Below are 57,671 nucleotides of genomic sequence, written 5' to 3'. Positions count from 1 at the left end.
TTCGCCGCACGTCGCCGGAGCCGCTGCGCTCGTCATGAGCCTCGGCGTAACGGATGCCGTCGCTGTCGAAGACGCGCTTCGCGACAATGCTCGCAAGGTCGACGACTCGGATCGCGGACGATTGCTTTACGGAGCGGGCATTCTCGATGCCGCCGCTTCCCTGTCTGCAGTGACCGTCAAACACACCATTTATCGCTTGCTCGCGCTTCTCGTCACCACGCTTCTCGTCGCTCGTGCTGCACGCAAGCAGAACGATTCGGCGACGAGCCCGTGGCGCCTCGCATTCATGCTCCCAGCGCTTGCTGCGGGACCCGGTTTGTTCTTCTTCGCGCCATGGATCTTACCGCGCGTGAGTTTGCCCGTGGACGTGCTCGCTCGTCCCATTGCGGACATGGACCTCTTGGTCGGCGTTTCGCTACACCGATTCCTGCCGCTCGCGAATGCGCTCGTGCCGTTTGCCCTAACGGCAGTGCTCTTCGGCGTGAAGCGACTTCGTCCTGCCATTGCAGGCCTAGCGACGGGCACTGCGGCGTATCTGTTCGCCACGGTCGCCATGAGCTCCGCTGCCGGCCCGTTCGGTCGCGTGGCGCTCGTCGCGTGGTGCGTCCTCAATGCAGCCATCTGCATGTGGATCGCTCGCACGAACCTTGCTGAAACGCGCTGAGCCGATCCTTGGTCGGATGATTCTGTCACCGGAGAGTTCACGCATGCGTCTTCGACATTCGCTGATTGCGCTCGCCATCGTCGCGTTTGGTTGCGGTGGTTCGGCAAGTGAAACTCCATGGCCTGCCGAACCCGAGGGCAAGGTGCTCGGTCCAGCAGGTGAAACGGCGCAGCCCGAGGATGGGCGTCCCGTCGTCGTACCCGACGGCGGCGCGCCGAACGTCGAGCCATGAACGATCGCCGGCGCGGCTGGTCGCTAGCGCTGCTCTTGTCGTCCGCGCTCCTCGTCGTGCCGCTGCTCGTTTGGTTTCTCTTGCCAAACCATGACCCTCGCCCGCCCAAAAAGCCGCGACCCCGTCCTTCCGTTGCTGCGACGACGCAGCCGGAAGCAACAAACATTCGCTCCGAGCTACCAGCGCCGGCCCCTCGACCAGTTGATACGAAACCAAACGAAGATGAGCCGGCCGAAGAAGGTGTGGCGGGTTCGGTCGTGGATGCGGACGGGCAACCCGTCGCGAAGGCGTTCGTGGGTTGCGACGATCGCAGCTCGCACATCACGACGAGCACCGATGCGGATGGGCGGTTTCGTCTGCCGATCGAAGCGGACGGTTGCTCGGTGATTGCGCATCATCCCGAGTTTCCGTCGTCCGATCGCGTGCGCATTCAAGCAGGCAAGGACAACGTCGTGCGGCTCGGCAGCGGAGGCACCATCGAAGGCGTCGTCGTCGACGAGCAAGGCCGACCGGTGGCTTCGTATCGGCTGTCGGTCGAGGTGTTCTTGCCGAAGACCGAAGGCGCGGAATTGGGACCACGCGGCCGGCCGCGGCAAGTGAACGAAGAATCAGGCGCTTTTCGGCTCGAGCGTATGCCGGCTGGAAAGTACGTACTCGTAGCAAGTGCGTCGGGACAACCTCCGGGCAAGAGCGACAGCATCGATGTGGACGCTGGACAAACCTTGCGCAACGTGCGCATCGTCTTGCCGCGCCCGGCAACGCTCACGGGAACGATTCGCGATGAAGCGACGCGCGCACCCATCGCAGGAGCCGTCGTGCAGCTCGATGGTATGGCGGGCGGTGGAGGTCCGAATGCGAATCCCCCGGCGACGACAGATGCACAAGGAAACTATTCGCTCACTGGAGTGCCTCCCGGCCCGTTCTCGGTGCGCGTCGACCACAGCGACTACATGAGCCGCACCGTGGCGGGTTTGACCACGCGTGGTGCGTCATCGATTCGTGAAGACATCATGCTCAAGCCGCAAGGCGATGGTGGCCCGAGCAGCGAGATGGAAGGCATCGGAGCGATGCTGGCCCCCTCCCCTTCCGGCATCATGATCGCATCGGTCATCGAATCCGGACCTGCCGCGAATGCCGGACTCAAACGGGGAGACAGGTTTGTCCGGATCGATGGTGTCTCGGCGCTCGAAATGACCCTATCGGACGCGATGCAGCGCTTGCGTGGCCCCGAAGGATCGCGCGTGGCCATCACCGTTGCTCGGGAAGACGAAGGCAATGTCGACGTAACCGTCGTACGCGCTCGTATCGAATACTAGCGTTGCGAGCTGACGTTCCGGCGGACCTCCGTGCTAATGCTCCAGCCATGTCCACGAACAAGGCTGAATTGCCGCCGCCGGGCGCACCCGATGTCCTCTACATCATCGATTTGTCCGGGTACGTCTTCCGTGCTTACCACGCGATCCAAACGCCTCTGAAGAGCCCCTCGGGCGAACCCACGCACGCGACGTACGGCACGGTGAGCATGTTGGCGAAGCTCGTGGACGAGCGAAAACCCGCCTACCTGGCCGTTGCGATGGATTCACCCGGAAAAACCTTCCGGGACGAGCTCGACGAACGGTACAAGGCAAACCGTCCCCCGCCGCCGCCGGATCTGCCGCTGCAGATGGCTCGCTGCAAAGAGATCGTCGAGGCGTATCGCATTCCGATCTACATCGGCGATGGCCTCGAAGCGGACGACTTGCTCGCCATTGCGGTCATGCGTGCGAAGGAACGCGGCTTGCGCGTGGTCATCGTGAGCGCCGACAAGGACCTGCTGCAGCTCGTCGATGCCGATCGCGTCGTGATGTGGGACGGGCGCGACAAGGTGTACGGGCCGGCGGAAGTCATGGACAAGTTCGGCGTGCCGCCGTCGCAAGTGAGAGACTTGCTCGCGCTGGTGGGAGATTCGAGCGACAACGTGCCGGGCGTGCCGGGCATCGGCCCGAAGACGGCGGCGGAATTGCTGAAGGAATTCGGCACGCTCGAAGGCATCTACGCAGCGCTCGACAAGGTCAAACGACCGAAGCTCCGAGATAGTTTGAAAGCAAACGAAGTCGATGCGCGTTTGTCCCAGAAGCTCGTGACGCTGCACGTCGACACGGACATCAACTTCGACATCGACGAGCTTCGTTACGGCGGTGCTGACCTCGCAAAACTTCGCACAATGTTCACCGAGCTTGGATTCACGCGCTTCATCAAGGCGGTTCCCGTTGCAGCTCCCGCTGCGGGGCATCGGCGATCCATCACGAACCTCGGTGACCTCGAGGCATTCGCAAAAGGCATCCGCGACGCGGGGCGCGTGGCCATCGAAGTGCACGGGACGTCGCACGAAGCGATGCGAGCGCACATCTGCGGCATCGCGATGGCCTACGAGCAAAGCTCGTCCGTGTACGTACCCATCGGACACCGCTACTTGGGTGTCCCTCAGCAGCTTTCGCTCGCCGACATCAAAGCTGTTCTCGGTCCCATTTTGGAAGACCCGAAGGTCGCCAAGATGGCGCACGACACGAAGTACTGCGACGTCGTGTTGAGGCGTCATGGCATTCGCCTCGCGGGCACGACGTTCGACACGATGCTCGCGAGTTACCTGTTGGACTCGGAGGCTTCGCACGAGCTTGCTGCGGCCGCCGAGCGCGAAGCGGGCATCAAAATGGCCACGTTCGAGGACATTGCGCCGAAGAAGCGGGGACAAACCCAGCGCGGCCTGGACGATGTCGAGATCGATCCAGCAACGAATTACGCTGCGGCGTTTCCCGAAGCCGTGCTCGCGACTGCGGAAAAACAGGCGCCAAAGCTGGCCTCGGCGCACTTGGATGATCTCCTGACGAAGATCGAGTTGCCCCTTGCTTCGGTGCTTGCGCAGATGGAGCTCACGGGCGTTCTCGTCGATCCTGTAGCGCTCGCAGCGCTTGGAGCGGAAATGTCCAAGGAGCTCGACGTGCTGGAAAAACGCGCGCATCAAGCCGCCGGACGCGAGTTCAACCTAGCCTCGCCAAAGCAGCTCGAAACGATCCTCTTCGATACGTTGGGGCTCAAAAGTACTCGTAAAACCAAGACGGGTCGGTCGACGGATGCCGACGTGCTCGAAGCGTTGTCCGATGATCATCCGCTCCCGGCGATCGTGCTCGAACATCGCGCGATCGCGAAGCTCAAGGGCACGTACGTCGATGCTCTTCCGCGTCTCGTGCATCCAGAGACGGGGCGCATTCACACGCGATGGAGCCAAGCGGTCGCAGCGACTGGGCGCCTGTCGTCGCAAGATCCGAATCTGCAAAACATTCCGATTCGTACGGATTTGGGGCGGATGATTCGGCGCGCGTTCGTCGCACCGAAAGGGTTTGTCATTCTGAGTGCCGACTATTCGCAGATCGAGCTTCGCGTGCTCGCGCATTTGTCGAACGATCCGGTGCTCGTGGATGCGTTCCGCACGGGGCAAGACGTTCACACGCGCACGGCGATGGAGATCTTCGGCGTGGGTGCGGCGGATGTGACGAGCGAGATGCGACGTCGAAGCAAGACGATCAACTTCGGCGTGATCTACGGGATGGGCGAATCAGCGCTCGCGCGGCGTCTTGGGATCACGCGCGTCGAAGCAGCGCGCTTCATCGATGCGTACTTCCAGCGCTACCGCGGTGTTCACGAATTCATGGAACGCACGATGACGGAAGCGCGACACACGGAAGTGGTTCGCACGCTGATGGGGCGAAGGCGTCTGGTGCCGGATCTGCACACGGCGGATCGAGCGCGGCGCGCGTATGCGGAGCGCATCGCGCAGAACACGCCGATCCAAGGTTCGAGCGCGGATTTGTTGAAGCTGGCGATGGTTCGTCTTGGCGAACCCATCGTACCCGGCGCACGCATGGTGCTCACGGTGCATGACGAGCTCACGTTCGAGGTGCCCGAGGATCGCGTGGACGAAGCGAAAGCGAAGGTGCGTGAAGCGATGGAGGGCGTGTTCGAGCTATCGGTGCCGCTTGTGGTGGACGTGGGAGCGGGCCCGACGTGGGCCGATGCGCATTGACGTTTCGGGCGCGATTGGTTGGAGCACAAAACACGAATGGCCGCTGCTCAACGGGGAGCAGCGGCCTTGTGCTGTTGTCGCGCGTCGGATCAGCGCGCTGCGGCGGTGCCGGCTTTGTGGAGCGCGGCAGCGAGGCGCCCGGCAACGCGCGATGCGCGCTTGCGAGGGATGGTGCCCTTGCTAGCGGCGCGTGCGAGTTTGCTCTGAGCGCTGCGCACGGTAGCGTTCGCGTCGGCGGGAGCCGCTTTGATAGCCGTACGGGCCTTCTTGACCTCGGTACGGAGAGCGGACTTGGAGGCGCGATTGCGCTCCGTCCTCTTGAGGCGCTGGCGGTTGCGCTTTTCGGCAGATGCGTGATTGGCCATGTGACTTCCTACTTCTTCGCCGCCGCGTCTTCAGCGGCGTGTTTGCCGGGCGCGTCGGGGGCGTTCGGGTTGTACCCGTCGAGGTGGATGGGGAATTTCGGCGTGCCGTGAGCGCGGAGGTCGCGCTTGTTTGCGGTACCACCGCGGCGCGACTTGCGCTTGCGAATGCGGCTCGTTTGCTGCGTTGCGGAGACCATGGGGGGGCGGAGTTTATTCGGGGTATGTGTCATGTCAAGCGGCAGCACCGAATTTTCTCAGGATCCGGCGCTGCCGCTCACGTGTTCAGGGACGAATCGGAACGCCTACGGTGAACGACGGTTTGGCGAATGGACCGACGTTTGCGCCTTTCAGCGCGGCTTTTACGCATTCGGATTTGCCGTTTTTCGCGGCCCAGCCCGATACGCTGACACTGCTGACGGCTCCGCTCGAATTGAACGTCACGCTCGCGGACGAAGGTTCGTCGGCTCCAGCAACGCACGCCTTTGCGCCCGGCGCGACGGACCGAATGGCCGCTGCGACGGAGCCCTGCGGAGGTTGCTCGGGAATCGTCTGACTTCCCGTTTTCGCAGCAGCAGGTGTTGCATCGTCCGCGTTGACGGGTTTGTCCGTCGAACCACCGACGGCCTCGGCCATGGCGCTCGACAAATCACCCGGTTTTTTGCCAATCCCGCTCGCGGTCGGAAGCGCCGTTGGAACGGCAGGCTCGGGCGTTGGTGCGGGCGCAGGTGCAGCGTTGTCGTCTGCGTGAGCAGCAGCGACCTTCGCCGGAGCTTTCGCGGACTCGGCCGGCTCGGCAGCGGGCAGCGAGTCGATCGACAAACCCGTCGATGCAGGCTTCGGTTCCTCGGCAATTTTTTGCGTGTCGGTGACGACGGGCGTCGTGTCGGGCTTTTCCTGAACGACTGCTGCGACGGGAGCCGGAGGCGGTTGCTGCTTGTTTTTGTAGAAGAGGAAGCCTCCTGCAGCGAGACCGAGAACAGCGACGATGGCGATCCACTTGCCTCCGCCTCCGCCTTCACTTTCGGCCTTCTTTGCGGGCTCTGCTACCGCAGCGGGAGCCGCGTCGCTCTCCTTTGCAGCCTCGTTTGTCTTGGCCGCTTCGCTCTTCTTCTTGGCCGTCTTCTTGGCTCGCGCATCGGCGATGTTCTTGACCTTCGCTCCGTCATCGGCAGCGGGTTTGTCCTCGGCCTTCGCATCGTCGACGAGGTCGTGAGCAGCCGGTTTTGCCGCGGCAGCAGCAGCCACTTGCTCAGGCGTCGCTGCTTGATTGATCGCGTTCAGGTCGACACGACCCGAATCCTCTTTCCCTGCCTCGATGGGTCGCGGCGGAGGTACCGACGCTTTGGGCGGCGGTACGGACGGGATTGGAGTCGATTGTCGCGCCGGTTTGTCTTGCGGAACCGAATCCGTGGACGGAGGAGGCGGCGTCGAGACGCTCGGTTTTGACGTCGCCGAAGACGCTCCTGCCTGACTGGCTCGTGCCGCAAGCTCCTTCAAAGAAGGCCGTTTGGACACGGCACCGCTCGTCGGGGCAGCCGACGGGCTCGAGGGCTTGCCGGCCGAGCCGGAGTTCGAATCCTGAGACATGGCCTTTTCTCCTGATGCACTCCGCGCACTGATGGCCGCGGAAACGTTCACACTTTGACCTTCACCCGGCTCGGGTTCGAGCGCGGGTTTTGCAAGAAGCGCCGCAAGTTGCGCGTCATCTGCGCGCGACGCATTCGTTGCTGCTGCAACGATTTTCGCCGCACGGGCTTCCCATGCGACATCGTCACTCGATGGTGCTGGCCACGATGCAAGCATCGCTTCGGCCTTCGCACCGAGATCCACTTTTTGCTGGGGGCTCATGGTGCGTCCCCTCCAAACCCATGTTTTTCCAAATGTTCACGCAGCTTGCGCCGCGCTTCGTGCACACGCCAAGCCACCGTTCCTTCTGGACAATCGAGCACTTTCGCCGCTTCTTCGTGACCCATGCCGTCGATGCAGACGAGAACCAAGGTCGTTCGAAGCGTGTCGGAGAGTTGATCGATTCCGTCGCACAGCGTCTTGGCCAGCTCGCGATCCTGCGCGCTACGCGAAGGATCGGAACCGTGACTCGTTCGGTGCTCCATGAGGAGCGGCTCGACGCGAGGATCATCGGTGGGCATCGCATCTCGCCGCGGTTTTCGCGCCCGAATGACGTTCAGCGAAAGATTGACCGCGATCCGATACAGCCAGGTGAACGGCTCGCTCCGACCATCGAAACGATCGAGCGCCTGGTAGGCTCGGACGAAGGTCTCTTGCGTCACGTCCTCGGCCTCCGCGCCTGAGCGCACGAGATGAAACGCGAGGCGAAAAATACGCCGCTGGTGACGCTGAACGAGCGTTCCGAACGCTTGTGCGTCCCCTGCACGTGCTTGCTCCACGAGCTCACGATCGGTCGGTTTGCCCATCTTGGCCGGCTCGCTGGTCCGTGATTCGAGGGGAAATCGCCCTGGGCGACGCCGCCCGCCTTTGCCACACCGGATGCGGTCGAAAAAGCACCGGCGAGCAGCGAAATGAAGTGACTTGCCCGAGGGCCGTGGCGAATGGAAGGACGTCCGAAGAGGCCAGGTCCCGCGCCCGCAGGCGCAGCCTGTGTCCCCGAAGGTCTCCCAAAGAAGCGCCCCGAGCCACGTTCAGGCGCGCGAAGATAGCCGAACATGGCCGCTTGGACAAAGGAAGCAGCAAAAGCTTGGGACCGACTTGTCACCCGAGCAGACTTTTGCCCCATCGAGTGATCCCGCCCAACGTCGGCTCTCTCTCGGTCAAACCCGTGGATCTTTCCCTCGGGCTGCTATCGTCGATCCATGCGCAAAAACGGTTGGCTCCGCACCGCAGGCCTCGTCCTCGCCGCCTTCGCCGGAGGCGCGATCACGACCCAAGCCGTGCACGCCACAACCCAGTCCCAAAGCCCCTACAACCCGTTCGATCAACTCGCTTGGGCGCTGGTTCTCGTCGAAAATCATCACGTCGATCCCGCTCAGCGCACGAAAATCATCGACGGCGCCATCAAAGGCATGGTCGCCGAGCTCGACCCGCACTCCGCCTACATGGATGCCAAGGAGTACGCCCTCTTTCAAAGCGATACGACGGGCAAATTCGCTGGAATCGGCATCGAAGTCGACTTTCGCGACGAACGCGTGACCGTGCTCGCTCCGATGGAAGGATCGCCCGCCGACCGCGCCGGCATCAAGCCAGGCGACGAAATCGTTGCGATCGAAGGCAAACCCGTCCGCGGCGAACGCGTCGACAAGATCATCGCCATGATGCGCGGGCCCATCAGAACGCGCGTGCACATCACGCTGCGTCGCACAGGACAAACCGACCCGATCCACGCCGAGCTCACGCGCGAAGAAATCCACGTCGTCAGCGTCGTCGGAAAACGGCTCGACAACGACATCGCCTACCTGCGCATTCGCCAGTTCCAAGAAGGCACGCACGACGAGCTGCTTCGAGCCACTGCGAAATTGCGCGCAGAAAACGCGCGACCGCTGCGCGGCGTGCTGCTCGACGTGCGCAACAACCCCGGCGGGCTCATCGACGAAGCCCAAGCCGTCGCCGACGAAATGATCGACTCCGGAGGGATCTACTCCACACGCCATCGCGGAAAAATCATCGACGAACAACGAGCATCCGCAGGAGGATCACTAGCGTCGCTGCCCATCGTGACGCTCGTGAACGAATACTCCGCCAGCTCCTCGGAGCTGCTCGCCGGAGCGATTCAGGACAACAAACGCGCGCTCATCGTTGGCACTCAAACGTTCGGCAAGGGGTCTGTCCAGACAATTTTCGACTTGCCAGGCGGAACGGGCATGCGCCTGACGACGATGCGGTACTACACACCGAACGGTCGAGCGATCCAGGCACAAGGCATCTTGCCCGATGTGCTGATCGCACCTGCCAAGCCAGTTCAAGTTGGAGAGGTCGTGCGCGAGAGCGACATCAATGGTCACCTGCCTGCGGAAGCCGGTGCCGGAGCGAGGCCCCAAGGCACGACACAAGGCACGGTCGTCAAAGCGCCCGAAAACGACTCCGGGCCCTCGCGTGACGTACCGACGAACCCCGCGACAGGGACCGACTTCACGCTCGCTACGGGCTACAAGCTGCTGCTCGAACGCGCGGGCATCAAACCAGCCAACTGATTCGTCCTCAAACGGTTTGTCCCGCTCGAAGCCCCGAAACCACGGCTTCGAGCACCGTGCGCCGCTTTCCCGCGACGACGTCTCCCGCTGCTCGAATGCCCGGCCAAACCACTCCATCCGGAGCCACGATGCCCACCGATTCGAGCGCCGATGGACGCATGCCGGAAGGCCACGCGGTCGTATCCAGCGCGGGACCAAAAATCGATCCGCCGGCATCGATGCGGTCGCTTCCGGCTGCAAGCCTGATGGGCACGTCGGTCGTGTCGATCGCAAGCGCAAACGATGGCGAAACCTCGGATGGAAGGTCCTCACCCGCGCGCTGCTCAGGCGGCGAATACACGATGGCACCTGCTGCGATGCCTCCCATCGCAAGCACCACGGCATCCGCCACGACGCTCGCATCGTCGTCCACCAGCATCAGCTCGAAGCGCTCACCCGCGCGACGGAGCACCGCAACTCGACCCGCAACGACCTTCACGGCGAGCCGTTCGAGGAGCCTTCGCTGCGCAGCCTCGAACCGCAATCCGGCCGGCGATCCCACACCCACGAGCACTTCACCCACGGGCACTCCCACGTGCGATGACAGCTCCGTCGCTCGTTCGCGATCCGCCCCAAGCCACGAACCCAGAAGCACCGCGGAAACCGAAGCGTGACGACGTGCATCTGCAACGAGCTCACGCAAGCGATCTGCGAGCCATCCGAGCCGCGCGGGTTCGTCATGACGCATGGCTAGGTCGGCATCGCTGATGCGCGCTTCGTCCACGAAACGCAGGACAGGCGCATCCACCGGCAAGAAACGCATTCCTGCACGGCGCGCCAAAAATTCGCTTTCGAGCGTCGATGCAAGCGCGTCGGCATCCCATCCAGCCCGCGGTGCACGCGGCACCAGCACCGTGGTTTGTCCAAGCGAACCCAGGTCGAGCAGGCCCCTGTCTCGCCCGCGAGCAGGACGAAGCCGACCAGCCGCCGTGGCGACGATCGACGCAGGAACATCCGCGGCAGGCAAATCCCAAAGGCCCAGCGCATCCGAAAAAGCACGCACATCATCGGCGAGCGCGCGTGTGCGCAAAGGCTCGCCGAGCGTACGCGCAGCGGAGAGCCACGCTTCCCACTGAACGTCGTCGACCGCGCCGCCTCCAAGCGCGCTCGCACCAGCACCCGCCGAGACAACGGTGACGTCGAGCCCGCGCTTGCGTGCCGCGAACGCCGCCGACAAACCCGCAACGCCGGCACCCACGATGATGACTCGCCGACTCACGTGGCGTCACCCTCCGCATCGGCAGGCACGTCGACACCGAGCTCCGCGCGCACGGCTGCAATCGCGAGCGCCTCTTGCTGGGCTTGCTCCGGGCCGAGTGCGACGGCGCGCGTGCGTGCTTGTTTGACCAGGAACTTCGCCGCTTGCTGCAATCCCTCTTGCGGGGACAAACCAAGCTCTTGTGCAACGATCTGCCCACATCGCGCGGCGCAACGCATCCCTCCACAAGCTCCAAGTCCCAGGCGCGTGCGTCGCGAAACGTCGGCGACCGAGCGAGCCCATTCGTGACGAACGACGTGCCGCACCTCCGCTTCGATCACCGGCTCGCACACGCATACCGTGCACGCTTCGCGCGGGTTTGCGTGCACGCGCTCGGCAACGTGCAGCGCGCGCGAACCATGACGGAACGTGAGCCTTCGGGCAGCGATGGGCTCGATCGCGATCTGGTCGGCAAGCGAAGCGGCATCGATGATCACGTCACCGCCGGGGAGAGGTTTTTCGTGCGTGGAGGATGGGACGGACAAACCAAATCGAGCGGCCAGCACGTCGGTCATTTCTTCGGCAAACATGCGATAACTTGCGAGCTTGCCGCCGATCATGGAGTACACGCCGGGCGCTCCGTGATGCGCGTGATCGACGATCGCGTGCTCACGAGACAGCTCGTCCTCGAGCGGCCCGTACGCGTGCAGCGTGGGACGAACGCCCGCGTAGGTGCCAATTGCGCGGGCCGTGCGAATGGCGGGAAATACGCGCGATATGCCTTGCACGAGATAACGGACTTCTTCGCTGGTCGCGCGGACGTCGTCGAGGTTTCCGTAATAGTCGTCGTCGGTCGTTCCGATGACGCTCATGTTTTGCCAAGGTGCAATGAAGATTTGTCGCCCGTCGATGGTCCTCGCCGTGATGGCGTAGTTGACGAGCCTTCGGTCGTAGATGACGTGAATGCCTTTGCCCGGACGAACTCGCGCGCGACTCGGTGCAATTCCACCGAGCGATGCCGTGATGGGCGCCCAAGCGCCGGTGGCATTGACGACCGTGTGCGTGCGCAGCTTTCCGGTTTGTCCCGTCATGCGATCGCGGTATTGGACCGCGACGACTTCGCCCGAATCATGCCTGCGCTCGATACGTTCGACCGTCGTGCCAACGAAAATGCGGGCACCTCGTTCGTGCGCGTCGACGACGTTGGCCGTGCACAAGCGTACTCCGTCGATTCCCCATTCATCGAAGCTGAAGCCGCCGATCATGTCGCCGCGCAAGCCCGGCTCGAGCTTTCGCATTTCTTCCGGCGTGAGCATCGCGTGCTTTTTGCCGCGTTTGAGCGGCTGGTAGCGGTCGTACGCCTCGAAGAACGCGTCCGTGAGCGCGAACATGATTTTCATGCGGCCCTTGTCTTCGGCCGGCATGAGAAACGGCACGCGAAACAGCAAGTGCGGCGCGATCGCTTGGATGTATCCAGAATCCCGGCACGACGTGGCCGTGACATTCGGATCTCGCAGCATGTACCGCGGGCCGCCGTGGATCATGCCGCTGTTGTTGCCGCTCGCTCCGAACGCCAAGTCGTTGCGCTCGAAAAGGGCCACACGCATCCCGCGCATCGCGGCGTCGCGCGCAACGCCCGTTCCGTTCACACCTCCGCCAATCACGACGACATCCACGTCGACGTCATCGCGTCCGAGCGTTTGGCGCTGGGAGGGTGGGAGTGCGCGCTGCATGCGGGCGCGTCTCATAGCACGCGGCTGGCCATGCGCGACGTGCCGTGCGAACGAGCTGTGAATCTCGGGCAGAATCGGCCTTTGATGCGAATCGCCGACGTGCTCGACGTTCATCGCGCTCGATGACACGCATGACCAGGTTGCTCGATCGACGGGGCCCTTCTCCCAACCGCAGATGCGTCCGTTCATCGATTCGATCACCCGAATGCCGAAACGACTACGCGGACTCGATTCCGTATTTCCGCATCAATCGATAGAGCACGTACCTACTCGACAAACCAAGCGCCTTGGCTGCCCGCACGATGTTTCCGTCATGCACGGCCAAGCTCTCGCGCACCTCGGCTTCGGAAGGCTCTTTCACCGGTTCCGTCATTTCGGGCGGCAGCTCGTCATTGACATGATCCGTCGGCGTGGACGCGGCTGCATTGGGTGCGGGTGCGTCCTCGGGCCATTCGATCACGGTGCCGGCACTCGTCGACATCGCCCGCCAGAGCAACGCATCGAGCTCGCGAATGTTGGTCGTGTAAGCATGCGCCATCAGCTTTTCGACGAGGCTCGCCCGAATGTTCGGCTCGGGCAAACCATTTGTGTTCGTCGTAAAAAACCGCGCCACCGCATCGGGGCTTTTCGTCATTGCACGGCGCAACAAATGCCGCACGAGCATCGGTATGTCTTCCCGTCTTTCATCCAATCCCGGCACGGCAATACGCAAAACGAGACGAGCCGCCAAGTCGTGTTTCAAGCTTTCAGGATCGCGGTTTGTCGCGCCAAGCAGACGAAAATTCGATCGTTTCGTCGTCGTTCCGCCGAGGTTGTGGTATTCGCCTCCTTCGTCGAGCACACGCAATAGATTGGCCTGAAGGTTTTGCGGTAATTCGCCAATTTCGTCCAAAAAAAGCGTCCCGCCATCAGCCGAGCCAATGAGCCCCGGCCTCTCGGTCATGCCTGGATTGGGATAATTCTTTACGTTGCCAAAAAGCTCCGCATCGACGATGCCCGCTGGAATGGTCGCGGCATTTCGAGCAACGAAAGGTCCACGAGCACGAGCGGACAATGCATGCACGGCGCGCGCACAAAGCTCTTTGCCCGAACCACTGCCTCCAAGCAAGAGCGTGTGCCCGTCGGCTTTGGCCATCCAAGCAAGCTGATCCCGAAGTCGCCATACGGCCGCGCTTTCTCCGACGATACCGTGCGCATCCGGCGCGCCGAATACGGGCGCGCACTCGAGCGATGCCGTGTGCAGCAGTTCGAACTTCCGCGGCCGCAACGTGCAATGGAGCAAAAGCTGTCCTTTGAGGAGCAAGGAATCACCTGGAGCGACCAAACACTTGTCGACGCGTCGTCCATCGAATTCCAAAATACATTTACCAATTCTTTCGATCTGCAGTTTTCCGCGATCGACACGAATACGCAGTTGTTCCCGCGACAAACCAGGACTCGAAAGCGGCGGCATACGTTCGATCAATCCCGGGCGCTGCCGGTAAAACACGACACGCTCGGTTCCACCCTGTTCGGGCGCGCCGCGCCCAAGAATGCGCGCCCCACCGCCGTCATCGAAAAGCGCCACTTCTCCAATACGCTCGGGCTCCGCCGGTAACCATGCAATCATGAGCGCAAGGACCAGCGGCTCGTTCGCACGCGCCCCTGCAACGCTGTCCGCAGTGCCAACATCCATGGTCGAAGCAAGTCTGCCCACGGACACAAGATATGGCAGCCAGCATCTTCCGTAAACACGAAACTCGCCGAGCCAGCGGCTCCTTTATCTTATTTTCTACGATGCTCCGTTCATGTACATTCGTCCGAAGTCGCGAGCACCATGAACGGATTGCATGAGGACGCAACGGTCGACGTCGTCGATGCGGAAGGGGATACCGTCAACGTCGTCGTAAGCGGCGTCGTCGTCCACGCCGACGCAGCACGGCCCGTTTTGCCGGGTCGTTACGAAGACCTCGGCGAGATTGCACGTGGCGCTTTCGGCGAGGTTCGTCGAGTGCGCGACACGCTCCTCGATCGCGTGGTCGCGATGAAGGTTTTGCATGCCGAACATGCCGACGTGGAGCACGTTCGGCGGCGATTTTTGACCGAAGTTCGAATCACGGCGCAGCTTCAGCATCCGGGAATCGTTGCCGTTCACGATCGCGGCGAACTTTCCGACGGGCGCTTGTGGTTCACGATGAAAGAAATTCGTGGACGAACGTTGCACGAGGTCATCGATGAGCTTCACGACGCTTCCGATGCTCGAGGGTTTGGCACGACGACCTCGGGCTGGACGTTTCGGCGTCTCGTCGATGCATTCACGCGTATCGTACAAGCCGTCGCTTACGCGCACCGTCAAGGCATCGTGCATCGCGATTTGAAACCGGAAAACCTGATGGTGGGCGAGTTCGGCGAAGTGCTCGTGATGGATTGGGGTTTGGCGCGGCGAGTCGGTCCGACGGAAAGTCCCGCCGGCGGAGTTTTTCAGGACGATCAGACCCCGGGGCTCACGCAGCACGGCGACATTCTGGGCACGCCTGCGTACATGTCGCCCGAGCAAGCGCGCGGGGCGCTCGCGCTGCACGGTCCCGCGAGCGACGTGTATGCATTGGGGGCAGTATTGTATTGCTTGCTCGCGGGAAAACCGCCGTATGAAGGCGCGTCGTCGCGAGATGTGCTGATGGCCGTCTTGAGGGGTCCGCCCAAAGCCGTGCGGGATGCGGCGCGAATGCCCCTGCCAAACGAATTGTGTGTCATTTGTGAACACGCGATGCACCGAGACATTACGGAACGATTCCCCAACGCGGCGTCATTGTGGAATGAGCTCGTCGCGTGGCTCGATGGCGTGCGTCTCCGCGAACAGGCGCTCGAAGCGTTGGCGCAAGCTCGAACGTACGAGCCGGAAATCACGCGTCTACGTTCCGAGGAAAACCTGGCGCGAGGCAAAGCGCGCGCCTTGCAAAATGATTTGCGTCCGTTCGATCCGGTGGAAAAGAAGCGTCCGGCGTGGGATTTGGAGGACGAAGCGTCGCGTTTGGGGCGCATGGCGGCATTGGCGGAAACGAAATGGCTCGAAGCCGTACACGGGGCATTGAGTATCGACCCGCGATTGCCCGAAGCACATCTTTTGTTGTCGGATCATTATCGTAATCGGTTGGTGGAAGCGGAATTGGAGCATCGTGATGAAGATGCAGCGCGCGCCGAAGAATTGTTACGCATTCATGATCAGGGAAAACACGCAGCGTTTCTGCGCGGCGATGGGCGATTGACGCTCGTGACGGATCCTCCAGGCGCCGAGGTATTCGTCGATCGATACGTTTTACAAGACAGACGTTTGGTAGCGATGCCCGAGGGACTCCTCGGACAAACGCCACTCGTGGAAGTGCCCTTACAGCGCGGCAGTTATCTATTGCGTTTGCGAGCGCCGAGCCGCGCGGAAGTGCGGTATCCGGTGCTCATCGAACGGGACGGGCATTGGGATGGAGTTGCGCCTGGAGATCGCGAACCATTTCCGATTTACCTGCCAAACGAGAACGAGCTCGGGCCGGACGATGTGTACGTGCCGGCGGGGTATTCGTGGATTGGCGGGGATCCGGAAGCAGCGGATGGTTTACCTAGGCGGCGGGTGTGGCTTGATGGATTCGTGATGCGGCGTTTTCCGGTGACGGCGGGAGAATATCTCGATTTTCTCAACGATCTCGTAGAAAATGATCGCGTTGCCGAGGCAATGCAGCGTTGCCCCCGCACCCACCAAGCGCTGTTGGAACAAGGCGTCGAAAGGGCTTTTCTTCGTGATGCATCCGGGCGCTTTTCCTTGCCCCCTGATCGAGAAGGCTTCCGCTGGCGCCGTGATTGGCCCGTCGTGGTCGTCGATTGGTTCGACGCCATGGCGTACGCGTCCTGGTTGTCGGCACGCACGGAAAAACCATGGCGCTTGCCGAATGAGCTGGAACGCGAAAAAGCCGCACGTGGCGTGGATGGTCGATTCTTGCCGTGGGGCAATCACATGGACCCGACATTTGCAAATGTCGTCGATACGAGCGCCGCTGAAGCCACACGCGGCAGCGTTTTTGACCAACCGTTCGATGAATCTGTTTACGGAGTGCGAGGCTTGGCGGGAAATACTCGAGATTGGTGTATCAATCTCTGGAAACACGAAGGACCGAGCATCGTTCAGAACCGCGCGACACTGGACGAAGCCGCGCGCGACGATCCAGATTTTCGCGTCATCAAGGGTGGATCGTGGTCGACCACAATGGTCCAAAGTCGAGCTGCAGCACGATTCGGCGGCCGCCCAGCGATTCGTCGTCCGGTGGTGGGATTTCGATTGGTTCGTCGTTTACGCTGAGGCACATTGCGCGGAAACCGCCTCATCTCGGACGCTTATCCGATCTTGATTTCGCATTTCTTACCAGGCTTATTCGTTCGTGTATGATACCAGTTGGTCTTTCCATCCTTGATTTCGCGGAACAATGCCGTGTCATGAGACTGCATGTAGTACTTCATCTGCCCCGTCCATTGGCCTGACGCGTTCTTGCTCACGTTGATATCGAAGCCGCGGTGATAGGACTCCTTGTACTTCTGGTCGGTGGAGTTGTCTGTCCAATGAGCCGTGACACCACAATGAAAGTGTGCGGCATTCGCGTAGAATGCAGGAAGATCGTTCTCCTTGCCGCATGTGACTTTCTTGACGGTCATATCCCCCAACTCGCTCGTCACGAGACTGTCGCCATTAATTTTCCAATATTCCACGCCGGCTTCCATTCCCGTCCGCTCCTTTTGCGACTCGGAGAAGTGCGCGCTGGTTGCAATGACGTGCGCCACCCATTTGTGGGAGTTTTCTGCCCCATCGTAAAACATATACTCTACGAAGTGGCCCGTACCATCATAACACGACGGATCGAGCTGCCCATTCCTTTGGTCCCGATTCGGCTCCGCAATCGCCTCCTCCGAATCCACCTGGCCAAATACCGGCATGTTGTTGCGCTGGTCGAGCAGCACCGGATGCTGCGGAAACGACAGCGCTTCGAGCAACATGCGCGCTCGGAAAAGCAGCTCCGTATGCGAAACGGTGCTGTGGCGCGTATTGCCTCCACCAGAGACGATACGCCATTGCTCCAATGCCACCGTGAACGCCCACGTGAAGGCGCTGTACCAATACCCGCCAAGCATCGCTTGGTACGATGACTCAGTTGGCCCGGACGCGCAGAACACCCGAGGTCCATTGTCACTTGCGTCGATCGTCACGGGCACGTTCGATGCACCGAGCGCGAGTGTCGCGACCTGATGAGCTCCACGCGGAACGCCGCGCGCGCCCGCATTCTGCGCGAAACAGCAATCGAGGACGACGGTCATGTTGTCATCCACGTCTTTCAGCGCTTCTTTGAACGCGTCGATGGAAAGATACGTTTTGCTTTGATCCTCTACCAAGTCACTCGGACACAACGCAAGCACGGTCTTGTCGTTTTCTTCGATACGCGCCCCGTGCCCCGAATACGTCAAAATGCGATCAACGGGCTTTTCGTTCGAATTCTCTCGGCGCTCCGCGAGCCACCCCACGCCGGCCATGATGTTGTCACGCGTTGCTTCGTCGAGACAAACCTTTGCCTTGTCGTTGGGAGGAAACCAGCTCGCGACCCGCGCTGCGATGTCGTCGTCGGATTTTCCCGTATACTCCGGCAGCTCGGTTCGGAGCTCCTGCTCGGCCCAAGTGATGTCTTCTACCTCGAGCTTGGGGCTCGTCAGCATTCGGATGTTTTCGGGGGCAAACCCGAGCCGCCGACAAACCTTCCAAAATGCGAGCACATCATTGCGGCCTGCGCGAAGTTGCTTCTCAGGGCCGAGGTTTTCGTATTTTTCTACGCCAATCAACAAGGCGCGGGCACGTCGCTTCGTCGTCACGTTCATTCTCCACCTTCCTTATGACCATCGTTCCCTGCGACGAACCCCATCGCATGTTCGTGCCGTGACAGCAACCCCCATGCCAAGCACAACGATACGTTTTTCGTGACGTTCATTGGAAGGGCCGTGCCGTGCGCACATGTGCGGAGCGCCGGAATCGAGTGTGCGCACAGTCGTGCGGGCTCGCGGCGCACACGCGAACGAACCCAAATCGAGCCATTTTCTCGGCCAACACGCCGTTCCTTCGACTTGGCACACCGTCTGCAATGAGGGTCCACCAGCAAGCGCGAGCCACGATGAGCGTGGCGACCGCTCGAAACCCTTTCAATCTCAAGGTGCGTCATGGCCGTCAAAGAAGCTCTCTCATTCAGCGATCTCGTTGCCCTCAGCTCCAGCCCGGACAGCGTGCGCGAAGCGTTCAAAAAACACTACAACAAAACGCCCGACGGGATTTCCGTCAATTCGGAGACGTATTTCGATGCAGTAAAACCCGCCATTACCGAGCGATATGGGCACCCTTGCTACAAGACGCTCGGCGATGTCACGTACGTCGAAGGCCCGTCCGAAGACGGCGTGTCGGCGATCGTCGGTACGCAATATGCCGTGAACAACAGCGATCAGCCGGCCCAGATCACGCTCGCGGTGAACGGGTCCTGGTCGGAAACGACGACGGTGGAGTCGTCGGTCACCGTGGGAATGAAATTCAGCTCGGAAATCGGCCTGGAAGGCGTCTTCAAGTCCGGAATGGAGTTTTCGACGTCGATTACAGCAGGCCAGTCGTCCTCGAAATCCGTCGCACGAGGTTCGGAGGCGAGCGTTACCGTGACATTACCTCCGAAAAGCAGGCAGCGAGTGGATATCGTCGCCACCATGAGGAAGCAGTCGATGGCGTTCAGCGCGCCCATTCGCGTTCAAGGAATGTTCGGCGCGAATTTTCCCGATCGCGTGAATGGACACTACTTCTGGTTCCTCTCGGCCCATGAAGTGCTGCACAAGACGGAAGGGGTCCTCAAAGGAAAAATCTCGAATACCGCCGCATTCGAGACGCATACCACCGTCGGCCCCATCGAAAAGCTCAACGGCTAGCTCGCGTTCACGCGACGCAGCTCTTCACGCCCCGAAGCCGAATCACCCCTTGATTCGAATGGCCCACGTGAGCTTGATGAGGTTCTTCATCACGTTGGGCACGCGCTTGACCAAGTTGATGGACGGCGGACGTTTTTCCATCACCCGCACGGGGATCTCTTGAATGGCCAACCCCGCGCGGTACGCCCGAATCACGAATTCGCTCGCAAAAACGTCCTTGTCCACCACACACGCCTGCGCAATCGGCAAGAGCGGCTCACGCACGAACGCTTTGAGCCCATGCGTGTCGGTGCCTTGGAAACCCAGCGTCACGCGCAAGAGGCCATTGTAAAAGAGGCTCGCGGCGTGCCGGGCCAGCGGCCGGTGATCGTCGGCCCCCGCAACGAGCTTCGAGCCAATCACCAAATCGGTTTTTCCCGACGAAAGAATGTCGACCGCGCGGCGATGAAAATCGGCATCGCAAAGGTCGATTTCGTCACAAATGACGATTTCGCCGCGCGCCACTTCCAAAATGCCCTTGCGTAATGCGCCGCCATAATTGGGCATTCCAAAGGAAAAATAACGAACCTCGGGGAACTTTTCCGCAAGCTCGGCGGCTATTTCCAACGTTCGATCATGCGAACCATTTTCGGCGAGCACGATTTCGTAAGCCCAACCAAAAGGACGCAAACGTTCACGCAAATCCACGATGGCCGCATGCAAAATCGCTTCCTCGTTGTACACGGGAATCACGATCGAAATGCGCGGCGTGCTTTCTTTGCTGCTGTCTGCCATGGATCAGGTCTCGGACGACGCGACGGAGCCATGAAGCACGCTTGCACGACTGGCCGCATCGCGACCAAAACGCAAAGCATCCTCCATCGACGAATAATTCCAACCACCATAACGCCCCGTCGTGACGATACGGTTTTTCTCCAAAAACGGAAGGATCGCTTCGAGCGACGAAAAGTAAGCGTGATCGAAAATCACGTACGCGTGATCAATGCGACGCGGACGCATGAATCGAATCTGTTTGGGCGAATCGATGATCCCCATCTCCAAAAGCCCGTCGGCCACGAGCGGCAAGAGCGTTTCGAGGTCCGGTTCGCTCCGATCCGAAAGCTCGACGTACAAATTGGCCTTGCCCGGTGGCGCCATGTATCCGGAAAAGTTCGAATAACATCCGACTCGGTAAAACGGATATTTTTCTTCTGGCACGTACACCCAATGAAGTGGCTGCCCGCACGGCCCATCGAGCGCCACGTCGAGGTAATACAAGTGCGTGCACCGAAGCCGGCGCGCCGCCTGCGTCACGACATCCGGAATGCCATGCAAAAGACCAATCAATACGGGAAGCGGAATCGTCGACACGAGCACGTCGTACGGCACCGTTTCATGCTCAAATATGATTTCCCGCGCAAATGGGTCGATCGCCAATGGCGCCCGTTCGAGCTCGAGCGGCACCGGAAGCGACGCCGCCATCGCCTTTGGAAGCTCGCCAATGCCGAGACGCGGATACACGAATTTCGCATTGTAGCCCAATTCCGGCGCCTTTTTTCCCACCGCTCCCGCAAGCACGTCTTCGAGCTTCGGAAGCGGCACGAATCGCGAACACCACGCGGCCGTGATGTCTTTCGGAGAAACCCCCCAAAGACGCGTGTTGTACGGAATCATGAAATGTTTGCTGATTCCCTCGCCAAAATGCTTCAAACAAAATTCTTCGAAATTTTGCGGCTCGGGACCCGGCGGCGCAAAATGCGCGCGGACAAACCCCATCAAACATTCGTACGCAACATCGGGCGGAAGTCCAAACGTGTTCGCTTGAAACGGATACCGCGTGTACGTCCCATGCGACCAAATCATCGAACGCCGGTCGACTTCGAACACATCGTCGCCGAGAAACCCAAGCGCAAAGGCGCGCAAGTCCGCATCGCGCAGATGCAAAAGATGCCCCGTGCGATCGAATCGGTAACCATGATCTTCGATCGTGATCGCATGACCACCTGCAAATCCAGCTCGCTCGAAGATGCGATGTGGAAGGCCCGCGCGCCCGAGATGATGCGACGTCGATAGACCCGTGAGGCCTGCGCCGAGAATTGCAACGGGGGTACGAGCGGAACGAATCATGCGGAAACGATCGAGCAGCGAAGCGCCCTCACGCAGGGCGCCGGACACTAGCATTTTTTGCGCAGAGGCCACGCATCATCACCGACCAAGCGTGCTCGATGCATCCACCGCGAGGTTTGACCACGTAACAGCGATGAGCGACGTGTCGATCGAACAAAAATTGTTCGCCATCGTAGCAATCAAGTGGAGCTCGAACGATTCGACAGGACTGTCACAACGCGTCATCGACGTTGGGGGAAAAAGAAAAGCGCGCAAAACCTTCGTTTGGATCCGGATGCGGAACCGACTAGATCACTCTCGCTGAAAGGTGGTTTGAAGAGGAATCATGCCCATCCCGCGACGCACCTCCGTCCGCGCCCAAGGACGAATTCTTTTCCTTACCGAAGATGCCGACCTGCTCAAAAAACAGCTCGTCGGAGGTTCGCTCGAGGGCAAACCCGAAGAGCTACCGCTCATCAACAACATCTCGACCGATGAGCTGACGCCCGGATGGGTCTGCTACTACTACGACGAAACGCTCGCTCGGTACTGTCTCGTGGGGCTGCGAGGCGGGCACATCGAGCGTGATGCGATCAAGAACGGTGGCTTCAGCGTCATCGTGAGCGGGCGGTCGAAGGGGTGTGGTTCGTCGCGTGAAACTGCGCCGTATTCCGAGCGCGAAGCGGGGATTCAGATCGTCGTCGCGCGGAACATCGAGAAGATCTACGGACAAAATTGCCAGAACATCGGGCTGCTCACGACGACCGATTTCTCCATCTTGGATCGCATCCGAAGTGGGGAAGAGATTTCCATCAGCGAGTTCACGCGGGGGCTCGATCCGATCAGCCGTGACGTCGTCGAGTACGGAGGGCTGTTCACGTACAACAAGGCGCGTTTGGCAGGCGAAGTGTCGCCGCCGGAGATCACGACGGCGCCGAGGCCGATGACGTTGTGCGAGAAGATCATCGCGGCGCATGCGATCGTGGATGCGAAGACGGGCAAGATCGGCGTGCCCGCGGTTCGTCCGGGCGATGCGCTCTTCGTGCGTACGGACGTGCGGTTCTCACACGAGTACGTGACGCCGATGGCCGAATCGCTGTTTCGCGCGGGTTTCGGGGCGGATGCGGAGGTGTCGGAGCCGGAGAGCGTGTACGCGTTTCGCGATCACCTGACGTTCCTCGATCTGATCATGCCCGAAGCGCACAGAAAGCTTGGGCTGAAGGAGCAAGCCGCATCGCTCGCGACGGTGCAGGAAGCGTTCACGAAGAAGCATCGGGTGAAGCTGTACGGCGAAGTGGAACGAGACGGGAAAACCGTGGGCTCCGAGGCGATTTGTCACAACAAGATCATCGAGGAGATCGCGCTGCCGGGGCACATCGTTGCGGGCACGGATTCGCATACGTGCATGGCTGGAGCGCTGGGGTGTTTTGCGTTCGGCGTGGGTTCGACGGACATGGCGAATGCGTGGTTGACGCGTGACATCCGGGTCGCGGTGCCGCAGTCGGCGCGGTTCAACTTGCGCGGCAAGCTTCGTCCGGGCGTGACGGCGAAAGACGTGATGCTGCACCTGCTTTCGCAGCCGTTTTGGAAGAGCGGTGATGGCATTGGCAAGGTGCTGGAGTTTGCGGGCGATGGCGTACGAGCGATGGGCATGGATGAACGTGCGACGCTCACGAACATGGCGGTCGAAGCGGGCGGGTTCACGGGGATCATCGAAGCGGACGACGTGACGGTGGATTACTTGGTGCACCAACGAGGACTCGATGAAGCGGCGGTGCGAGCGCGCATCGTGCGAGCGGACGAAGGGGCCGAGTACGTCGCGACGTTCGAGGTGGACTTGGGCGCGATCGAGCCGATGGTGGCAACGCCTGGGGATCCTCGCAATGGCATTCCATTGAAGTCGCTCGAGGAGACGTCTGGCGGGGAAGTGAAAATCAACATTGCGTACGGTGGTTCGTGCACGGGTGGCAAGAAGGCGGACATGGACATGTACGCGGCGGTCTTGCGTCGGGCGCTGGAGCAAGGTCGGCGCGTGGCTGAAGGCGTGCACCTTTACATTCAATTCGGTTCGCAGGACATTCGGCGTTATGCCGAGAAAAACGGATACATCGAAATATTCGAGAAAGCCGGAGCGGAGCTCGTGGACCCGTCGTGTGGTGCATGCATCAAGGCAGGGCCGGGCGTGTCGTTCACGCCGAACGAGGTGACGGTATCGGCGATCAATCGGAACTTTCCGGGGCGGTCGGGACCGGGGAAGGTGTATTTGGCGAGCCCGCTGGTGGTGGCGTCGAGCGCGATTGCGGGAAAGATATCGGCGGAGTTTTTGTGAGGGGGTTGGGCGAGTCGCCGTGATGGTTTCGAACTAACGACCGATGCGCTTGCGGACCTCTTCGCGAACGGAATCGGGAAACGTTGCAAGGTAACTTTCGGGGAGTCGTCGCAACTCGTCGTCGGGGAGGCCCAGGAGGATTTGCTCCCGCGACAAACCCGCGAGCCGCTCTTGCGGTGCAAGCCCCGCGAGCCGCTCTTGCGGCGCAAGCCCCGCGAGCCGCTCTTGCGGCGCAAGCCCAGCCATACGCGCTTCGGGCGGCAACTCCGTCAACAGCCGAGCCATCAATTCTTGGTACCCTTCGAGCTGTTTCGCTTCCATCATCGCCTCCTTTGTACCGAGTTGCTCCACCCAAAACTGACCGGCGTCGCGCGTGTGTGCGTGATGATGACCAAACGATCCTAACACGCCGTCACGCTCTTGGTCGCCCACGCGATCGATCTCCACGACGTACAAGCGCAGCAGGCCGCCCGTCAGTTCCCAGTATCCATCCCGCAAATCCCTAAACTCCAAACCCATCGCCGCAACGTCCGCATCGAGCGTCGGGGTTCGGTCCGGCACGATGAGCACGCCGATGATGTCTCGCAAATGCTTCACGTCGGATGCGCCCGCAAAATACGCAAACACGTACGCGAAAAGCCGTGCAAGCCCTCGCTTCCGATACGGGCGCCCGATGCTTTTGAATTCCGCAATGGCTATCCGTGGAATGAGTGGCCACAAACGACAAAGGGTTCGGCCCGTATTGTCTGGTGGTGGGTCTCGAACTTTGCGCAAGAAGAGATAATCGATTCGCGGGCGCTCGTCGGATAGCGAAACTTCGTCGTGAACTTCGATCCAATCAGGCGCTCTTTGCCGAAGAAAAATCGTAAAATAGAAATGCCAAACGGTACGGTGCGGACTCATCCATATGCCAATGGCATGCTCGAGTTTGGCAGGCAAGACCAAATCAGCATTCGAGATTGGTTCGTCCGAGTGCACGGTTCGTCCGAGAAATGGTTCGTCCGAGTGCGCTTTGGTTCTGAAGCTTAATACGCAATGCATCACCAGCTTTCCGAATGGGCAACATGCCAAGAGCTCGCATCCGCTCTTCTCTACGTCACCCCCCGTCCTTGCTCGACCGGTCCAAGACGTCTCGAAGCCCTCCAAACCCCAGTCTGGACGAGCCCCCTTCCTTGGGCGCCATACGTGCGCTAAGGTACGCCATTGTAGCTAGCTGGAGCCTAGGAGCCCCATGAACGACAAAGACACGCTGGGGAAAAACAACGAGGCGTCGAAGTCCGACAAGCGCAAGCAAAGCCTCTACTTTCCGGAGTCGATGCTCCAGGAGATCAAAGAGGAGGCCAATCGCCTCGACCGCTCGCTTTCGTGGGTGGTGCAGCGTGCGTGGAAGCTCGCTCGGCTCGACATCAAGAAGTTGCCGAGCGTGAACGAAGTGGGCGACGCAGACGAGGATCTCGGCGATTGACCACGCGTCCTCCTTCATCGCGTCCACCGTCTGCCACATTCGCCGCCGCTCCCGATGCGACACGTTTGTTCGTGCGGTCGCGCAAAGGTCCCGGAAACGTTTGGTTGGTCCTCTCCGACGGGATCGCTTGCGACGGCTTCATCTGGAAGTACCTGTGGGATGACCTCGGCGAGGTCGCGTCCGTTGCGCACTGGAATTATCGCGGACACGGGCGAAGCAGCCCGCCTGCAGACGCGTCGCGCATCGAGCTGGTCGACCACGCGCGAGACCTCGATGCGGTGCGCGAATCGATCGGCGACCCGCCCGTGGTGCTGGTGGGTCATTCGATGGGTTGTCAGGTATCGCTGGAGGCGTATCGGCTGCGTCCCGAGAAGGTGCGCGGAATCGTCCTGATTTGCGGGGCGCCGGGACGCATCACGTACACGTTCAAAGGCACGGACGTGCTCGCAAAGGTGCTTCCGCGGCTCATCGAACGCGTGAACGCGCACCCGGAGATCGTGCGCGCGCTTTGGGGCCGCATGCCCGCCGATGTTGCGCTTCGCCTGGCCATGCTCACAGGCGATATCGATCGGTCCATTCATCCCGACGACGTGATGCCGTACCTGCAGCACATGGTCGACATCGACGTGCCGATGTTCTTGCGGATGTTGCGCTCTGCCGGAGAGCATTCGGCCGTCGATCTGTTGCCCAAGGTGGAAGTACCGGCGCTGGTCATCGGTGGCGATCGCGACACGTTCACGCCTGCTCGTTACGCCGAAGAAATGGCCAAAGCAATGCCGCGCGGCGAGCTGCTCATGGTGGCGGGAGGAACGCACATCGTGCCGCTCGAACGCCGAGACCTCGTGCGAGAACGCGTGCTTCGGTTTTTGCGCGAACGCGTCGAGGTATGATCGGCCGCCGTGCGATCGCACCTGCTCGTCGTGGCGCTCGCGTCGTTCGCTTCATGCGCACGTGAACCCCGTTCGACGGACGGCAGCGCAGCGCTTCCGACATCGTCTGCGGCGTCGGAATCCGCACCCATTGCGTCGGCATCCGCGAAAGTGCCGAGCGCAAAGGTTTTTCCTACTGGCACTGCGTCGCCGGCAAACGCTCCTGCAATCGATGACGACATCGTTCATCGGCAGCTCCGGACCGCGCCCATCAAAGACCTGAAAATCGTGAGCTGGAGCAGGCCGGGCCTGTTCGATGCGACGCTCGAACGCCCGAATTCCGACACTGCAGCACACGTCTCGCTGAGGCTCGCGCTCGACCAAAGTCCCATCGCGTATCGCCGGCCCCTTGCCTATGCGCTCCTCTCGCGCGCGCTCGGGATGCGTGTCGTGCCTGCAACCGTTCTGCGGCGCGTGAGCACGGGCGAGCTTGGTGCCTTTTTCGACGGCGAGCCCAATGTGCGCGCGTATCTGTCCGCTCGTGCCGCCATACAGAACGACGGGACCATCGATGCCCTGGTGATCGCTCCTTCGCGTGGCGACGACGCGCGCGCGTGGAACGTCGTCGTGCGTCGAGACATCGTGCTCGACGAAGCCCCCGAGGCTCGCGCGTGGGCACGCTGGGCCGCGTCTGCCGAAGCGTTTCCCGACGAAAACCCGGGGCTGCTCCGTGACTACGTCGAAGCGCTCGTGCTGGATTACCTGACGTGCAACATCATGCGCCGCAGCGTGGCGCTCGACGAGGCCGCATCGGAGCTCGTGCTCGCCGAATCCGACGGTGCTTTTCCGCTCAAACTCTTTCCCGAAGCCGAAGCGAAGCTGCTCGATCGGTTAAAACCCGTCGTTCGGTTTCCTCGCACGCTGCGCGATGCTCTGCTGAAGCTCGATCGCAAAAGAGCGCGTGAAGTTTTGATGCCTGGAGCCTTCGAGACGTGGCTCGTTGCACCTCGAACGATCATGACCCTGGACGAACGTCGTATGACGCTGCTGACACTCATCGAATCTCGCATCGCGCAATACGGCGAAAAGGTCGTGCTTAGTCTGTAGTTTGCATGAACACGCGGCCATTCACATGGGAAGGAAAGCATGTCCGAGGAGATCGGTGACATTGCGCTTCATGAAGTCGTCGCCGTGATGGTGCACGACTTGAACAACCCCATTGCAGCGCTTGGGACAAACCTACGATTTCTCGAATCGACGCTTGGGCCATCGCAGTCGCCCGACGTCGTGGAGACGCTGTCCGACGCGCACATGCTCTGCGAGATGCTGCGGCATCTCGTCGGCAACCTCGGCATGCTCGCGCGGCCCAACCTGTCGCCGGGTAGGCAGTTTTCGATCGATGTTGCGTCGAGCGCGAAGGATGCCGTCGCGCGGCTTTGCAAACAGGCCGAATCGTCCGAAGTGAAGCTCGTGCTGCACGATGCGGTCGGGCCGGGAGACGTGTTCGTCGAAGCCGATCGTGACCTTTGTGCACGGGCACTCGACAATCTGCTGGCATTTGCGATCGAGCGAGCTGTGCGTCGAACGGAGATCGTCGTTTCCGTGATGAAAACGGATCCCATCGGCGTGCACGTGCAATTTGCGGCGCGTCCCGAATCTGCTCAGGCATCCGCCCATCCGTCGCGCAGTCGGCAGCTACAGTCGGCGTTTGGCCGAGGGCTCTCGCTGCACTGCGCACGCATCGCAGCCGCAGCGCTCGGTGGTCGCGTCGATGTGCGGCACGAGGACGGCAACACGGTGACGCTCGAGCTCGCCTTGCGAACCGACGACAAACAAATCGCGTAAGCCGCTACGAACTTTCCGTCCGATGTACTAGGCTTGCCCGCGATGGACGTAGCGACGATCCGTACGTGGCTCGAGAAGCTCGATTATGAGGTCAAGTCCGAGGGTGAGAAGATGCTGCGCGTCTCGCCGCGGAGAGCCAACAGCACGACGCTCCCTCCGTACTACATCCAATGCAGCGAGCACTGGGTGCTCTTGTCGCTACTGCCCGTGCTGCCTGCGGACGTGAATCCTTCTTCCGAGCTGCCTCGACGACTGCTCTTGCTGAACCGCGACATGCGCATCGCCAAGTTCGCGAAGGGCGAGCAAGGCGAGGTCGTTCTTTGCGCCGAGCTGCCGACGGAATCGCTCGACTTTGCCGAGTTCGCCGACGTGACCGAACGACTCGTGAAGTACTACAACCATTACCGCGACTATCTCTGTTCACCCTGACCGATCAGGGCAGTTCCAGCGGCACGTCCACGAGCACCGATTGACCGGGCGGCGGCACCTGGATGACCGGGAAGTTGTCGCTGATGCAGGTGAGCACTTCCGGGCGCGATGTCGCTCGATCTTCGACCACTCCGCGGGCGATGGGCCTACCCGCTGCGTCGAAGGTGATGTTGAAAAGATACTTCACCGTCGGAGGATCCGGCTTCTTCGCCAGCGCGGGTGCCACGCACGTTTCGGTAAGCGCCTTCTTGTGTCTGTCGAGCGCCGCGGCGGCATCCTTCGCAACCTTTGCTTTGTCCACGAAAGGTGCCGGCTTGGCCGGTGCAAGAGGCGCTCGATCGACCGCGGGACCCGCTGCTGGTGGAAGCATCGGGGGCACGTCGCTTTTGCTGCTGCGCAGGCCGAAATAAAGGCCGAGCGCGATGATGCCGCTGCCAAGCAAGATCGCGGTGGACGAGGACAATCCCGAAGCCTTCTCGCTGGTCATTTTTGCGTGATGACGACCCGACCGTCGTCTCTGTACGTCACGTTGCCCGACTCACCGCGACAATCCCAGCACGTCGCCCAGGACAAACGCTTGCGCACGTAACCATTGAAGCCGAGCACCACGGGGCCTTTCTCGTTCTTCAGCACGAGCGTCGAAGCAATGCGGTAGCGATCCTTTGGCAAGCGATGCATCGCCACGATGAACGAATCCTTGTCAGCTCGACCCGCAACCACGACGATTTGCTCACCAGGCACCGGATTCCACGCCAGCGCCGACGTCGTCAGCACCGTATTTGCCGGCGCCGTGCCCGCATCGCCCCGCGCGAGGACCGAGTTCACGTCGTCGGGCTCTTTGAAGTACGTGAGGTTCGTGCCGAGCGACGCGAGTGCCGGGACGGACGTGAACATCTCGGCAAGGTCACTCGGCGCAATTTCCACGCGCTTGTACGTCTGATCCCACTTGGGCGACGGTATTTGCACCGCATTCGGCGCACCTCGACAGCACCGAAAACCAAGGTCCGCCGCGGTTGCCGCCGGATCGATCGCCGTGCGACGCGCGCATCGATGATCCGTTGCAGTCGCCTTGGCCGACGCACCTCGCACCGCCGCCGCACGAGGCTGCATGTCTTCGATCGGCTGCACCTCGCTCGACGTCCACTCGCGGTGCGCCGCTCCCATGCCGAGCACGCCGAAGCCCGATGCACACGACGTCGGCTCCTTCGCGCACTTGGCATCCCACGCGGACGAGCCTGCGTACGTCGTACCTTCGGGCCCTTTGCATGCACGTTCCCACTCGAGCTCCGTGCACAGCCTGCCTCCTGCTTGCTCACACAGTTCAGCAGCTTTCGCGCGCGATACGCCCGTGACCGGGGGTTTGGTCGGATCGTTGGGGTACAAATAACGATCGATGGTGAACGCGCCGATGTCCACTTCCATCTCGGCCGGTTCGAGCACCGGATCGCGACCTTTGTCACCCGGTACGGACCCTGCGACCATCGACCCTTCGGGGATGTCGACGCGTTCTTTTTGTGCCGCCTGTGCCTTCGTCCCCGCATCTGGATCAGCCTGATTTTCGGCGGCTTCCAGCACTTTGCCCTTCGCGGTGAGGACTTCCTTCGGACCTGCGTCGTTTGCCGCGGCATCCGTCGATGAACCGCTGCGACAACCTGCCAGAGGCAGCAGCGCGAGACAGCACGAAACAAGCGTCAGGGGCGAGATCGAAGTCATGCAGATCGAGGCGGAGCTTGGGCCCGGTCGGTTATGCCACTCGATGCGCGCTTCGTCCAAAACGGCGCGCTATGCTCGTCGTCCCTTGCTGTTCCTCGGCGACCTGCCTCTCTGGCTGCTCTACGGTTTTACCCTGTTTTTCGGCCTCATTTGGGGAAGTTTCCTCAACGTCGTGATCTACCGCGTACCTCGCGGCATGAGCGTCGTGCATCCGCCGTCGCGTTGTCCGGCGTGTGAAAAACCCATTCGACCTTGGGACAACGTTCCCGTGCTCGGCTGGCTCCTCTTGCGCGGCAAAGCGCGATGTTGTGGCGTCAAAGTTTCTCCCCGATATCCCATCGTCGAAGCCATCGGCGGCCTGCTCTCCGTCGCCATCGTTCACGTCATCATCTTGTCTTTGCCTCCGAGCACCCCGCTTGCACGAGCTGGCGCGATTTACGTCGCCGATCTCGCGCTCGTCTTGGGCCTCGTCGCAGCCGCGTTCATCGACCTCGAGCACATGATTTTGCCCGATCAGATCACGATCGGAGGCGCCGTACTCGGCCTCGCGACGGCGTCTTTCCGCGACATGACGTTCCTCGATTCACTGCTCGGTGCGGGCGTTGGGTTCGGCGTCGTGTTTCTGCCGTTTGTCGTGATCTACCCGAAGCTTCGAGGTGGTGCGGGCATGGGCCTCGGCGATGCGAAGCTCTTGATGCTCGCGGGCGCGTGGTTTGGATGGATCGGCGCGATCGTCGTGCTTTGTGCAGGTGCCGTGCAAGGAACGCTCGCGGCCATTGGCACGCTGAGCTTGCAAGGAAAGATCGAAGAGCCCGAAGCTGTGCGCAAGGAACGGGAGGAGCTTCGCGCCGAGCTGGAAAAGCTGTCGCCGGAGGAACGAGCCGAGGTGGAAAAAGAATTGGAGAAGGATCCGCTCATGGAGGAAGCCGGCGAAGGTTTGGGCCAAGCGCGCATGGCATTCGGCCCGTTTTTGGCGCTCGCGACGCTCGAATTTTTATTTTTTGGCCGTCAATTCATCGAGGTGTACGTTTCGTGGATATCCGCGGACTCTTGATGTTGTCCGGAAGCCTCGTGCTTTCGGCGTGCAACAAATCGGCATTGCCGCTGCCGAAAATGGGGGCGAACGAATCGACGACGTCCATCACTGTTCCTTATCCGCCTCCGCCTGCCCGACCTGAAATCGTGCCGCCCAAAGCGGGAGATCGAGTCGTTTGGATCGATGGCGCGTGGATATGGGACAGGCGGCGTTGGGTATGGCAACGCGGAAGGTGGGAGGTTCCTCCGACGGGCGCTCATTATGCGCACGCGAAAATCGTGCAACTGCCCGACGGGACGCTCGGTTGGGTTCCCGGCGGCTGGCAAATGCCGAACCAGCAATCGGCCCCAGCAAAAAACAATTGAATCGATCGACCAATCCGCCCGCATCGGTTAAGCTTCGCGCCTGTGAAAAACGAAACTGACGTAGACTGGGCTGCTGGTTACCTGCGCGCGCACGAGAATGCCAAAGAAGCGACGGACGTAACGCTGGACGTGATCGAAGGATCGATACCGGCGTCCATGCGCGGAGTGCTCTTTCGCAATGGTCCGGGGCGATTCGAATGCGGTGGCGTGCCTTATGGTCACGTATTCGATGGCGATGGATTTTTGGTTCGTTTCGCGTTCGAGCAGAATCGAGTTTTGTATCGAAGCCGTTTCGTGCGCACGAAAGAATTCATCGAAGAAGAGAATGCGGGCCGAATTCTTTATCGAGGTTTTGGCACGAACATTCCCGGCGGCGTGTGGAAAAATGCTTTCGATTTGAAATTCAAAAATGCCGCCAATACGTCCGTCGCGTTCCACTCCAGCAAACTGCTCGCCCTGTGGGAAGGCGGAGTTCCCTACGAAATCGATCCCGCGACGCTCAGCACGATCGGGCCTTGGGACGGCCAGGGAAATCTCGTAAGAAAACGTAATCTCCTGACCCCAATCACCGGAAAACATTACCCCTTTTCGGCGCACCCTCGACGGGACCTCGATCGTGGCGCAATGCTCAATTTCGGCAGCGTCGTCGACCCTCGAGGTGCCAAGCTGATGCAATACGAAATCGATTCCGAAGGGAGGATGTCGGCGCCCAACTTCGTTCAATTGTCAGAGACCGTTTTCCTTCACGATTTCGTGGTAACTCCAACCTATCGAGCCTATTTGCTTTGCAAAACCGTGCTCGACATGAAAACCACGCTGCTTGGGAAAACCACCGTCGAGACGGGTTTGCAATTCACGAACGCGCCCACCATCGTGCTGCTCGTTCCGCGCTCGGGTGGGGATCCCATTCGGCTCGAAATGCCGCCTTGTTTCGTTTTTCATTTCACGAATGCCTTCGAAGACGGAAGGCATGTCGTCATCGACGGCTTCAAGTACCTCGAATATCCGAGATTGCCTGGACCTCGAGACAAGATCGAACGGCGCGATAGGAACATGGGTCCTTTTTTCACGCGATTCATCATCGATCCCGACAAACGGGTCGTGACGGAAGAATCGCTGGGGCAGAACCTGGGCGAGCTTCCTTCGATTCACCCATCCCATCACGGGCGACCATATCGTTTTGCGTGGTCTCCCTCGACGCCCGTCGGTTCGGATCGCACGAATTTCACGGGAATCGCGCGGTTCGACACAACCGCGAAGACGTCGACGTATCGGGAGCTGGATGCTCTGGTCGGCGAAGCGCTTTTCGTTCCGAATCCTGGTGGTTCATCCGAAGACGATGGCTGGGTCACGACGCTGGCGTATGTGCCGGAGGTGCATCGCAGCGATCTATTCATCCTCGATGCCCGGACGCTCGACACTGTTTGTCGACTACGCTTGCCGCATCACGTGCCGCCGGGCTTTCATGGCACGTGGGCACCTGCGGCTGCATCTTCCTAGTAGACATCCGGCGCATTTCGGTGCAGTGGTGCCTGCATGCACCGCTCGATGTCGTGGACTGGAATGGTTGTTTTTGCGCTTTTGGCTGCGGCACCTGGATGCAAGCGCTCGGTCGAGTGCACCAGCGAGGTGACGGCAGGCACGGGCACGTTCAAGGCGACGGCGAAAGGCGAAGGCGAAGAGGGGCCGGTCATGAAGGCTGCGCTTCGTGATGCGTGTCAGAAGATGTGCGTTGGGACCAAGGCGGCCATGATCGACGCCTGCGTGTCGAAATGTGTGGTCGACGTGAGCGCCGCCAAGATTGGTGCGCGCACGTCTTGCAAAAAGTAATTGGTTCGGAGTTTCTCATGATGCTCGCATGGTCATTCTCGGCGCGTACGATCGATGATATCGAACGGCTTTTGCGCGCGCTTGGCAAACATCGTTACGTTCGCGAAGTCGATCATCGGCTTCATTTCACCATCGACCAAACGCTTGCCGATTTGCCGCAATTTGCGCCGCATGCGAGCGTCTTCGAAGAGCGGCGGCGAAAAGAAAAGAACCTCGAGCCAGAGTCGCGGGACCCTTCTTTGTGGCGTTCGGCGAGCCTCGATGAAATCATGGCGGTCTTCCGGGCATTCTGGACACCGGGACCGGACGCCGAGCGGCGCAAGGATCGATTGCGAGAAGCCATTGAAAAGCTTGGTTTGCCGGCGATCGAGCATGAGCCGTTCGATGCATCCGCGGACGAACCTCCGCATCCCGAGCTGATTTTGCTCGATTGGGAGCTTTATCCGGTCGACGAGCTCGATGCGGATCGGCATCGCGGGGCGCTCGAAGCGATGGAAGAAGCGCAAGAGGAAGTGGATGCGTCGGCGCCGGTGTACCAAGAAGGGCCGCTGATTACGGTGCCCGAATTATGCCTTGGTGCACCGAATGGGGTCCTCGAAACGGACTTTTTGGTTTGGTCGGACGGGCCGTACAGCTATTCGGATTATGTGTTTCGAGGCGCGGCGAAGGCGGCAAAGCTGACCGAACCGCCGGTGGGGTACAAGGATTTGGAGGACTAGTCCTACTGACCATCTGCGTTTGCTGTGCTTTGGGCGGCGACTGATTTCTCGGCACTCGCGGTACCCCCCGAACTCGCCCGCTTCGCGGGCTCAAACAGCGGGACCCCCCACGAGCGCCGAGAAATCAATCACCTCCCCAAAGCTACCCTTCATACGATTACGCAGACTCGTCTCAACGCCTCGTCTCGATCGCCGTGCCAAACGGGTTTGTTGGTTTCACCGTCGGCTTTGCGACGTGTTTGTCCGACGCGCCCATTTTCTTGAGCGCTTCTCGGGCTCGTTCGGCCGTCATCGAACGCGGTTTGGCTTTGCCCCACCGATCGATGACGCGTTCGAATGCCCGACGTGCACCGGCTTCGTCACCTTTTCCTTGGAGAGCCATTCCCAGGTAAAACCGTGCTCGAGTGGGAACCAGCGGGGCTTCGAGCGCATTGCCCGGAGCGGCTGCACGCGTCAAAGGCTCGACCGCCTTATCGAATTGCTCGGCAAGTACGTACACCTTCCCCTCGACAAGGTCCGTTCCGAGACGCCCGAATTCAACCTTCGGCTCATGCGTTCGAGGCATCTTTTCCAATGCTTCAATGGCTTCTGCTCGGCTCTCCACCGAAAACCCATAAGCGAGTGACCAATCGAGCCAATCGAGCTCGTCTCGCGGACCATTCGTCGGCTGCTTTCCACGAATCCGGTCGATCCAGGCAATGCGCTCCTTTGCGAACTCCTCCGCAGTCATCCCGCCCGCTCGTATACGGACGGCGAGGAGCATCGCCCAATCGTTGCTGAATTTTTCGAGCTTTGCCTCTTTCCGGGCAAAAAAGTCCGCTGCGATGTCGTCGGCCTTTTTGGGCAGCCCCATTTCGAGGTACGTGAGCGCTAGCTGCGTCGAAGAAACGACATACGACGCGGGATCGTCATCCGCCACGGCACGATTGCGTCGCTCTTCGAGCACCTGCACGGCAGAATCGAAATCACCTTCGAGGATCGCGAGGGCCGCTCGCGTATCGACTTCCGAATGCGCGGGTTCATGGCCTGCCTCGTCAGTCGAATGCTTTGCATTCAATGCAGGCTGCTCGTTCGCGCGAGCCGACGGAATGCCAACGTGCGCAGATGCTGCCGGCGCTTGCTGCGCGTGTATAATGGCCGACCACGGCCGCCATATCAGAATGCCGAGCGCCAGCGCCGCGACGATACCCACGGCAGCCACCCTTGCATATCGCGTCTCGGTCACGCGAGCGAGCGGAGCCGCATCCATCAAGGTTTCCGCCGAATGCGTGACGCCCGCGGATGCGAGCGCTTCGCCGAATTCCATGCATGATGCGAATCGATCTGCGGGTTTTTTCTCGAGCGCCCGTAGAATGGCCGTCTTGATTCCACGCTGCATCGAATCGGACAACGTGGAAAGCTCGAACGGTGCCGGCGCGTCCCTCAATGTCGCCGCTGCAATGGCGCCGAGCGAAGCTCCGGTAAACGGGAGGCGCCCTGTGAGCATTTCATACGCGACGATACCCAGCGCAAAAATATCACTTCGAGCATCGAGCGGTTCACCGCGGAGCTGCTCGGGCGACATGTACGCCGGTGTGCCTGCGAAATTCGATGCCGCGGTGTTTCCGGTGGGCGTCCGCGCCAAACCGAAATCTGCCACCACGGCTTGACCGCCATCGCGAATCATCACATTGTCCGGCTTCAGGTCGCGATGCACGACGCCTTGCGCATGCGCGGCGGCGACGCCTTCGATGATTTGATGCAAAATGACAAGCGCGCGCGTGGGTTCGAGCGGCCCATTGGCGAGGAGCTCACGCAGCGATTTGCCTGCAATGAACTCCATCGTCAAAAAACGCAAATTGCCTTCTTCACCCATGTCGAAAACGCGACATACGTTCGGGTGCGCAATTTTTCGTGCGAGCTTCACTTCACGGCGAAACCTGTCGAGCACGCCGGGATCTCGCACGCGTTCCGGCAAAATGACCTTGAGCGCCACGTCTTCGCCAAGCTCGCGGTCATGCGCGCGAAAAACGGCGCCCATTCCACCATGCCCCAGCTTCGCGACAATCTCGTAACGACCCGCCAAAACATGGCCAGGAAAGAGCCCCACTCCGACCGGAATGACCGTCGCCGGAGCAGGGTTCGTTGGCATGCCGCCAAGATCGTCATCGATGCCCGTCACGACGCCGATCATATCCAACCTGGGATATGCAATCAACCTTGCGCGACACTTCTTGACAAAATCCTGCGCCTGCCGTCTCATTCGCGACCGCCGTGCCGCACCTCATCGTCACAGAACCCGATCGTGAAACGCGAACCGTAACGCTCACCGAAAACTTTCGCGTCGGTCGAAGTCCTCAAAATGACTTGATTTTGGCCGATTCACGCGTATCGCGACAACACGTGCGCTTCGAACATACGGCGCGCGGCTGGGAAATCATCGATCTCGGTTCGTCGCAAGGGTTTTTCGTCAACGGCCAACGAGGCGGCGCTTCGCACGTGCTCGCCGACGGTGATGCGATTCAGATTGGGGGCGTCGTGCTCCGGTTCAGCACGAACGAGCCGGCTGCTGCAGACGTCATCGAACGGCGCGTCGATGCTGCGACGATCGTATCGAGCGGCGCTCCTTTCGTCGACCGACGCATCAAGCTCGTGCACGAAGCCGCCAAGGCCGCCGCATCGATTGGGGACACCGACTTGTTCCTGCGCCAAATGCTCGACGCCGTGCTCGATCTTTTTGGCTGCGAACGTGCGCTCATCGGGCTCGGCGATGATCCGAATGGTCCGGTAAAACGGATTCTCCGATCGCGCGAACCCGCCAAGGCCGATGAAATCGTCGTGAGCCGCTCGCTGCTCGAAGCCATGCTCGCGAAACGCGAAGGCGTCGTCGTAGGAAACGCAAAAGTAGATGCCGCACCAAGAACGGTCCTGCGCCAAAACATTTTATGCGCCATGGGCGTGCCTTTGCAAACGGTCGGTCGCGTCTTCGGATTCATATATGTCGACGATCGCCGGCAGGCCGAACGATTTCGCGCCGAAGACCTCGATTTTCTAATTGCCATCGGATACCTCGTCGGCACGGGTCTCGAAAATGCCGAGCGATATCAACGTGCAGCGGCCCTGGCCGCGGCGCTCGACGACCAAAGCTCCACGGCTGAAATCATTGGCAAAAGCGCGCCCATGGTGGCGCTCAAGGCGCAAATCGTCAAATACGCGGGAGCACCGAATGCTCATGTATTGGTGCGAGGTGAAAGTGGTACGGGCAAAGAATTGGTCGCAAGAGCTTTGCATGCGGCTTCGCCTCGGCACGAAATGCCGTTCGTCACGCTGAATTGCGCTGCGATCCCCGCCAACATGGTCGAAAGCGAGCTATTCGGCTATGACAAGGGTGCCTTCACGGGCGCCATCAAGCCCAAAAAAGGCAAATTCGTCTTGGCCGACAAGGGAACTTTGTTTTTGGACGAAATTGGCGATTTGGACTTGGCTGCGCAAGCGAAATTGCTCCGCGCCATTCAAGAAGGCGAAGTGCAGCCGCTTGGAACCGAACGCGCGGTGCACGTGAATGTGCGTATCGTCGCCGCGACGCACAAGGATTTGCGTGAAGAAATTGCCGAAAAACGTTTTCGCGAAGATCTTTATTATCGATTGGCCGTCGTCGAAATCAACGTGCCGCCACTGCGCGAGCGGCCGGGTGACGTCGAAATCTTGGCCGAAGCGCTATTGAAATTGTCGGCATCGACGATGGGCAAACAGGTGGATGGTTTTTCCAAACCGGCGCTCGAAGCCCTGGCGCGTCACATTTGGCCGGGCAATGTCCGTGAATTGCGCAATGAAGTGGAACGCGCGGCCATCAATGCCGAAGGACGGATCGTCGAGCTTTCCGATTTGAGTCCGCCGCTGCGCTTTCAACGAAAAGGTCAAGACGCTACGCCCGATGTGATCGAACCGCCGAAAGGATTGACGCTTGCTCAGCGGTTCGCGGCGCTCGAACCAATGGAAAAACAGCTCGTCCAAGAGGCCCTTGCCGCTGCAAAAGGCAACGTGAGCGAAGCGGCAAGGTTGCTGGGGGTTTCCCGCATCGTCATCAGGCGAAGGCTCGAGCGGTTTGGGATCGCCGGACAAGAAGACTAGCGCGTCTTTCAGCTATCCTTCTCGCGGTCGCAACGTCGGCATTCTTGGCCATTGGCTGTGGATCGACGGCATCCTATACGGAGACTGAAGCTGACTGGGCAATGGAAGACTTGATGGAATCGGAAGAAATTGCCGAGCCGGGCCTCGAGGCGCAGCTACTGGAGAGCGAAGCGCCGTGGGTCGTCGAGACCAAGCCTGTGGAGACCAACAAGCAGCCGTGAGTATCTGCAACCTGCTCACGGTTTGTAAGGCGGCGCGTATCCGGCAATGCGCACGCGATGCGCATCGAAGAAAGCTCGTAATGCCACAAGACCCGGCATCGACCGGGCCCGATCCTCATCGTATAGATTGTGCAATTCGCGCGGATCGCGCTCCAAGTCGAAGACTTCGACGACCTTCCTACGCGGATCGTCAATGACCTTCAAATCACCCCAATACAGCACGCGACGGAGCCTCCCTTCGGCCAAAATGGGGCGATCGAATTGCACGTCGCGCCCGGCAAGTAGCGGAACCAAACTTTGTCCCAAATAGGTACCGGGCGTCTCGATGCCAAAAATATCGAGAATGGTGGGGCCAAGGTCCACGAGCGTCACGCGCTGTTCGATACGCCGCGGCACGACGCCTGGACCTCGCACGATGAGCGGCACGCGGAGCAATTCCTCATACAGGGTTTTCGTGTGCTTGATCGTGCCGTGCTCGCCGAATGCTTCGCCGTGATCGCTCGAAATGATGAGAAACGCGCGATCGCTGAAACGTTCGTCGAGGAGCTTCACCAATTTGCCGATATATTCGTCCGCGATGCCGATTTCGGCGAGATACCTCTGTCCTGCGGATCCCTTTTTACCCCCGCGGTCATAGGGCGAATGCGGTTCCATCAAGTGTGCATAAAGGAAGAGCGGTTCATCTCCGGCACGTTGCAACCGTTCGAAGAGCGGCGTCATGACTTGCTCGGCGCGCGCGTGCTCGCGACCTTTGACGACGACGGTTTCTTCGGTAAAACCGCGCGCGACGCCGTATTCGTTGGTCAAAAACGTAATGCTGCAAAAGCTCGCGGTCGTGACGTGGTGCTTGCTGAGAATTTCGGGAAAACGAGGCGATGGATCGGATGCCGGATACACGAATTGCAATGGCCCGTCGCCGTGCCTCTTCCACACGAGCTGCGAAAAGTAGCGCCCGGAAAACATGGCGCTGAGCGATACTGCCGTTTGGCTACCGGCCGACGTCGCGCGAGCAAAGTAGGCGCTTTCTTTTTTTAATTTCGCAATCGTGGGGAAATGCTCTTCATTCTTTTCGCGATCGATGGCGTCGGCGCGCGTTGCATCGATGGTAATGATTACAACCACGGGCGCTTTTTTCTCGAGCAGCGCTGGTTTCGTCGGTTTGACGGGAGAAACGGCGTCACGCGTTTGAAAAAAGGGCGAAGAGGCCACATCGGGAGGCAATGCGGCGTCAGAATCGCCCGGCATGGGCCACGTCGTTCGGGCGAAGACCCAAGCCGATAGTGCACCTGGTTCCCGGAATAGCTCGATACGCGCCGACACGGGCGGCGGAACGACGATTCCGGTGACGGCAATTCCGAGCGCAATACCGATGACGGCATTTGCCGTGCGCGGTCGTATTGCCTGCACGCCCATTTCGGCAAACGGTAGCACGGCCATTCCGGCGAGCGTTGCGGATAGCCACGCCAACGCTCCGTGGACGCCAGCATAATCGTCCCGCAGAAAGAAATGGTTTGCAACCATGACAGAAAGCGCGACGAGCAACGCCACGATGCGTAATCGCGGGCGACCTGCCGACCACCATCCCACCAGATGCGCGGCAGGCACCGAGCTTCCCAAGACGACGGCGCCCAAAGCAAACAGCAATTGGTGGTAACGCCCTCCGAATTTCGATAGCGCGATGCGCTCGAGCTCATAACCGACGAGCTCGAGCATGATGAATGCGGTCACGACGGCATAAGCGGCCAAAACGACCGACCGCATGAGCCATCGTTTGCGCGGCGAATACGATGCGCGCTCGACGATTGCAGTGCCCATTCCGATGACGAGCGCTGCTGCGAGGCCCACACCGAGCACGCCTGCGATATCAAAAGCATGATGCTGGACGCGAAGCCAAACGCCACCCGCGGGTCGCCGCAGCAGGGCCGCGATGAAGACGGCATTCGTGAGCGCCACCAGGACAAAACCTAGCCACGTCGCAAACGCTGCTCGTAACCACGGGTGCACGTCGGGCTTCTACCGTGGCAATACGAGGAAGGCAACCCGCAAGAAAGACGGGTCGGTTCGAATGAGCCATTGGCTCGAACGAGCCACCACGCATTGGATCGATGGAGCCAACGGTGACGGGGTTACGCTCCGCAAAGCGTATTGGGTGCTCGTTTTTCGACAGAACAAGGTCCTCATTGGGTTGGCATTGCGGTTGCTTCGATGTCAAGCATGACGACAATCTGCTTGCTGGAGAATCCGCCATGTTCCGCAACGCACGTCTACTTGTTGCCCCCACCATTCTTGCCGCCGCGCTTTGCTGGTCGAATTCGGCGCGCGCGAGCAACGTCCCCATGACTCCTGCTGAAACCGTATTCTTTGGCAACCTTGCGGGGCAGGTCATGTTGAGCCCCGCATATGGATCCCTTATCTACTACGCGCAGCACCCAACGAAGCCCATGCATGGTCAATGGAAGTTCATCAATACCATGTCGTCGCTTGCGATCGGCGGCATTGGAGGTGTGTGCATTTATTTAGGCGTAACGGGAAGTGATCGAACATTGCCGAATTATCTCGGCATCGGTCTGCCCTACGTTGTCTCATCCGCTTTCGTACTCGGTGCAACAGCTTGGCGGAGTGGACATCCGTCCCCCCGGACGTCAGCAATGATTCTTCCGTATGGGTCCTCGACCATGACGAATGGCACGAACGTGGGTGTCATGGCCGTGGGCCAATTTTGATACGCCATGCCAAACACTTTGATCAGGAGACAAGACCATGAACCGCATCGTTCGCATCATTCGCAGCTCCGTCGTCCCGCTCCTCGCATTTCGACTCACGGCGTTTGGATTGCTGGGGTGCGTTCACTTCGATGATGCCGACACGACTGCAATTGCCAATGACGGCGCAGCCGAACACGCTCCGAGGTAGCTCACTTCGGCGGAATCTGCGCCACCTCGAAGAAGTCCCACGCGGGGGTGTGATTGTTGCCTCCAGCGTCTTGCGCCGTCACGTAAACGGCCGGATATTCGCCCGCAAGCGTTTCAGTGCCGCCTTCCACTTTCGTCACGATCGCGGAAATGTACAGTTGCGGTTTGAGACCTGCTGCTTGGCGACGATTGGACGAAAACACGACCCAATAATACTTGAGTCCCTCCCATGTTTCGGCTTTCGGTGCCCACCTGGCCCAGGCATTCGTGAGACCCGGGCTCTTGAGGCCCGTGCACGCGGGCGGATCGTTTGCCCGCAAGCGCTCGGCCAAACCTCCAGCGCCCGGCACGATGAAAAGCTCGGCCGTCGGCTCGTCGTACGAATCGACGGGTTGATCCGTACGATTGAAGGCGAGGAAGGTATCGTCCGGCGAATACACCGGATAGAATTCGCGCAGATTCGGCTCACTGGCGCCCGGAAATGGCTTTGCGTCTCCGCCCATCCGATTGTTGTAGGGCACCGAGTAAATGTCCATCGTTTGATCAGCCCCCGCCGGACCCGCAATGACCCCTTCGCCTCCACCTGGCGACGACACATAAGCGATTTCAGTTCCATCGCGACGCCAAGCGGGCGATGAAACGTTGCGAGGGTCCCCGTTACGCGCCAAAACGCCCCAACCATTGGCATCGGCCGCGTGCAAATCGGTCCACACGAGCTCGTAACGACCGGCATTGATGTTCGGATCGGACAACACCGAAATGGCAACGGCGTCGTTGATTGCATAATGTGCAGGGGAAAGCACGGGAGCCGTTTGCTTGTGGCGGCCGAGCAATGCGAGCGCGCTCGGCGAAATCACTTCGGGCCCCACGGTCCCACCCGTCACGTAGCGCGCGTCGATGGCGCGCGTGCCATTGTCGGCATCTCGGCTGTATATGATGAGTTTTCCATCGGGCGAAGACGTATGACACGAAACGCACGTGGTATTGCCGCCCGTCGACGTGGGACCCGCCATGGGCGGACTGAGCACGGTTTTCGACGTGGTATCGCCAATGGTAAACCCTTGGAAGCTCGTTCCACCGGTAGATGTCCAATACACGACGGAACCGGGCGCCGCGACGGGCGCAATGTGCACGACGCCGCTTGCCCCGAGGAGCGGTGGCGTCGTGAGCACGTCCCCATCGACGCGTGCGCCGCGCAGCGTGATTTTGACATCGCGACCCGCGCTATGGTCGGCGAGCCCCTTCCACATTCCCAAATCCATCGTGAACGTGGGGTTCGCAGTGTACACGACGAGCGGATTGATTTGATTGTCCACTTCGAGTCGCAATTCGAACACGTTGAGCTCGGGCGCCGACGTCCATTCGAAAAAGAGCGGCGTCCAATTGCGTGGAACCATTGCATCGATCGGCGGCTCGGACAAACACGGGCCGCCTGTATCCATGCCTGGGGTCGTGTCGAAGAGCGAGCCAACGGTCGGCGACAGGCCGTCCAAAATGACCGGGGTCATCGGAAAATCAGCAAATGGCCCCGTGCCCGGATCGATGAACCCGCCTCCATCACCTCCTCCGCCCGTATTCGATCCACCGTCACCACCCGTGCCTCCGGTGCCCCCCGCACCGCTCGATGTGCCTTTGGTACCGGTCGACCCGGTGGTGGAAGAACACGATGCGCCCGATAACGCAGCGCCTATGGATACGGCGGCGATGAGGCCCAACGTGAGTGAATGCAGCGGCAGCTTGCGACGCGTCATGGCTGGCTCCTTCCGAAAGTAAGCGACACGGAGATGGAACCGCATCCACGGCGCAAAATCAAATCTTTTCGAACACGAACGATTCGACCAGCCACTTGGGGGCACCCATTCATTCCTCTTCGTAGCGCAATTGGCTGCTCGCCAACGAGAAGACCATCCCATTTTCGAGTTTCAATCGGTCGACTCGCTGGCCATTGTATTCCGGCGCGTTCGTCGAACCCAAGTCAATGAGCCAAAACGCCCCGTCCAAAAATTCAATGGCCGCAGCTTGACGGCTCACGCCGGCATCGGGCAACGTCAAATCGATCCCCGATTGCGATCGACCCATGATGAATCGCGGCCGATCGATGGAAACGCGCACCCCGGCCCTCGGCCCGGCCAGCACGTGCAAAAACGCGTTTGGCATGGACACATGCTCGCGCGCTTTGGCGAATAGCATTTTGCTCGATGGAGAAAACTCTGGCGAATCGCCTCGCGCCCGTGACCCAGCCGAGTTGAATTCGCCATAACTCATCGCAGCTTTCTTGTACCTTTCGTATTCGCTCTTTTGCAGGCGTTTCTGCATGATGGTGAGGTCGTCCTGGAGCGCCTCCCATGCATCGTCGAGCGCCCCGGGTTCACCCTTGACAAACCCCGGCGTTTCTTCGATGAGCTGCTGTGCGTCACGAAGAACCTGCTCGGCTTCGCCATAACTTCCGCGCTCCCCGAGCGCCCGCGCCTGCGCTCGTTTTTCGCTCGCGCGGGCGAGCGTCACGGCTGCATGCACTGCGGGATCGGTCGCATTCGATGCCACCAGCGTCACATGCGTATCCGCATGCACGACCGTTTCGAATGTCAATGAACTGCCTGCCACATGCCCCGCAAGCTTGCACGAGAGCGTGCGCAAGAGCGTCGATTCTCGTGGGGCTCGCAAACGCAATTCGACGACGAAACAAAGTTCATCTCCGCCGAGCAAATCCGGCAAACTCAGCTTGAGCCCTCCGGCGCCGAACGACGTGGGCGGCGCATCGAGCACGCGGACGATTTCGACATGGTTCGAAGGCGTCAAAACGAGCGCATTTCGTTCGGCGACCATGTCGAGCTGTGCGCCGAGCGCACGAATGAAGCTCGACTCCGACATTTTTGGATCGATGACGAATTGGTATCGACCTCCGCCGCCCTCGGCAATCGCCGAAAGCACCGCGTCGTTATGGTGCGCGCCAAAACCCAGCGTCGATATGCCAATGTCACGCGCTTTCAAGAGCCGCGCTGCACGTCCCAATTCATCGGGCGTCGTCGCACCCACATTCGGCGCTCCGTCCGACATGAGCACCACGATTTGCCGCTCCCCCAATTGCCTTTGCGGAAATAGCAGCGCAGCCTGCGCAAGTCCTCCGGCAATGTTCGTACGATTTTTTATTTTAATGGTATCTATCTTTCGAATCAATTCGCGGCGCCGTTGTCCGAGGCTTTCGAGCGGCGCTACGATGTCCGCCCCATCGCTGAACGTCACGATCCCGAGCTGGTCCCGATCGTCCAATATTTCTGCGAGACGCTTGGCGGAATGCAGCACCTGCGCGATCGGCTCACCATGCATCGATCCCGATATGTCGAGCACGAGAACCGCGAGCACGACGGGCCTATTTTGGGCGAGCGGCGCCGTCGCCGCTCGCACTTTGGCCACCGCATACGTCGTGAGCTCCGACCCAGGCTCGACGGCGGGATGAAGGAGCGAAATGGTCAGCGTGAGGGGTGAAGGGGCATCAGCGGCGCTGCCCTGATAGGGCTGGTGGGCACGATACGGATCGGGCATTTGTGAAAGATATACCGAAACGGCCCGCCCGAGCAATCGCAAAGATGATGCTACTTCACAGCCATATTCGTTTTTGCGCTTCGGGAGGCTTGATTTCTCGGCACATGCGGCACCCCGAACTCGCCGCCTCCGGCGGCTCAGACAACGGGGCCCCCGCCGCAGCGCCGAGAAATCAAGCCTCCCAAAGCTTCACGTTGTTCAATTTGGCGGGAGGTGCAATGGTTTACGCATGAGCGTGTACAGCACCGACAGGTCGTTGGCGAGATCCATTCCAGGCTCGCCGTCCTCCGGCTGGTCCCACCCGAGTGCTTTTGCCATGATACGCACGGCATCCGTGTCGTCATTGTCGAATTCGAGCACCTCGAATCCGGCTGCTTCGATCTGCGTTTTGCTAAACGGCGATCGACCATCCGACCAAGGAAGGAATGGTTTGTCCGGAGGGGTCAATGCGGGGCAAATGTTATAGATCAGAAAAAAACCGCCCGGTTCGAGGGCATCGTAGAATGCATGCAAAACCTCGTCATCGGTGGCGCCGAGGTTGATGAGCATTTTCGGATTTTCAACGGGCCTATCCGGATGAATGTAACCTTTTTTGAGGACATTTTTGGTCATGATCAATTTGTATCCATTGCCCACGGCAGATACGGTCGCAGCGTCGGCGGGAAATCGGCCATCGACGAGACGAATGCTGCCCGTTTCGCCCTTGGGACCTTGGACTTCACCCTGATCCCCGGGAAACGAATAAAGCACGGGCAAGAGCGGCCACACATCGACGCCCGTGGCATGGATACCCATGGTGGCCAAGAGTCGCAAATGGCCCACGTAGCCATATCCAAAATCGAGCACTTTCGATCCGGCCGATAATTCCAGCCCGCGCGAATATAGAATGTCGAGCGGCCTCGAATACGATAGAGGTGAACCAAAATTCGTATTGTAATACTTGTCTTCGTCGACGTCGTAAGGTCTGAGCGTCGCGCGCACGTCGGGCGATTGCGCGAGGGCTTCGGCTTCGGTATAATATTTTGATTTATCGGCTGCGACAAACAGTTTTCGAGGGGCTATTCGGGGCAAAAGGGGCGCGCGCTGTAAAAACTGCTTTGCCCCTTCTGATTTCACGAGCCTTTCGAGACGTTTGGCGTCGTTGACGATCCTTTCGACGCCTCTCGAGCTCCACGGATCGACATTGGCCGTCGCCACTTTTGCAGGTGCGATAGGCCCGGCCTTCGGTACGTCGGCGCATCCAGCCGCGGCCAAGAAGAATGCTGCAACCGCCCAATGTCGAGCAACCATGATGCGATGCTACACGGCGACGCGCATACGAGCAAGCAAGTGCTTGCGTGGAAGCGTTCTTTCGTGTTATGGTGTGCGAATGATCGTGATCGTATCCGGGGCTGCTGGTGCGCTGGGGTCGGCGCTCGTGTCGCATTTCATCGCCGGGGGCGCGAAAGTTGCTGCAGTGGACACGCCTCGAGCATCCGCGCGTCTCAGCGCGCTCGCGGACCAATGCGGCAGCGCGTGTTTGCCCGTGCCGCTCGATGTGCTCGATTCGAACGCCTGGCAAGAGGCATTGTCGAACATCGAAACGAAGCTCGGGGCCCCCGACGGTGCAGCTCTATTGGCGGGTGGGTTCATTTGGACGGGGCCGATGCATGCGGCGAGCGACGACGGGTGGGACGCAATGATGGACATCAATGCGGCGACGGTGCATGCGTCGCTGCGCGCAATCTTGCCGGGCATGGTCGCGCGCCGCAAAGGGAGCATCATCGTGGCGGGTTCGCGAGCTGCGGTGCATCCGTCGACGGGCGCGGGAATGGCGTCTTATACGGCATCAAAGGCGGCCGTCACGGCGCTCGTGCAAGCCGTCGCAGCGGAAGTATTGGAACATGGCGTGCGTATCAATGCGGTCTTGCCGAGCATCATCGATACGCCGCGCAATCGTTCGGACATGCCGAATGCCGATTTTTCGAAATGGGTCACGCCCGAATCGCTCGCGGGCGTCATTTCGTTTCTATTGTCGGACGCGGGCCGAGACATCTCGGGAGCGCTCGTGCCGGTGTACGGTCGAGTTTAATCCTACCCCGCTCCCCCCACAATCGGAAACATCTCCACAATCGGCGCGCGCGCCTTGCTCGCCGCTGCCATGATCTCTTTCGTCGTCGCCTCCTCCGGCAACGTCACGCTCATGCGCAGCGGCCCGCCTTTCACCACCGCACCACGCGCTTCCAATTCGTCCCGAAATGCCCCCGCATTCTTCCGAATCGTCACGCCATACACCCGCACGCTCGCGAATAATTCCTCCGGCGTCGCCTCCATCACGAGACCCCCGCTCGCAAATACCAATACGTCCGTCGCCCCCAGCGCCAAATTCCCCTCGGGCGTGCCCGGATCCATCTTTCGCACGGAAAAAATCGCTTTGCGACCCTCTGTCACGCGCATGATCGCATTCATCACGAACGCCGCCGGCCCTGCTTCGAGCCCCGCGAGCGGCAATTCCACAATGATCACCTCGGGATCCGCACTCGACGCGTGCGCCAGCGATAGCACCCGACGCCCCGGAACGTCCAGCGTGCTCACATCCCGTTTGTATGCCCCCGCCAAACCCACTCGCTCGAGCGCGCTCATGGCAAGCGCCCGCGCATGACCACGCGATTCGCCCGCAAGCCGAGCGCTCCATGTCACGTAGTCGAGCACCGACATTTTTGCAGGCAATGGTACGTCCACAGGCGCCGTGCCCACGATATCAAAATGCTCGCGCTTTCCAACATCGCGACCCGAAACGAAGAGCGACCCCGCTACGACCGACGCTTCGCCCGGCATGTCGTCCTCCGACACCGCCCGAGACCGCGATCGCAATGGGACGCCCGTCAATGCCGCAAAGAGCACCTCCGTATCGCCCGCGCATAACACGCGGTCACCGCGCGTTCGCACGGTGAGCTTTTCCATTGCGACCACATCGTCGACCGCGATGCGCGCTTCCTCCGCATGCAATACGGATGCAGAAACGTCGGCGCTCACGGCCCGTCGTCTTCCACGACGGCCGTCTGACCGCCAAAAGACACGTCACCCACCCAATCGAGCCGCGCGAGTGGCTTCGTCCCATCGAATACCATCATCGGCGCCAATCCCCGCGCCAAGTCCATCAGCGCCGGCGGAATCAGCACGCTCGCCATGGGAGCCTGAGGCGCCGCCGCTATGCCCGCAAGCTTCGCCAGCGATGCAAGCAGACTATCGTCATCCTCGGGCAATTCCACAATCGGCGTGTCCGGTGCAAGTTCCGCCCGCTTTCGCGCTTCCTCGAGCGCTTCGCGTAGCCCACCCAAATGGTCCACGAGCTTCCGGTCCTTCGCTTGCGCACCCGTCCACACGCGCCCTCGCGCAACCGCATCGATGTCCTCGGGCTTCATTCGACGGCCCTCGGCCACTCGCGCAATGAACAAATCGTAAAACTGTTTTACCTTGACGCCAAGCTCCTGGCGTTCATCGTCCGTGAACGGCCTATAAAAACTCTCCGCATCCGCTTTGGGAGCCGTCCGGAATTGTTCCAAGCCCACGCCGAGCTTCCCGAGCAATCCGACGACATCCACTTTTCCGTAGAAAATACCAATGGAGCCCGTGATCGTCGCGCGATTGGCATAAATGGGACCTCCCACGACCGATGCGTAATATCCACCGCTCGCCGCCGCCGTACCCATCGACACGATGAGCGGTTTTTTCTTCGCCGTCAGCATCGCTTCGCGCAAAATGACGTCCGCCGCGAGCGACGATCCACCACCCGTTTCGATACGAAATACCACAGCCTTGATCGTCGAATCTTCACGCGCCTTCTTCAGCGCATTCGCGACCGTGTACGACCCCGCCAGACGAATGCCGACGAATGGAATCGTTTGGCTCTCGCCATCGACCATGTCGCCCGACAAATACACGATGGCCACTTTCGACGGCGATCCCCAATACGTGGGCGCTTCGGAAATAGGTTTGTCCTCGACCATCTTGATGGGACTGCCAATCACCTCTTCGGTGACTCGGTCCATTTCGTCGCCATATGCGAGCACATCGACGAGGTTCGCCGCTCGCGCTTCCGACGCAATGAATGGTCCCTTTTCTACCGACTTCCGCAATACCGAAAGAGGAATGCGCCGACCGCCCCCGACGTCGCTCATGAAAATGCCTTCGAGCTCCGCCAAGAGCTGACGATGATCTTCCCGGCCAATTTCACTGGAATCCTTCCGCGTGTATTGCTCGGCCGCCAGCTTGTGTTCGGCAATGCGCACGAAATCGCTGCGCACACCCAGTTTCTCCAACACACCACCGTAATACATGTATTGCGACGACAAACCCGCGAACCGCAGCCCTCCAGCCGGATTCATCGCAATACGATCGGCCTGCGAACACACGTACAGCGACTTCCCACCCGCATCCTCCAAATGGCAAATCACCTTTTTGCCATGCGCCTTGAGCCTGCGAATCGCATCGCCCACCTCTTCCGCATGCGCGAGCGACGACGCGGGTTCAGCACGCAAATCCAATACGACTCCCGCGATTTCCGGGTCCTCCGCCAACTTCCAGAGGCGCGTCAGCAATTTCGTGTGTTTCCGGACGCCAGGAACCCCATTGATACGAATTTTCGCCACGCGCTTGGGCAATCGCACGCCAGGATCGCGGAACGTGCGCAGCGCCGCGGTCGCATAAAGACCACCATCTCCATTGCCAACGATCGCACCCGCGCCCGCTTGAAGATACGCCACGTTGACATCGAGACCCACCATGCCAGTGACGTTCGGCGAATTGTTGAAATCGCTCACCGATACTTCACCTCGGAATCGCCCGAAGCGCGGAATGTCGAATCCCAACGTGCCACGCGCGATCATTTCCCCCGTTCGCTCGCGAATCGATGCCTCGGCACCAAGCTCGATCGTGCGCTTTCCCTTGTACGGCCGAAGCGCGACGCCGGCATCGTACGTGCGCCCCGACGCATTCGTCCAGTCACGCGCAATCGCCGACATTGACAAAAATGAAAATGGACGATACGTGAAGGCGCTCGTCACGCCAAACGCACCATCGAATTCATTTCGACTGGAAAATGACCACGCGATGGTCGTCCCAAACGAGCTTTTGTCGCCGAGCTTCGTCGCCAATCCCCACCGTAACCACCTTTGCGATGCGTCGAAGCCCGCCGGTGTCGTCACGTCGACCCAATCGAGGCGCAGGCCCGTCGCAAGTCCCAATACGGAAAAACCCGCATCGACCGCATGGCCGCCGGTATACCCCGTGCTTCGGGGATACACGAACGTCCAGCGCAATTCGCCTCCGGGCAAGAATGCTAGATTCGCGGGGTTGTATGCAATCGTCGATGCATCGTCACCTCCCGCAATCGCGCGTCCGGGTGCATTCACATAAGGCTGCGCTTCGGCCGTGGCTGCATCGAAACACAAAACGCCAGCCGCAAAACACCCCATCGCCAAGTATTTGGATTTTCTCATAATGTCGACAGCGTCCGTAAAGTTTCTGCTTCAGCATCGTACGTCTTGCGTACTTCATTCAGGGCCATGCGCTCGATGATGCGCGACATCATACCCGCCTTGACCTCGAAATCCCCAATCACACGGCGCAGCGTTCGCCCATCGGGCACAGGCTCGAGCCGATAAGTCCCGGAAGACCACAAGTAACGACGATATCGCTCCCGCGGCGCCACCGACCAGCTCGATGCGTGATCCGAAAGCCGATACACGCTCGTCTCCTCCCAGCTCATCGCTTCACGCGCGACATCGTGAGCACGAAAAATCGGCAGCGGCGCCGTCGCTTGAAATCGCAAGACACGCCGGAAAGTCCCGCGTTCGATCACGTGCTCCACCGTCTCGATCGATTCGATGAGCGGCGAAAGCACCTTCGCCATGAGCACGCCGAGGTCTGGAGAAAGTAGGGCGAGCTCGACGGCATCGAGCGGTGCGTCGAATTCATGCGTGATTTCGAAGCGCAATCCAGACCTCCGCAAGAGCAAGCACTAACCGAAAAGTCCCCGAGCACGCGCAATCGCTTCAATCTCGCCTCGGCGATGTTCGAGCTCGGCCACGTCCTTGACCGGTAAAAACCGAGCCGCAACGCCATCGCGCGGCACCCGCAACATCACCGGCTCGAGCGCCGTCGTGATCTCGTTGACGATGCGCTCGAACTGCACGGCCTTTTGTGCACCAACTTTTTTCTCGACCTCGACGTACGTCCACTTCATGTCGAGCTTCGCTAGGTCAGTCGCTCGCACGAGGAACGTGTTCGTGCTGAATACGGGCATCGTCGCCGGATCGAAACCAACCGGCAGTCGCACTTCTTCGGCGATGATCCGCCGCCCATTCCAGCGCACCGGACCTCCACCTTTGTCCGTTCCAACCTTGTTCACGACTTCCACCGTGAGCGGCCCGCCGTGTGCCAGGTGAAACCCGAGCACCGCCGGATCGATGGTCGCTCCAAGATTGTCGAGGTTGGCAATCCAAACCGTCTTGCCTCCTCTCGCAAGGAACCTGTCGAGCAGCCCGCTTGCCCGCAGCGCGTCCGGCAAGTCGCCGTGCCCCGTCGCATACACGCTCGGCTCTCCATGCTCGTCACGAAACAACGTGCCTTCGTGCGTGAGCCGGAGCGACACGAACTGTTCGAATGTCGCGACATCGCCTGCGTGACCTCGAGCTGCGAGGGCTTCGCGAATGGGACCATCGGTCGCTTCGCTCGTCATGAGCCAGAGAGGCGGGTGGGCGCCGAGCTTTCGCTGAATCGCGTCCATCTCGAGGAGGCGCATGTCGAGAAACGTCTTGCCTGGAAGCGCTTCGACGAGCGCTTTGACGACGCCGCCCATACGCGTGGCCATGCCGCCTGCGAGCACGCAGAGCGCGACTTCGCCGCGTGCGAGTGCCTCGCGACCAAGCGCTTCGTTGCGAGCATGGTCGGGCGAACCGGGCGCAGGCAAATCGACGACGTCTTCGGGTCGAGGAGGTTCGACGACACCTGGAAGACGATTGCGTGCATCGCGATCACGACCGATCGATGCAGCCCACTCGGCGAGGCGATTCGGATCGAAAGCGCGTGCTGCGAGCCTCGTGACGAGCGGCTTCGGCAGATTGGCTAGATCTTGGTCGAGTGTCACTTGATTCGTGAAAGCACGCCCATGCCTTCGCGGCAACACATTCCCACTGGGGAACATGGCAAGCGCGGAGTGAATCTCGAGGCTCATGCGCATCGTCCGCTTGCACGTGTTCAAGGGAGACATGCGTGGCACGTCCAAGGGGTTCAGCCGTGAAGGACCATCGCCCAAACGTCGTAGAGAGCGTGTGTCCATACGGCAGGTGCGAAACCACGGAATACGAAAATGGCGGTGAGCGCGAGGCCGCAGACGGCACGGAAGACGAACGACTGGACGTCGAAGGCATCTCCGAGCGCGCCGACGTAGTGCCAAGCGGAAAAAGCGACCGCTGCGACGACGGCCCACGCGGCCGTGAGCACGATGCGCCGCATGCCAGGCCCGAACATCGCCTTGAGCAAGAGGGCTCCGAGCCCGAATAACCCCACGCGAAATGCGATCTCTTCGTAAAACCCGGCGCCCATCGACATGACGACACCGGAGAAGACGCTGCGCGTTTGGATGTTCGGTCCAAGCGTCAACGATCCGACGACGTACGACGCGGCAAACCTCATGAGGATGGCGTAGAGCGTGCCTTCGAGTGCGATCAGGACAAACCGTTTTCCCTCGAGCGCTCGCTTCTGTCCGGTGGCTGCGAGGACGACGACGAACGCGACGCCCACGGCGAGCGTGAGGCCCGTGTACGTGAGCAAGCTGTGCTCGGCGAGCGCCGTGAGCTCGGCCGTGACGGGATCGGCGGCGTTACGCACCGGGAGGAAAACGACGCCGAGGTGATAGAGGAGAAAGATGGGGAGGGTGAGGCCGAGATCGGTCCAGGCATCGCTCTTTTCCGGCACCGGAGTGGCCGGATTGGCAGCGTCTGCAGGCGCCGTAGCCATCAGGAAGGCCTCAAGCGGTACACGATGAACACGACTTCGATGATCCAGATGACGATGTTCATCATGAAGGGCACGTCACGCAGGATTTCCTGCGTGGGGCTCTCCGATTTGGGACGGCTCACGACGAGCTGCAAGAAGCGGATGACGCCGAAGAGAGGATGGATCGTCGTGGCCCAGAGATATGGGTTTTGGAAAAACCTTTGCGTGGCGTGATCGAGCGTGTAGGCGAAGTACGTGACGATCGTGGCGATGCCCGTGGCCGCGAGCGCGAATGTGAGCACGCGAGGGGAGTAGGCTTCGAGCGCTGCGCGTTGTTTGCTCGCGTTGGCCCCGGCAAGCTCGTGCCGGCGTTTTCCGAAGCCGAGGAACAGCGCCAAAAGGGCCGTGCACGCGACCATGTAGCCAGAGATGGGCGTGCCCGTGGCAAACCCTCCGGCCAGCACGCGAAGAACGAAACCCAGCGCGATACAGCCGACATCGAGGTAGGCGATCTTTTTGAGGCCAAACGAATAGGCGATGTTGAGAACGAAATAGCCTGCGGTGACGGCGATGAACTTTGGAGGTCCAAGCATCGCTCCGCCGAACGCGACGATGAGCAGCGCGACGAGCATGGCTTTGGCCAAAGGCACGGGCACCTGTCCGCTCGCGATCGGACGATGGCGTTTGACCGGATGAACCTTGTCCGCCTTTTCGTCGACGATGTCGTTCAGCGTGTAGATCGCGCCGGCCACCAAGCAAAAAACACCGAAGGCACCGATCGCGCTCTTGATGATCGACGGGTGGGTGAGGTGCTTGGCGAAGACGACGGGTGCCAGAACGAAAGCGTTCTTCACCCATTGGTGCGGCCGAATGGTGCGCACCATTCCGCGAATGCGCCAAAAGACGCTTCCCTCACGCGCGGGGGGCAAGAGGGGTGCGGGTTCGGATGCAGGCGTTTGGCTGGAAGAGGGGCTCTCTGCGCCATCCGTGTTTTCGGCGACTTGCATCGCGTTTGCTGCATCGACTCGGCCTGGTGACGTAACGATTTGCTCCACTTCGTTGCTCGAAGAAGGGGTCCGTGTCGGACCGGATTCGGCCACGACGGCGGAGCATACATGCGGCCCTCGGAGTGGGCCATTTCTGAGCGTCTCTTCGTCGGCCGCCCATGCTGCGTGCTGCCTCGATCGCCGCAAGAAACAGCGAGACAGGATAATTTTCGATGTTGACCGCGGCTTCTGCGTTGCCCGTGCTAGCATCGTCCGCGATGACGTCGGCGCTCTCGATCGCGCGGGAGTCAACGCCTGTGCTCCAGGAGCTCCGCTCCTCGGTCGAATCTGCTCTCGAAGGAAAGCCCGATGCGGTGGAGCTTGCGCTCATCGCTCTTCTGGGCCGAGGGCATGTGCTCATCGAGGACGTTCCTGGTGTAGGGAAAACGACACTCGCGCGCGCACTGTCCAAGGCCGTCGGAGGTGAGCTCCGGCGGGTGCAGTTCACGAGCGATCTGCTCCCGAGCGACGTGCTGGGCGTGAGTGTGTACGACCAGCGGTCGGGGCAGTTTCAGTTCCGTCAGGGCCCGATTTTCGCCAACGTGCTGCTCGCCGACGAGATCAACCGCGCAAGTCCTCGCACGCAGTCCGCGCTGCTCGAAGCGATGAACGAAGGTCAGGTGTCGATCGACGGCGTGACGTCGAACCTGCCCGAGCCATTTTTCGTGCTTGCGACGCAGAATCCGCAAGATTTCGCGGGCACATTTCCGCTCCCCGAATCGCAACTCGATCGCTTCATGGTGCGCATTCGCCTCGGGTATCCGCCGGCGCACGTGGAGATGCGGCTGTTTGCCCAAGGCGGCGATGGCGATCGCATCCGCGGCGTGAAACAGGTGCTCGATCCGGAGCAACTGCTCGCACTTCAGCGCGAAGTCGACAAGATCGAGCTCGACACGTCGCTCGCTACGTACTTGCAGGCGGTGCTTGCCGCGACGCGTGCGAGCCCGACGTTGTCGCTCGGTGCGTCGCCGCGGGCCGGCATGAACCTCGCTCGCGCAGCGCGAAGTCGCGCAATGTTGCACGGACGAACCTACTGCATTGCCGATGACATCCACGATCTCACGGTGCCTGTTTTGGCCCACCGCATTCGCCTCGCAGCGCACGCCGAGGGGTACATGCCGAGCCGTGACGAGTGTGAGAACGCAGTGCGAGACATCGTTGCGCGGGTGCCGGTCCCGCTGTGAAATGAGGCGTGCATGGCAGCGGACCGGATGCAGGTCGAAGCGGTCGCTGGGCGAACTGGCACTCCCGTACGACGCGTAGCGCCACCTCGTCACGAGCCGCCCGCTGCGCAGCCTCCCAAAGAAGACCCGACCGCGCCAAAGCGTCCGTGGCTCCATCGTTTCGTGCGCTCGCTGTTCACGTGGAAAGCGCCACGCAAATTAAAGTTCACGCGTGAAGGAAAATATTACGTCGGCATAACATTGGGCGTCGGGTTTGCCGCGATAAACACCGGCAACAACCTGCTCTACTTGCTGCTCGGCATGCTGGTGTCGCTCATGCTGGTGTCGGGCGTGATGAGCGAGCTGTCGCTGCGCGATCTGACGGTGACGAGACGCCTGCCGACGCGTGCGCAAGTGGGCCGGGCGCACCTTGTGGAGATCGAGGTCTACAACCACAAGAAACGCGTTCCGTCGTACGCGATCGAGGTGGAGGACTTGCGTGCGGGACAACCCGCGGACAAACGCTGCTTCTTCCTCAAGATCAGCCCTTCCAGTGCGCAGGTCGCCGCGTACAGACGCACGCCCGCAAGGCGTGGGCGCGACAGGCACACGGGCTTTCGCATCGCGACACGTTTCCCGTTCGGCCTGTTCGAAAAATCGCGCGAAGTAAGCTCCGACGGTGAGCTCGTGATTTATCCGGCAGTCGATCCCGTTCGGCTGCCCCCGGAAGAACGTGGACGCATGGTCGGTGGCGTCGGCACGTCGGGACGTGGTTCGAGCGATGAAACGTACTGCCTTCGTCCGATGCGCGACGGAGACGATCCGCGCGACATTTACTGGCGCAAGAGCGCGGTCCTCGGACAAACCGTCCTGCGTGAACGAGCGCGCGAGACGCGCCCCGACACGCGGCTCGTCGTCAACAACATCCGTCCCAAGGACACCGACGATCAGTTTTCCGCTCGCTTCGAGAAGCACATTCGCGAGATCGCATCGCGCGCCGTCGCGCACATCAAACGCGGCGACGGCGTCATCGTGCGCACGACGGTCGGCGAGGAGAGCCGCGGCGATCGCAACATCGGAGCCGACCGCATCCTGCGATTTCTCGCGCTGCTCGATGCCGTGGACGAAGCGAGTTTGCCCGAGCGCCAAAAGGGGTCATCAGCCAGGAAAAACTCCGAGCTTGCGGGAGGATCGACATGAGGTTCGGGCTCGTGCATCGCATCATGACCGATGCGCTCGCGGTGCTCGGTATCCTCGCGCTGCTCGCGAGCGGTCAATTTGGCACGTGGGTGAGCGGCTCGCTGATCGTGGGGCTCATCGTCGCGCTCAGCGTCCGTGACGTTTGGGAACGTTATCCCGCGTTGAAGCACTTCGACGCCATCACGCTGATCGGCGTGCTTGCGCTGCAAATCGGCCGCTTGATGTTCGACCCGAATGCCAACGTGCTCGACGTCGTCATCGAATTTGCGGCTGCGCTGCAGATCATCCGCCTCGCCACACGCAAAGGCGCGGCGCATGACCAGCAAGTCATCGTTCTTGCGCTTTTGCACCTGATCTCGGGCACGGTGCTCGGCGGCGGGCTTGGCTACGGCCTGTGCTTCCTCGGCATCCTCATCGTCGCTCCAGGGGCGCTCGTGCTCAGTCACCTGCGCCGCGAAGTCGAAGGCAACTATCGTCAAGGCGCGCGCGATCGCACGGGTTTGCCCGTGGACGTTCCGCGCATCCTGCGTTCGCGTCGCGTCGTCGGACGAACGTTTCTCGGCGTGACCTGCCTGCTTTCGATCCCGATCGTCATCTTCACCGCGCTGCTCTTCATCCTGTTCCCACGCGTCGGTTTGTCCCTCCTGCTTCTCAACCGTCCGCATGCGGGGCGTTTCGTTGGTTTTTCCGGACGCGTGGACCTCGGTGAAGTCGGCGTTTTGCGCAGCGATCCGACGCTCGTCATGCGCATCGAAATGCCGAACCAGGGCGAAAAGCCGCCGGATCGGATTCCGCTGCATCTGCGCGGCACGGCGCTCGACCACTACGACGGACGCACGTGGACCCAGAGCGAGAGCTGGAAACGAGCAGCCGAAACGGAAGCGTTCATCATCCCGCTCGATGATCGATGGCCCGATTCGCAGCTCGATCCCATCATGCGAATCGATCTCGATCCCATCGATCCGCCCGTACTTTTCATGCCGCCGACGGCCACGGGTTTGCGCATCAAGCCGCGCGTGACGGTCGCGCCCGAACCGCAAGCGAACACGTTCCGAGGGCCCGAAGGCGAGCATCGTTATCAGCCGCTCGATGATCGCGGCATCAAGTATGAAGTGTTTCTCTCGCGCAAGAACGCTCCAACGTTCCGGCGCCTCCCGAGCGCCGACAGGTGGCGTTACCTCGTTCTGCCGAAGAACATGTCCGAGCGGATTCGCCAGCTTGCGACGACGTGGGCGAAAGATTCGAGAACGCAGCTCGAAAAAGCGCAAGCGATCGAGAGTCATTTGCGCAAGGAGTACAAGTACGACCTCGCTTCACCGTCCGGAAAAGATCCCAACCCGCTCGATCACTTCCTCTTCGAGTCCAAGCGTGGTCACTGCGAGTTTTACTCGACC

At 60.6% G+C, this 57,671-nt stretch carries 50 protein-coding genes (2 of these 50 running past the window's edge); 26 read left to right on the top strand and 24 right to left on the bottom strand.

From position 1 onward, the window contains the following. The 4 genes in view from IPM54_16445 to polA are tightly spaced (at most 47 nt apart) and all read left to right on the top strand, a layout consistent with a single transcriptional unit that may run on beyond the window. Positions 1-664, top strand: the 3' end of a protein-coding gene (locus tag IPM54_16445; GenBank protein ID MBK9261380.1) for a peptidase S8. 1,145 nt of this gene lie to the left of the window's left edge; only the last 664 of its 1,809 coding nucleotides appear in the window; its start codon lies off the left edge, out of view; the stop codon is at positions 662-664. Positions 665-707: 43 nt separating this feature from the next. Further along, on the top strand, positions 708-896 hold the full coding sequence (locus IPM54_16440) for a hypothetical protein (protein ID MBK9261379.1): 189 nt from the start codon (positions 708-710) through the stop codon (positions 894-896). Beyond that, on the top strand, positions 893-2,212 hold the full coding sequence (locus IPM54_16435; GenBank protein MBK9261378.1) for a carboxypeptidase regulatory-like domain-containing protein: 1,320 nt from the start codon (positions 893-895) through the stop codon (positions 2,210-2,212). Before IPM54_16440 ends, IPM54_16435 begins: the two co-directional genes overlap by 4 nt. A gap of 47 nt (positions 2,213-2,259) precedes the next feature. Beyond that, positions 2,260-4,956 carry a DNA polymerase I gene (polA, locus tag IPM54_16430; protein MBK9261377.1) on the top strand — a complete coding sequence of 899 codons (2,697 nt, stop codon included), beginning with the start codon at positions 2,260-2,262 and terminating at the stop codon, positions 4,954-4,956. 89 nt (positions 4,957-5,045) lie between these two features. On the opposite strand, the gene rpsT is transcribed toward polA, so the two are convergent. The 4 genes from rpsT to IPM54_16410 all read right to left on the bottom strand — a co-directional run bounded on the left by rpsT (position 5,046) and on the right by IPM54_16410 (position 7,753). Further along, complete coding sequence (gene rpsT, locus IPM54_16425) at positions 5,046-5,321, bottom strand: 30S ribosomal protein S20 (GenBank protein ID MBK9261376.1); 276 nt, start codon at positions 5,319-5,321, stop codon at positions 5,046-5,048. Positions 5,322-5,329: 8 nt separating this feature from the next. Continuing rightward, a complete protein-coding gene (locus tag IPM54_16420) occupies positions 5,330-5,518 on the bottom strand; it encodes a hypothetical protein (protein MBK9261375.1) in 189 nt (62 codons plus the stop codon). An 85-nt stretch (positions 5,519-5,603) separates the two neighbouring features. Then, a complete protein-coding gene (locus IPM54_16415; GenBank protein ID MBK9261374.1) occupies positions 5,604-7,169 on the bottom strand; it encodes a hypothetical protein in 1,566 nt (521 codons plus the stop codon). Further along, a complete protein-coding gene (locus tag IPM54_16410; protein ID MBK9261373.1) occupies positions 7,166-7,753 on the bottom strand; it encodes a sigma-70 family RNA polymerase sigma factor in 588 nt (195 codons plus the stop codon). Before IPM54_16410 ends, IPM54_16415 begins: the two co-directional genes overlap by 4 nt. 396 nt (positions 7,754-8,149) lie before the next feature. Here IPM54_16410 and IPM54_16405 point away from each other — a divergent pair, with 396 nt between their 5' ends. After that, positions 8,150-9,484 (top strand): S41 family peptidase, encoded by a 1,335-nt coding sequence (locus IPM54_16405; protein ID MBK9261372.1) that lies wholly within the window; start codon positions 8,150-8,152, stop codon positions 9,482-9,484. A gap of 7 nt (positions 9,485-9,491) precedes the next feature. Here the strand turns inward: IPM54_16405 and IPM54_16400 are convergent, their stop codons facing one another. The 3 genes from IPM54_16400 to IPM54_16390 form a co-directional block, all read right to left on the bottom strand. Beyond that, on the bottom strand, positions 9,492-10,724 hold the full coding sequence (locus IPM54_16400; protein ID MBK9261371.1) for a hypothetical protein: 1,233 nt from the start codon (positions 10,722-10,724) through the stop codon (positions 9,492-9,494). Positions 10,725-10,738: 14 nt separating this feature from the next. Next, a complete protein-coding gene (locus IPM54_16395; protein ID MBK9261370.1) occupies positions 10,739-12,454 on the bottom strand; it encodes a glycerol-3-phosphate dehydrogenase/oxidase in 1,716 nt (571 codons plus the stop codon). Positions 12,455-12,671: 217 nt separating this feature from the next. Then, on the bottom strand, positions 12,672-14,150 hold the full coding sequence (locus IPM54_16390) for a sigma-54-dependent Fis family transcriptional regulator (GenBank protein ID MBK9261369.1): 1,479 nt from the start codon (positions 14,148-14,150) through the stop codon (positions 12,672-12,674). 120 nt (positions 14,151-14,270) lie between these two features. On the opposite strand from IPM54_16390, the gene IPM54_16385 reads away from it, so the two are divergent. After that, positions 14,271-16,778: an SUMF1/EgtB/PvdO family nonheme iron enzyme gene (locus tag IPM54_16385; protein ID MBK9261368.1), complete on the top strand. Its 2,508-nt coding sequence runs from the start codon at positions 14,271-14,273 to the stop codon at positions 16,776-16,778. A gap of 35 nt (positions 16,779-16,813) precedes the next feature. Here the strand turns inward: IPM54_16385 and IPM54_16380 are convergent, their stop codons facing one another. After that, positions 16,814-18,331, bottom strand: a complete 1,518-nt coding sequence (locus IPM54_16380) for a caspase family protein (GenBank protein MBK9261367.1) — start codon at positions 18,329-18,331, stop codon at positions 16,814-16,816. A 342-nt stretch (positions 18,332-18,673) separates the two neighbouring features. Here IPM54_16380 and IPM54_16375 point away from each other — a divergent pair, with 342 nt between their 5' ends. Then, positions 18,674-19,417, top strand: coding sequence for a hydralysin-2 (locus tag IPM54_16375; protein MBK9261366.1), 744 nt, complete (start codon positions 18,674-18,676; stop codon positions 19,415-19,417). A 42-nt stretch (positions 19,418-19,459) separates the two neighbouring features. On the opposite strand, the gene IPM54_16370 is transcribed toward IPM54_16375, so the two are convergent. Beyond that, on the bottom strand, positions 19,460-20,191 hold the full coding sequence (locus IPM54_16370; GenBank protein MBK9261365.1) for a glycosyltransferase family 2 protein: 732 nt from the start codon (positions 20,189-20,191) through the stop codon (positions 19,460-19,462). Between the two features lie 3 nt (positions 20,192-20,194). Further along, positions 20,195-21,577: an FAD-dependent oxidoreductase gene (locus IPM54_16365; protein MBK9261364.1), complete on the bottom strand. Its 1,383-nt coding sequence runs from the start codon at positions 21,575-21,577 to the stop codon at positions 20,195-20,197. Between the two features lie 271 nt (positions 21,578-21,848). Between IPM54_16365 and IPM54_16360 the strand changes: the two genes are divergently transcribed. Then, the gene (locus tag IPM54_16360; GenBank protein MBK9261363.1) at positions 21,849-23,831 is read left to right on the top strand and encodes a 3-isopropylmalate dehydratase; all 1,983 of its coding nucleotides are present in this window, start codon (positions 21,849-21,851) and stop codon (positions 23,829-23,831) included. A gap of 33 nt (positions 23,832-23,864) precedes the next feature. Here IPM54_16360 and IPM54_16355 read toward each other — a convergent pair whose 3' ends face one another. Next, the gene (locus IPM54_16355; protein MBK9261362.1) at positions 23,865-24,695 is read right to left on the bottom strand and encodes a hypothetical protein; all 831 of its coding nucleotides are present in this window, start codon (positions 24,693-24,695) and stop codon (positions 23,865-23,867) included. A gap of 367 nt (positions 24,696-25,062) precedes the next feature. Here IPM54_16355 and IPM54_16350 point away from each other — a divergent pair, with 367 nt between their 5' ends. From IPM54_16350 to IPM54_16330, 5 genes are read left to right on the top strand one after another with little or no spacing between them, the layout of a single operon-like run. Further along, positions 25,063-25,296, top strand: a complete 234-nt coding sequence (locus IPM54_16350; GenBank protein MBK9261361.1) for a TIGR04563 family protein — start codon at positions 25,063-25,065, stop codon at positions 25,294-25,296. Continuing rightward, positions 25,293-26,186, top strand: coding sequence for an alpha/beta hydrolase (locus IPM54_16345; protein ID MBK9261360.1), 894 nt, complete (start codon positions 25,293-25,295; stop codon positions 26,184-26,186). Before IPM54_16350 ends, IPM54_16345 begins: the two co-directional genes overlap by 4 nt. Before the next feature lie 9 nt (positions 26,187-26,195). Further along, positions 26,196-27,272 carry a hypothetical protein gene (locus IPM54_16340; GenBank protein ID MBK9261359.1) on the top strand — a complete coding sequence of 359 codons (1,077 nt, stop codon included), beginning with the start codon at positions 26,196-26,198 and terminating at the stop codon, positions 27,270-27,272. Positions 27,273-27,311: 39 nt separating this feature from the next. Next, positions 27,312-28,010, top strand: a complete 699-nt coding sequence (locus IPM54_16335) for a HAMP domain-containing histidine kinase (protein MBK9261358.1) — start codon at positions 27,312-27,314, stop codon at positions 28,008-28,010. A 42-nt stretch (positions 28,011-28,052) separates the two neighbouring features. Next, positions 28,053-28,439, top strand: a complete 387-nt coding sequence (locus IPM54_16330; GenBank protein ID MBK9261357.1) for a CesT family type III secretion system chaperone — start codon at positions 28,053-28,055, stop codon at positions 28,437-28,439. Between the two features lie 4 nt (positions 28,440-28,443). Here the strand turns inward: IPM54_16330 and IPM54_16325 are convergent, their stop codons facing one another. Together IPM54_16325 and IPM54_16320 are read right to left on the bottom strand one after the other, a co-directional pair. Further along, positions 28,444-28,926, bottom strand: a complete 483-nt coding sequence (locus IPM54_16325; protein ID MBK9261356.1) for a hypothetical protein — start codon at positions 28,924-28,926, stop codon at positions 28,444-28,446. Then, complete coding sequence (locus IPM54_16320) at positions 28,923-30,152, bottom strand: SUMF1/EgtB/PvdO family nonheme iron enzyme (protein MBK9261355.1); 1,230 nt, start codon at positions 30,150-30,152, stop codon at positions 28,923-28,925. Before IPM54_16320 ends, IPM54_16325 begins: the two co-directional genes overlap by 4 nt. 43 nt (positions 30,153-30,195) lie before the next feature. Between IPM54_16320 and IPM54_16315 the strand changes: the two genes are divergently transcribed. From IPM54_16315 to IPM54_16295, 5 genes are read left to right on the top strand one after another with little or no spacing between them, the layout of a single operon-like run. Next, entirely contained in the window at positions 30,196-31,206 is a 1,011-nt protein-coding gene (locus tag IPM54_16315; protein MBK9261354.1) for a prepilin peptidase, read from the top strand. Continuing rightward, positions 31,206-31,553 (top strand): hypothetical protein, encoded by a 348-nt coding sequence (locus IPM54_16310; GenBank protein ID MBK9261353.1) that lies wholly within the window; start codon positions 31,206-31,208, stop codon positions 31,551-31,553. Before IPM54_16315 ends, IPM54_16310 begins: the two co-directional genes overlap by 1 nt. A 42-nt stretch (positions 31,554-31,595) precedes the next feature. Then, a complete protein-coding gene (locus tag IPM54_16305; GenBank protein MBK9261352.1) occupies positions 31,596-33,053 on the top strand; it encodes a carotenoid oxygenase family protein in 1,458 nt (485 codons plus the stop codon). Positions 33,054-33,089: 36 nt separating this feature from the next. Further along, positions 33,090-33,383: a hypothetical protein gene (locus IPM54_16300; protein ID MBK9261351.1), complete on the top strand. Its 294-nt coding sequence runs from the start codon at positions 33,090-33,092 to the stop codon at positions 33,381-33,383. 17 nt (positions 33,384-33,400) lie between these two features. Beyond that, entirely contained in the window at positions 33,401-34,102 is a 702-nt protein-coding gene (locus IPM54_16295; GenBank protein MBK9261350.1) for a hypothetical protein, read from the top strand. A gap of 172 nt (positions 34,103-34,274) precedes the next feature. Here IPM54_16295 and IPM54_16290 read toward each other — a convergent pair whose 3' ends face one another. After that, complete coding sequence (locus tag IPM54_16290; GenBank protein ID MBK9261349.1) at positions 34,275-36,263, bottom strand: serine/threonine protein kinase; 1,989 nt, start codon at positions 36,261-36,263, stop codon at positions 34,275-34,277. A gap of 92 nt (positions 36,264-36,355) precedes the next feature. On the opposite strand from IPM54_16290, the gene IPM54_16285 reads away from it, so the two are divergent. Further along, positions 36,356-38,212, top strand: a complete 1,857-nt coding sequence (locus IPM54_16285; protein ID MBK9261348.1) for a sigma 54-interacting transcriptional regulator — start codon at positions 36,356-36,358, stop codon at positions 38,210-38,212. A gap of 236 nt (positions 38,213-38,448) precedes the next feature. On the opposite strand, the gene IPM54_16280 is transcribed toward IPM54_16285, so the two are convergent. After that, positions 38,449-40,437, bottom strand: coding sequence for a sulfatase (locus IPM54_16280; protein ID MBK9261347.1), 1,989 nt, complete (start codon positions 40,435-40,437; stop codon positions 38,449-38,451). Positions 40,438-40,498: 61 nt separating this feature from the next. On the opposite strand from IPM54_16280, the gene IPM54_16275 reads away from it, so the two are divergent. The 3 genes from IPM54_16275 (at position 40,499) to IPM54_16265 (ending at position 41,346) form a co-directional block, all read left to right on the top strand. Beyond that, positions 40,499-40,651 carry a hypothetical protein gene (locus tag IPM54_16275; GenBank protein ID MBK9261346.1) on the top strand — a complete coding sequence of 51 codons (153 nt, stop codon included), beginning with the start codon at positions 40,499-40,501 and terminating at the stop codon, positions 40,649-40,651. A 118-nt stretch (positions 40,652-40,769) separates the two neighbouring features. After that, a complete protein-coding gene (locus IPM54_16270; protein ID MBK9261345.1) occupies positions 40,770-41,156 on the top strand; it encodes a hypothetical protein in 387 nt (128 codons plus the stop codon). 37 nt (positions 41,157-41,193) lie between these two features. Further along, positions 41,194-41,346, top strand: coding sequence for a hypothetical protein (locus IPM54_16265; protein ID MBK9261344.1), 153 nt, complete (start codon positions 41,194-41,196; stop codon positions 41,344-41,346). Between the two features lies 1 nt (position 41,347). Here the strand turns inward: IPM54_16265 and IPM54_16260 are convergent, their stop codons facing one another. The 3 genes from IPM54_16260 to IPM54_16250 form a co-directional block, all read right to left on the bottom strand. Continuing rightward, positions 41,348-43,096 carry a hypothetical protein gene (locus tag IPM54_16260; GenBank protein MBK9261343.1) on the bottom strand — a complete coding sequence of 583 codons (1,749 nt, stop codon included), beginning with the start codon at positions 43,094-43,096 and terminating at the stop codon, positions 41,348-41,350. A gap of 109 nt (positions 43,097-43,205) precedes the next feature. After that, a complete protein-coding gene (locus tag IPM54_16255; protein ID MBK9261342.1) occupies positions 43,206-44,888 on the bottom strand; it encodes a VWA domain-containing protein in 1,683 nt (560 codons plus the stop codon). A gap of 198 nt (positions 44,889-45,086) precedes the next feature. Further along, entirely contained in the window at positions 45,087-46,178 is a 1,092-nt protein-coding gene (locus IPM54_16250) for a hypothetical protein (GenBank protein MBK9261341.1), read from the bottom strand. Between the two features lie 73 nt (positions 46,179-46,251). Here IPM54_16250 and IPM54_16245 point away from each other — a divergent pair, with 73 nt between their 5' ends. Further along, the gene (locus IPM54_16245; protein MBK9261340.1) at positions 46,252-46,959 is read left to right on the top strand and encodes an SDR family oxidoreductase; all 708 of its coding nucleotides are present in this window, start codon (positions 46,252-46,254) and stop codon (positions 46,957-46,959) included. A 2-nt stretch (positions 46,960-46,961) separates the two neighbouring features. Here the strand turns inward: IPM54_16245 and IPM54_16240 are convergent, their stop codons facing one another. The 6 genes from IPM54_16240 to IPM54_16215 form a co-directional block, all read right to left on the bottom strand. After that, entirely contained in the window at positions 46,962-47,903 is a 942-nt protein-coding gene (locus IPM54_16240) for an ABC transporter ATP-binding protein (GenBank protein ID MBK9261339.1), read from the bottom strand. Continuing rightward, complete coding sequence (sppA, locus tag IPM54_16235; GenBank protein ID MBK9261338.1) at positions 47,900-50,368, bottom strand: signal peptide peptidase SppA; 2,469 nt, start codon at positions 50,366-50,368, stop codon at positions 47,900-47,902. The genes IPM54_16240 and sppA overlap by 4 nt, the downstream gene beginning before the upstream one ends. Continuing rightward, positions 50,365-50,865 carry a DUF2505 family protein gene (locus IPM54_16230; GenBank protein ID MBK9261337.1) on the bottom strand — a complete coding sequence of 167 codons (501 nt, stop codon included), beginning with the start codon at positions 50,863-50,865 and terminating at the stop codon, positions 50,365-50,367. Before IPM54_16230 ends, sppA begins: the two co-directional genes overlap by 4 nt. A gap of 24 nt (positions 50,866-50,889) precedes the next feature. After that, a complete protein-coding gene (locus tag IPM54_16225) occupies positions 50,890-52,074 on the bottom strand; it encodes a UTP--glucose-1-phosphate uridylyltransferase (protein ID MBK9261336.1) in 1,185 nt (394 codons plus the stop codon). Positions 52,075-52,160: 86 nt separating this feature from the next. Next, positions 52,161-52,889: a CPBP family intramembrane metalloprotease gene (locus IPM54_16220; GenBank protein MBK9261335.1), complete on the bottom strand. Its 729-nt coding sequence runs from the start codon at positions 52,887-52,889 to the stop codon at positions 52,161-52,163. Further along, the gene (locus tag IPM54_16215) at positions 52,889-53,875 is read right to left on the bottom strand and encodes a decaprenyl-phosphate phosphoribosyltransferase (GenBank protein ID MBK9261334.1); all 987 of its coding nucleotides are present in this window, start codon (positions 53,873-53,875) and stop codon (positions 52,889-52,891) included. The genes IPM54_16220 and IPM54_16215 overlap by 1 nt, the downstream gene beginning before the upstream one ends. 257 nt (positions 53,876-54,132) lie before the next feature. On the opposite strand from IPM54_16215, the gene IPM54_16210 reads away from it, so the two are divergent. The 3 genes in view from IPM54_16210 to IPM54_16200 are tightly spaced (at most 12 nt apart) and all read left to right on the top strand, a layout consistent with a single transcriptional unit that may run on beyond the window. Further along, positions 54,133-55,098, top strand: a complete 966-nt coding sequence (locus tag IPM54_16210) for a MoxR family ATPase (protein ID MBK9261333.1) — start codon at positions 54,133-54,135, stop codon at positions 55,096-55,098. A gap of 12 nt (positions 55,099-55,110) precedes the next feature. After that, entirely contained in the window at positions 55,111-56,277 is a 1,167-nt protein-coding gene (locus IPM54_16205) for a DUF58 domain-containing protein (GenBank protein ID MBK9261332.1), read from the top strand. Beyond that, positions 56,274-57,671: the 5' portion of a DUF3488 domain-containing protein gene (locus IPM54_16200; protein ID MBK9261331.1), read on the top strand. The gene runs 756 nt beyond the window's last position; only the first 1,398 of its 2,154 coding nucleotides appear in the window; it begins with the start codon at positions 56,274-56,276; its stop codon lies off the right edge, out of view. The genes IPM54_16205 and IPM54_16200 overlap by 4 nt, the downstream gene beginning before the upstream one ends.

This window comes from Polyangiaceae bacterium (assembly GCA_016715885.1).
GTDB lineage: Bacteria > Myxococcota_A > Polyangia > Polyangiales > Polyangiaceae > Polyangium.
This window is presented reverse-complemented; position numbering and strand designations above follow the sequence as displayed.

Bases quoted from the DNA above. Each gene is read 5' to 3' on its own strand.
- IPM54_16315 (MBK9261354.1), top strand. From the start codon at position 30,196: ATGCGCGCTTCGTCCAAAACGGCGCGCTATGCTCGTCGTCCCTTGCTG.
- IPM54_16260 (MBK9261343.1), bottom strand. From the start codon at position 43,096: ATGACGCGTCGCAAGCTGCCGCTGCATTCACTCACGTTGGGCCTCATC.
- IPM54_16310 (MBK9261353.1), top strand. From the start codon at position 31,206: ATGTTGTCCGGAAGCCTCGTGCTTTCGGCGTGCAACAAATCGGCATTG.
- IPM54_16295 (MBK9261350.1), top strand. From the start codon at position 33,401: ATGATGCTCGCATGGTCATTCTCGGCGCGTACGATCGATGATATCGAA.
- IPM54_16205 (MBK9261332.1), top strand. From the start codon at position 55,111: ATGGCAGCGGACCGGATGCAGGTCGAAGCGGTCGCTGGGCGAACTGGC.
- IPM54_16365 (MBK9261364.1), bottom strand. From the start codon at position 21,577: ATGCTAGTGTCCGGCGCCCTGCGTGAGGGCGCTTCGCTGCTCGATCGT.
- IPM54_16250 (MBK9261341.1), bottom strand. From the start codon at position 46,178: ATGGTTGCTCGACATTGGGCGGTTGCAGCATTCTTCTTGGCCGCGGCT.
- IPM54_16360 (MBK9261363.1), top strand. From the start codon at position 21,849: ATGCCCATCCCGCGACGCACCTCCGTCCGCGCCCAAGGACGAATTCTT.
- IPM54_16395 (MBK9261370.1), bottom strand. From the start codon at position 12,454: ATGCAGCGCGCACTCCCACCCTCCCAGCGCCAAACGCTCGGACGCGAT.
- polA (MBK9261377.1), top strand. From the start codon at position 2,260: ATGTCCACGAACAAGGCTGAATTGCCGCCGCCGGGCGCACCCGATGTC.
- IPM54_16330 (MBK9261357.1), top strand. From the start codon at position 28,053: ATGGACGTAGCGACGATCCGTACGTGGCTCGAGAAGCTCGATTATGAG.
- sppA (MBK9261338.1), bottom strand. From the start codon at position 50,368: ATGAGAAAATCCAAATACTTGGCGATGGGGTGTTTTGCGGCTGGCGTT.
- IPM54_16440 (MBK9261379.1), top strand. From the start codon at position 708: ATGCGTCTTCGACATTCGCTGATTGCGCTCGCCATCGTCGCGTTTGGT.
- IPM54_16325 (MBK9261356.1), bottom strand. From the start codon at position 28,926: ATGACCAGCGAGAAGGCTTCGGGATTGTCCTCGTCCACCGCGATCTTG.
- IPM54_16275 (MBK9261346.1), top strand. From the start codon at position 40,499: ATGAGCCATTGGCTCGAACGAGCCACCACGCATTGGATCGATGGAGCC.
- IPM54_16215 (MBK9261334.1), bottom strand. From the start codon at position 53,875: ATGCAAGTCGCCGAAAACACGGATGGCGCAGAGAGCCCCTCTTCCAGC.
- IPM54_16320 (MBK9261355.1), bottom strand. From the start codon at position 30,152: ATGACTTCGATCTCGCCCCTGACGCTTGTTTCGTGCTGTCTCGCGCTG.
- IPM54_16420 (MBK9261375.1), bottom strand. From the start codon at position 5,518: ATGGTCTCCGCAACGCAGCAAACGAGCCGCATTCGCAAGCGCAAGTCG.
- IPM54_16410 (MBK9261373.1), bottom strand. From the start codon at position 7,753: ATGGGCAAACCGACCGATCGTGAGCTCGTGGAGCAAGCACGTGCAGGG.
- rpsT (MBK9261376.1), bottom strand. From the start codon at position 5,321: ATGGCCAATCACGCATCTGCCGAAAAGCGCAACCGCCAGCGCCTCAAG.
- IPM54_16300 (MBK9261351.1), top strand. From the start codon at position 33,090: ATGCACCGCTCGATGTCGTGGACTGGAATGGTTGTTTTTGCGCTTTTG.
- IPM54_16220 (MBK9261335.1), bottom strand. From the start codon at position 52,889: ATGGCTACGGCGCCTGCAGACGCTGCCAATCCGGCCACTCCGGTGCCG.
- IPM54_16265 (MBK9261344.1), top strand. From the start codon at position 41,194: ATGAACCGCATCGTTCGCATCATTCGCAGCTCCGTCGTCCCGCTCCTC.
- IPM54_16255 (MBK9261342.1), bottom strand. From the start codon at position 44,888: ATGCCCGATCCGTATCGTGCCCACCAGCCCTATCAGGGCAGCGCCGCT.
- IPM54_16435 (MBK9261378.1), top strand. From the start codon at position 893: ATGAACGATCGCCGGCGCGGCTGGTCGCTAGCGCTGCTCTTGTCGTCC.
- IPM54_16405 (MBK9261372.1), top strand. From the start codon at position 8,150: ATGCGCAAAAACGGTTGGCTCCGCACCGCAGGCCTCGTCCTCGCCGCC.
- IPM54_16225 (MBK9261336.1), bottom strand. From the start codon at position 52,074: ATGTTCCCCAGTGGGAATGTGTTGCCGCGAAGGCATGGGCGTGCTTTC.
- IPM54_16370 (MBK9261365.1), bottom strand. From the start codon at position 20,191: ATGGCAGACAGCAGCAAAGAAAGCACGCCGCGCATTTCGATCGTGATT.
- IPM54_16335 (MBK9261358.1), top strand. From the start codon at position 27,312: ATGTCCGAGGAGATCGGTGACATTGCGCTTCATGAAGTCGTCGCCGTG.
- IPM54_16415 (MBK9261374.1), bottom strand. From the start codon at position 7,169: ATGAGCCCCCAGCAAAAAGTGGATCTCGGTGCGAAGGCCGAAGCGATG.
- IPM54_16270 (MBK9261345.1), top strand. From the start codon at position 40,770: ATGACTCCTGCTGAAACCGTATTCTTTGGCAACCTTGCGGGGCAGGTC.
- IPM54_16210 (MBK9261333.1), top strand. From the start codon at position 54,133: ATGACGTCGGCGCTCTCGATCGCGCGGGAGTCAACGCCTGTGCTCCAG.
- IPM54_16375 (MBK9261366.1), top strand. From the start codon at position 18,674: ATGGCCGTCAAAGAAGCTCTCTCATTCAGCGATCTCGTTGCCCTCAGC.
- IPM54_16350 (MBK9261361.1), top strand. From the start codon at position 25,063: ATGAACGACAAAGACACGCTGGGGAAAAACAACGAGGCGTCGAAGTCC.
- IPM54_16385 (MBK9261368.1), top strand. From the start codon at position 14,271: ATGAACGGATTGCATGAGGACGCAACGGTCGACGTCGTCGATGCGGAA.